Origin of the sequence: uncultured Methanobrevibacter sp. (genome assembly GCF_900314615.1) — an archaeon.
In the GTDB taxonomy this organism is placed as follows: domain Archaea; phylum Methanobacteriota; class Methanobacteria; order Methanobacteriales; family Methanobacteriaceae; genus Methanocatella.
The window spans coordinates 1-57,671 of the sequence record NZ_OMWA01000004.1; the positions used below are offsets into that span (position 1 = coordinate 1).

The 57,671-nt window shown below is 34.0% G+C and carries 61 protein-coding genes and 1 pseudogene (1 of these 62 running past the window's edge); 33 read left to right on the plus strand and 29 right to left on the minus strand.

The window, feature by feature from the left end:
• From QZN33_RS01655 to QZN33_RS01665, 3 genes and pseudogenes are all read left to right on the plus strand, one after another.
• A partial coding sequence (locus QZN33_RS01655) for a F420-nonreducing hydrogenase (protein ID WP_296788903.1) occupies positions 1–880 on the plus strand: 880 nt, incomplete at its 5' end.
• Between the two features lies 1 nt (position 881).
• A pseudogene (locus QZN33_RS01660) lies at positions 882–2,242 on the plus strand (Ni/Fe hydrogenase subunit alpha).
• Positions 2,214–3,458, plus strand: a complete 1,245-nt coding sequence (locus QZN33_RS01665) for a 4Fe-4S binding protein (RefSeq protein ID WP_296788905.1) — start codon at positions 2,214–2,216, stop codon at positions 3,456–3,458. The pseudogene QZN33_RS01660 and the gene QZN33_RS01665 overlap by 29 nt, the downstream one beginning before the upstream one ends.
• Positions 3,459–3,508: 50 nt before the next feature.
• Here the strand turns inward: QZN33_RS01665 and QZN33_RS01670 are convergent, their stop codons facing one another.
• On the minus strand, positions 3,509–4,765 hold the full coding sequence (locus tag QZN33_RS01670) for a dihydroorotase family protein (protein WP_296788907.1): 1,257 nt from the start codon (positions 4,763–4,765) through the stop codon (positions 3,509–3,511).
• A gap of 85 nt (positions 4,766–4,850) precedes the next feature.
• Here QZN33_RS01670 and QZN33_RS01675 point away from each other — a divergent pair, with 85 nt between their 5' ends.
• Positions 4,851–5,933 (plus strand): nucleotidyltransferase family protein, encoded by a 1,083-nt coding sequence (locus tag QZN33_RS01675; protein WP_296788908.1) that lies wholly within the window; start codon positions 4,851–4,853, stop codon positions 5,931–5,933.
• Here the strand turns inward: QZN33_RS01675 and QZN33_RS01680 are convergent.
• Both QZN33_RS01680 and QZN33_RS01685 read right to left on the minus strand, forming a co-directional pair.
• Positions 5,930–6,928, minus strand: coding sequence for an ATPase (locus tag QZN33_RS01680; protein WP_296788909.1), 999 nt, complete (start codon positions 6,926–6,928; stop codon positions 5,930–5,932). The genes QZN33_RS01675 and QZN33_RS01680 overlap by 4 nt on opposite strands.
• Before the next feature lie 67 nt (positions 6,929–6,995).
• A complete protein-coding gene (locus QZN33_RS01685) occupies positions 6,996–7,226 on the minus strand; it encodes a KEOPS complex subunit Pcc1 (protein WP_296788911.1) in 231 nt (76 codons plus the stop codon).
• A gap of 225 nt (positions 7,227–7,451) precedes the next feature.
• Between QZN33_RS01685 and rplJ the strand changes: the two genes are divergently transcribed.
• From rplJ to mfnA, 3 genes are all read left to right on the plus strand, one after another.
• Positions 7,452–7,934: a 50S ribosomal protein L16 gene (gene rplJ / locus QZN33_RS01690; RefSeq protein ID WP_296788912.1), complete on the plus strand. Its 483-nt coding sequence runs from the start codon at positions 7,452–7,454 to the stop codon at positions 7,932–7,934.
• Positions 7,935–8,119: 185 nt separating this feature from the next.
• On the plus strand, positions 8,120–10,399 hold the full coding sequence (gene ppsA / locus QZN33_RS01695; RefSeq protein ID WP_296788913.1) for a phosphoenolpyruvate synthase: 2,280 nt from the start codon (positions 8,120–8,122) through the stop codon (positions 10,397–10,399).
• A gap of 60 nt (positions 10,400–10,459) precedes the next feature.
• Positions 10,460–11,617, plus strand: a complete 1,158-nt coding sequence (gene mfnA / locus QZN33_RS01700) for a tyrosine decarboxylase MfnA (protein WP_296788914.1) — start codon at positions 10,460–10,462, stop codon at positions 11,615–11,617.
• A gap of 3 nt (positions 11,618–11,620) precedes the next feature.
• Here mfnA and QZN33_RS01705 read toward each other — a convergent pair whose 3' ends face one another.
• From QZN33_RS01705 to QZN33_RS01720, 4 genes are read right to left on the minus strand one after another with little or no spacing between them, the layout of a single operon-like run.
• Positions 11,621–11,995 carry a dihydroneopterin aldolase family protein gene (locus QZN33_RS01705; protein WP_296788915.1) on the minus strand — a complete coding sequence of 125 codons (375 nt, stop codon included), beginning with the start codon at positions 11,993–11,995 and terminating at the stop codon, positions 11,621–11,623.
• Positions 11,995–12,717: a class E sortase gene (locus QZN33_RS01710; protein ID WP_296788917.1), complete on the minus strand. Its 723-nt coding sequence runs from the start codon at positions 12,715–12,717 to the stop codon at positions 11,995–11,997. The genes QZN33_RS01705 and QZN33_RS01710 overlap by 1 nt, the downstream gene beginning before the upstream one ends.
• Before the next feature lie 36 nt (positions 12,718–12,753).
• Positions 12,754–13,920, minus strand: coding sequence for a DUF515 domain-containing protein (locus tag QZN33_RS01715; RefSeq protein WP_296788919.1), 1,167 nt, complete (start codon positions 13,918–13,920; stop codon positions 12,754–12,756).
• Positions 13,921–13,960: 40 nt separating this feature from the next.
• A complete protein-coding gene (locus QZN33_RS01720; RefSeq protein WP_296788921.1) occupies positions 13,961–14,596 on the minus strand; it encodes an archaetidylserine synthase in 636 nt (211 codons plus the stop codon).
• Here QZN33_RS01720 and QZN33_RS01725 point away from each other — a divergent pair.
• The 12 genes from QZN33_RS01725 (at position 14,514) to atwA (ending at position 24,347) form a co-directional block, all read left to right on the plus strand.
• Entirely contained in the window at positions 14,514–14,684 is a 171-nt protein-coding gene (locus tag QZN33_RS01725) for a hypothetical protein (protein ID WP_296789104.1), read from the plus strand. The two genes, QZN33_RS01720 and QZN33_RS01725, sit on opposite strands and share 83 nt — an antisense overlap.
• Positions 14,685–15,074: 390 nt before the next feature.
• Positions 15,075–15,713 carry a hypothetical protein gene (locus QZN33_RS01730; RefSeq protein WP_296788922.1) on the plus strand — a complete coding sequence of 213 codons (639 nt, stop codon included), beginning with the start codon at positions 15,075–15,077 and terminating at the stop codon, positions 15,711–15,713.
• A 2-nt stretch (positions 15,714–15,715) separates the two neighbouring features.
• Complete coding sequence (locus QZN33_RS01735; protein WP_296788924.1) at positions 15,716–16,789, plus strand: rod shape-determining protein; 1,074 nt, start codon at positions 15,716–15,718, stop codon at positions 16,787–16,789.
• A gap of 38 nt (positions 16,790–16,827) precedes the next feature.
• Positions 16,828–17,442 carry a ribonuclease HII gene (gene rnhB / locus QZN33_RS01740; RefSeq protein WP_296788926.1) on the plus strand — a complete coding sequence of 205 codons (615 nt, stop codon included), beginning with the start codon at positions 16,828–16,830 and terminating at the stop codon, positions 17,440–17,442.
• Positions 17,443–17,532: 90 nt separating this feature from the next.
• Positions 17,533–18,372, plus strand: a complete 840-nt coding sequence (locus tag QZN33_RS01745) for a MotA/TolQ/ExbB proton channel family protein (protein ID WP_296788928.1) — start codon at positions 17,533–17,535, stop codon at positions 18,370–18,372.
• A gap of 8 nt (positions 18,373–18,380) precedes the next feature.
• On the plus strand, positions 18,381–18,794 hold the full coding sequence (locus QZN33_RS01750) for a biopolymer transporter ExbD (protein WP_296788930.1): 414 nt from the start codon (positions 18,381–18,383) through the stop codon (positions 18,792–18,794).
• A gap of 16 nt (positions 18,795–18,810) precedes the next feature.
• Positions 18,811–19,437 carry an IMP cyclohydrolase gene (locus QZN33_RS01755; RefSeq protein WP_296788932.1) on the plus strand — a complete coding sequence of 209 codons (627 nt, stop codon included), beginning with the start codon at positions 18,811–18,813 and terminating at the stop codon, positions 19,435–19,437.
• 36 nt (positions 19,438–19,473) lie between these two features.
• Entirely contained in the window at positions 19,474–20,235 is a 762-nt protein-coding gene (locus QZN33_RS01760) for a coenzyme F420-0:L-glutamate ligase (protein ID WP_296788934.1), read from the plus strand.
• Between the two features lie 12 nt (positions 20,236–20,247).
• A complete protein-coding gene (gene cofD, locus QZN33_RS01765) occupies positions 20,248–21,153 on the plus strand; it encodes a 2-phospho-L-lactate transferase (RefSeq protein ID WP_296788936.1) in 906 nt (301 codons plus the stop codon).
• A 21-nt stretch (positions 21,154–21,174) separates the two neighbouring features.
• A complete protein-coding gene (locus QZN33_RS01770; protein ID WP_296788938.1) occupies positions 21,175–21,936 on the plus strand; it encodes a GTP cyclohydrolase III in 762 nt (253 codons plus the stop codon).
• Between the two features lie 29 nt (positions 21,937–21,965).
• A complete protein-coding gene (locus tag QZN33_RS01775; RefSeq protein ID WP_342764132.1) occupies positions 21,966–22,676 on the plus strand; it encodes an MJ0144 family RNA dihydrouridine synthase-like protein in 711 nt (236 codons plus the stop codon).
• Positions 22,677–22,748: 72 nt separating this feature from the next.
• Positions 22,749–24,347 (plus strand): methyl coenzyme M reductase system, component A2, encoded by a 1,599-nt coding sequence (atwA, locus tag QZN33_RS01780; protein ID WP_296788943.1) that lies wholly within the window; start codon positions 22,749–22,751, stop codon positions 24,345–24,347.
• 10 nt (positions 24,348–24,357) lie between these two features.
• Here atwA and QZN33_RS01785 read toward each other — a convergent pair whose 3' ends face one another.
• A complete protein-coding gene (locus QZN33_RS01785) occupies positions 24,358–25,044 on the minus strand; it encodes a M48 family metallopeptidase (RefSeq protein WP_296788945.1) in 687 nt (228 codons plus the stop codon).
• A gap of 6 nt (positions 25,045–25,050) precedes the next feature.
• A complete protein-coding gene (locus QZN33_RS01790) occupies positions 25,051–25,197 on the minus strand; it encodes a hypothetical protein (RefSeq protein WP_296788947.1) in 147 nt (48 codons plus the stop codon).
• Positions 25,198–25,347: 150 nt separating this feature from the next.
• On the opposite strand from QZN33_RS01790, the gene QZN33_RS01795 reads away from it, so the two are divergent.
• Genes QZN33_RS01795 through hemA form a run of 3 tightly spaced genes read left to right on the plus strand, consistent with a single transcriptional unit; the run spans position 25,348 to position 27,651 of the window.
• Positions 25,348–25,830, plus strand: coding sequence for a methanogenesis marker 9 domain-containing protein (locus tag QZN33_RS01795; RefSeq protein ID WP_296788949.1), 483 nt, complete (start codon positions 25,348–25,350; stop codon positions 25,828–25,830).
• Position 25,831: 1 nt separating this feature from the next.
• Positions 25,832–26,452, plus strand: a complete 621-nt coding sequence (locus tag QZN33_RS01800) for a bifunctional precorrin-2 dehydrogenase/sirohydrochlorin ferrochelatase (protein ID WP_296788951.1) — start codon at positions 25,832–25,834, stop codon at positions 26,450–26,452.
• On the plus strand, positions 26,449–27,651 hold the full coding sequence (gene hemA, locus QZN33_RS01805; protein ID WP_296788953.1) for a glutamyl-tRNA reductase: 1,203 nt from the start codon (positions 26,449–26,451) through the stop codon (positions 27,649–27,651). Before QZN33_RS01800 ends, hemA begins: the two co-directional genes overlap by 4 nt.
• An 11-nt stretch (positions 27,652–27,662) precedes the next feature.
• Here hemA and QZN33_RS01810 read toward each other — a convergent pair whose 3' ends face one another.
• A complete protein-coding gene (locus QZN33_RS01810) occupies positions 27,663–28,787 on the minus strand; it encodes an AAA family ATPase (RefSeq protein ID WP_296788954.1) in 1,125 nt (374 codons plus the stop codon).
• Positions 28,788–28,880: 93 nt separating this feature from the next.
• Here QZN33_RS01810 and QZN33_RS01815 point away from each other — a divergent pair, with 93 nt between their 5' ends.
• Positions 28,881–29,945 (plus strand): metallophosphoesterase, encoded by a 1,065-nt coding sequence (locus QZN33_RS01815; protein WP_296788955.1) that lies wholly within the window; start codon positions 28,881–28,883, stop codon positions 29,943–29,945.
• Between the two features lie 10 nt (positions 29,946–29,955).
• Entirely contained in the window at positions 29,956–31,131 is a 1,176-nt protein-coding gene (locus QZN33_RS01820) for a zinc ribbon domain-containing protein (protein ID WP_296788957.1), read from the plus strand.
• A 5-nt stretch (positions 31,132–31,136) separates the two neighbouring features.
• On the opposite strand, the gene QZN33_RS01825 is transcribed toward QZN33_RS01820, so the two are convergent.
• Both QZN33_RS01825 and QZN33_RS01830 read right to left on the minus strand, forming a co-directional pair.
• Positions 31,137–31,973: a TIM barrel protein gene (locus QZN33_RS01825; RefSeq protein ID WP_296788959.1), complete on the minus strand. Its 837-nt coding sequence runs from the start codon at positions 31,971–31,973 to the stop codon at positions 31,137–31,139.
• Between the two features lie 38 nt (positions 31,974–32,011).
• A complete protein-coding gene (locus QZN33_RS01830; protein WP_296788961.1) occupies positions 32,012–33,028 on the minus strand; it encodes a phosphorylating glyceraldehyde-3-phosphate dehydrogenase in 1,017 nt (338 codons plus the stop codon).
• 335 nt (positions 33,029–33,363) lie between these two features.
• Between QZN33_RS01830 and QZN33_RS01835 the strand changes: the two genes are divergently transcribed.
• Positions 33,364–34,119: an alpha/beta fold hydrolase gene (locus QZN33_RS01835; RefSeq protein ID WP_296788963.1), complete on the plus strand. Its 756-nt coding sequence runs from the start codon at positions 33,364–33,366 to the stop codon at positions 34,117–34,119.
• 15 nt (positions 34,120–34,134) lie between these two features.
• Here QZN33_RS01835 and QZN33_RS01840 read toward each other — a convergent pair whose 3' ends face one another.
• From QZN33_RS01840 to QZN33_RS01850, 3 genes are read right to left on the minus strand one after another with little or no spacing between them, the layout of a single operon-like run.
• Positions 34,135–34,338, minus strand: a complete 204-nt coding sequence (locus tag QZN33_RS01840) for a heavy-metal-associated domain-containing protein (protein WP_296788965.1) — start codon at positions 34,336–34,338, stop codon at positions 34,135–34,137.
• 30 nt (positions 34,339–34,368) lie between these two features.
• Entirely contained in the window at positions 34,369–36,231 is a 1,863-nt protein-coding gene (locus QZN33_RS01845) for a cation-translocating P-type ATPase (RefSeq protein WP_296788967.1), read from the minus strand.
• A 59-nt stretch (positions 36,232–36,290) separates the two neighbouring features.
• Positions 36,291–36,563, minus strand: coding sequence for a metal-sensing transcriptional repressor (locus QZN33_RS01850; RefSeq protein WP_296788969.1), 273 nt, complete (start codon positions 36,561–36,563; stop codon positions 36,291–36,293).
• A gap of 117 nt (positions 36,564–36,680) precedes the next feature.
• On the opposite strand from QZN33_RS01850, the gene QZN33_RS01855 reads away from it, so the two are divergent.
• Positions 36,681–36,977 (plus strand): STAS domain-containing protein, encoded by a 297-nt coding sequence (locus QZN33_RS01855; RefSeq protein ID WP_296788972.1) that lies wholly within the window; start codon positions 36,681–36,683, stop codon positions 36,975–36,977.
• Positions 36,978–37,042: 65 nt separating this feature from the next.
• On the opposite strand, the gene QZN33_RS01860 is transcribed toward QZN33_RS01855, so the two are convergent.
• From QZN33_RS01860 to top6B, 4 genes are all read right to left on the minus strand, one after another.
• Complete coding sequence (locus tag QZN33_RS01860) at positions 37,043–38,716, minus strand: MATE family efflux transporter (protein ID WP_296788976.1); 1,674 nt, start codon at positions 38,714–38,716, stop codon at positions 37,043–37,045.
• 119 nt (positions 38,717–38,835) lie between these two features.
• A complete protein-coding gene (locus QZN33_RS01865) occupies positions 38,836–39,747 on the minus strand; it encodes an aldo/keto reductase (protein ID WP_296788978.1) in 912 nt (303 codons plus the stop codon).
• A gap of 125 nt (positions 39,748–39,872) precedes the next feature.
• On the minus strand, positions 39,873–40,973 hold the full coding sequence (locus tag QZN33_RS01870) for a DNA topoisomerase IV subunit A (RefSeq protein WP_296788980.1): 1,101 nt from the start codon (positions 40,971–40,973) through the stop codon (positions 39,873–39,875).
• 8 nt (positions 40,974–40,981) lie between these two features.
• Positions 40,982–42,691 carry a DNA topoisomerase VI subunit B gene (top6B, locus tag QZN33_RS01875; RefSeq protein ID WP_296788982.1) on the minus strand — a complete coding sequence of 570 codons (1,710 nt, stop codon included), beginning with the start codon at positions 42,689–42,691 and terminating at the stop codon, positions 40,982–40,984.
• 418 nt (positions 42,692–43,109) lie between these two features.
• Here top6B and QZN33_RS01880 point away from each other — a divergent pair, with 418 nt between their 5' ends.
• Positions 43,110–43,847 carry a hypothetical protein gene (locus QZN33_RS01880; RefSeq protein ID WP_296788984.1) on the plus strand — a complete coding sequence of 246 codons (738 nt, stop codon included), beginning with the start codon at positions 43,110–43,112 and terminating at the stop codon, positions 43,845–43,847.
• Positions 43,840–44,061 (plus strand): hypothetical protein, encoded by a 222-nt coding sequence (locus QZN33_RS01885; RefSeq protein WP_296788986.1) that lies wholly within the window; start codon positions 43,840–43,842, stop codon positions 44,059–44,061. Before QZN33_RS01880 ends, QZN33_RS01885 begins: the two co-directional genes overlap by 8 nt.
• A 30-nt stretch (positions 44,062–44,091) precedes the next feature.
• On the opposite strand, the gene QZN33_RS01890 is transcribed toward QZN33_RS01885, so the two are convergent.
• Positions 44,092–44,709 (minus strand): KH domain-containing protein, encoded by a 618-nt coding sequence (locus tag QZN33_RS01890; RefSeq protein WP_296788988.1) that lies wholly within the window; start codon positions 44,707–44,709, stop codon positions 44,092–44,094.
• 154 nt (positions 44,710–44,863) lie between these two features.
• On the opposite strand from QZN33_RS01890, the gene QZN33_RS01895 reads away from it, so the two are divergent.
• Entirely contained in the window at positions 44,864–44,989 is a 126-nt protein-coding gene (locus QZN33_RS01895) for a hypothetical protein (protein WP_296788990.1), read from the plus strand.
• Positions 44,990–45,067: 78 nt separating this feature from the next.
• Here QZN33_RS01895 and QZN33_RS01900 read toward each other — a convergent pair whose 3' ends face one another.
• From QZN33_RS01900 to eif1A, 3 genes are all read right to left on the minus strand, one after another.
• Complete coding sequence (locus QZN33_RS01900; protein ID WP_296788992.1) at positions 45,068–45,838, minus strand: hypothetical protein; 771 nt, start codon at positions 45,836–45,838, stop codon at positions 45,068–45,070.
• 73 nt (positions 45,839–45,911) lie between these two features.
• The gene (locus QZN33_RS01905) at positions 45,912–46,685 is read right to left on the minus strand and encodes a serine protein kinase RIO (protein ID WP_296788993.1); all 774 of its coding nucleotides are present in this window, start codon (positions 46,683–46,685) and stop codon (positions 45,912–45,914) included.
• 27 nt (positions 46,686–46,712) lie between these two features.
• Complete coding sequence (eif1A, locus tag QZN33_RS01910) at positions 46,713–47,018, minus strand: translation initiation factor eIF-1A (protein WP_292739265.1); 306 nt, start codon at positions 47,016–47,018, stop codon at positions 46,713–46,715.
• Between the two features lie 106 nt (positions 47,019–47,124).
• Between eif1A and glp the strand changes: the two genes are divergently transcribed.
• From glp to QZN33_RS01925, 3 genes are read left to right on the plus strand one after another with little or no spacing between them, the layout of a single operon-like run.
• The gene (gene glp, locus QZN33_RS01915; protein WP_296788995.1) at positions 47,125–48,348 is read left to right on the plus strand and encodes a gephyrin-like molybdotransferase Glp; all 1,224 of its coding nucleotides are present in this window, start codon (positions 47,125–47,127) and stop codon (positions 48,346–48,348) included.
• A 25-nt stretch (positions 48,349–48,373) separates the two neighbouring features.
• The gene (locus tag QZN33_RS01920; protein ID WP_296788997.1) at positions 48,374–48,835 is read left to right on the plus strand and encodes a GyrI-like domain-containing protein; all 462 of its coding nucleotides are present in this window, start codon (positions 48,374–48,376) and stop codon (positions 48,833–48,835) included.
• A gap of 9 nt (positions 48,836–48,844) precedes the next feature.
• On the plus strand, positions 48,845–49,096 hold the full coding sequence (locus QZN33_RS01925; RefSeq protein WP_296788999.1) for a hypothetical protein: 252 nt from the start codon (positions 48,845–48,847) through the stop codon (positions 49,094–49,096).
• A 14-nt stretch (positions 49,097–49,110) separates the two neighbouring features.
• Here the strand turns inward: QZN33_RS01925 and QZN33_RS01930 are convergent, their stop codons facing one another.
• From QZN33_RS01930 to hypD, 3 genes are read right to left on the minus strand one after another with little or no spacing between them, the layout of a single operon-like run.
• Positions 49,111–50,421 (minus strand): TldD/PmbA family protein, encoded by a 1,311-nt coding sequence (locus QZN33_RS01930; RefSeq protein WP_296789001.1) that lies wholly within the window; start codon positions 50,419–50,421, stop codon positions 49,111–49,113.
• A 7-nt stretch (positions 50,422–50,428) separates the two neighbouring features.
• Positions 50,429–51,133, minus strand: coding sequence for a phosphoglycolate phosphatase (locus QZN33_RS01935; protein ID WP_296789003.1), 705 nt, complete (start codon positions 51,131–51,133; stop codon positions 50,429–50,431).
• A gap of 1 nt (position 51,134) precedes the next feature.
• On the minus strand, positions 51,135–52,181 hold the full coding sequence (gene hypD, locus QZN33_RS01940) for a hydrogenase formation protein HypD (RefSeq protein WP_296789097.1): 1,047 nt from the start codon (positions 52,179–52,181) through the stop codon (positions 51,135–51,137).
• 88 nt (positions 52,182–52,269) lie between these two features.
• Between hypD and QZN33_RS01945 the strand changes: the two genes are divergently transcribed.
• Complete coding sequence (locus QZN33_RS01945; protein ID WP_296789004.1) at positions 52,270–53,943, plus strand: cytidylyltransferase domain-containing protein; 1,674 nt, start codon at positions 52,270–52,272, stop codon at positions 53,941–53,943.
• A 91-nt stretch (positions 53,944–54,034) separates the two neighbouring features.
• On the opposite strand, the gene QZN33_RS01950 is transcribed toward QZN33_RS01945, so the two are convergent.
• The 3 genes from QZN33_RS01950 to QZN33_RS01960 form a co-directional block, all read right to left on the minus strand.
• Positions 54,035–55,588 (minus strand): NERD domain-containing protein, encoded by a 1,554-nt coding sequence (locus tag QZN33_RS01950; protein ID WP_296789005.1) that lies wholly within the window; start codon positions 55,586–55,588, stop codon positions 54,035–54,037.
• 138 nt (positions 55,589–55,726) lie between these two features.
• A complete protein-coding gene (locus QZN33_RS01955; protein ID WP_296789007.1) occupies positions 55,727–57,301 on the minus strand; it encodes a glycosyltransferase family 39 protein in 1,575 nt (524 codons plus the stop codon).
• Between the two features lie 37 nt (positions 57,302–57,338).
• On the minus strand, positions 57,339–57,671 hold the end of the coding sequence (locus tag QZN33_RS01960; RefSeq protein WP_296789009.1) for a UbiA family prenyltransferase. It continues 510 nt past the right edge of the window; only the last 333 of its 843 coding nucleotides appear in the window; its start codon lies off the right edge, out of view; the stop codon is at positions 57,339–57,341.

Here is a 57,671-nt window from a genome sequence, read left to right on the forward strand (position 1 = left end):
CGGTTGCCACTTATCCATTGCGGATTTCCACGAATCCTTAATTGATGTTATGGAATTCGCTGATTTCGAATTTTCCCCTGTACTCATGGATACTAAATACGATGAAGTACCTGAATTAGACATTATTATTGTCGAAGGTGGAATTAGAAACGATGAAAACAGAGAATTAGCTGAAATGTTAAACGAAAAAGCTAACATGGTTATTTCTTACGGAACTTGTGCATGTTACGGAGGTATTCCAGGTCTCGGAAACTTATGGACTGTTGAAGAATTAGAAGAAGAAGCATACATTAACTCTGTATCTACCGTAAACCCTGAAGGAATTATTCCTCACGAAGATGTACCTCATCTCGAAAGCAGAGTAAGACCTTTAAGCGAATGTATGGATATCGACTTAATGATTCCAGGTTGCCCACCTCGTTCCGATGTTGTAGCAGAAGCTATTTTAACATTATTAAGAGGAGAAACAATTGAATTACCTTCAACCAACCTTTGTGAAGTATGTCCTAGAGAAAAACCACCTGCTGGTTTAGCTATGGACTTCATTAAAAGACAATTCGAATTAGGTTTACCAGAACCTGATTTATGTTTAATTACTCAAGGTTTAGTATGTATGGGTCCTGCTACCGTATCCTTATGTGGTGCAGAATGTCCTTCCATTGGTATCCAATGTAGAGGATGTTACGGTCCTACCGCTAAAGTATTAGACCAAGGAGCAAAAATGATCAGTGCGATTGCATCTGACTACGGTGTACAAGAAGATAAAACAGTTGACCCTGAAACTGTCGCTGATCAATTAGATGATATCGTAGGTACTTTCTACTCTTACACATTACCTGCAGCTTTAGTACCTATGAAAATGCAGAAAGGAGGAGAATAAAATGGTTAAACTTACTATGGAGCCTGTCACTCGTATTGAAGGACACGCAAAAATTACAGTACACCTCGATGATGCTGGAAACGTAGAAGAAACAAGATTACATGTTATGGAATTCAGAGGTTTCGAAAAATTCTTAACAGGTCGTCCTGTAGAAGAATTACCTAGATTAGTTCCTAGAATCTGTGGTATTTGTGATGTACAACACCACTTAGCAGCTGCTAAAGCTGTAGACCAAATTTTCGGATACGATGATTACGAAATCTTACCTGCTGCTTACAGAATGAGAGAAATTATGAACTGGGGTTCATACATGCACTCCCACGCTCTCCACTTTTACTTCTTAGCAGCTCCAGATTTAATCATTCCTAACGGAACTAGAAAAACCAGAAACGTTTTCCAAGTAATTAAAGATATGCCTGAAGTCGCACTTCAAGCTATTAACATCAGAAGAAACGGTTTAGAAATGGTTAGAAAAATAGGTGGTCGTCCTATTCACCCTACCTCATCCACTCCTGGTGGTATTTCTACCGAATTAGATGATGAAACTCAAAAAGACTTACTTGCAAGAGCAAAAGAAAATGTTGAATTAGCACAAGCTACTTTAGACTTAGCTATTCCTGTATTTGAAGAAAACATTGACTTAATCTCTTCATTAGGTAACTTCGGTGACACCAGACACTGTGGTATCGTAAAACCTGATGGAACTTGGGATGTATACAACGGTAATGTAAGATTCAAAGACAAAGATGGAAGCGACATGTTTGAATACAGAAATGAAGAATACGTTGATATTGTTGCTGAACATGTAAAACCTTACTCCTGGTTAAAATTCCCTTACATTAAAGAGTTAGGATACCCAGAAGGTATTTACAGAGTAGCACCATTATCCAGAATTAATGTCTGTGATCAAATGCCTAAAGAAGCTCCTCTTGCACAAGAAGCTCTTAAAGCTTTCCGTGATGCTTTCGGATATGCTCAAGCACCATTATTATTCAACTATGCTAGACTCATTGAATTATTAGCATCTGCTGAATGTGCTGCTAACGCATTAGAAGAAGATCTCCTCGTGGTACTTTAATCCACCATTATCAATCTGATGATAATGGATTATGTACTAAAGCTAACATTGTTGTAGCTACAATCCAAAACAACCCAGCTATGGAAATGGGTATTCACCAAGTAGCTAAAGATTACATCAAACCTGGTGTAGAAGTAGATGATAAAATCTTTAACTTAATGGAAATGGTTATCAGAGCTTACGACCCATGTTTATCTTGTGCTACCCACTCAATGGATAGTCAAATGAGATTAGCTGAAGTAGATATTGTAGACAGTGAAGGAAACCTCATTAAAAAATTCTAAATTTAAGGGGGTTTTTGGTGCTTGTGAAGGTACTTGCCCTACATCAGCTATTGAAGTAACACCTAACTCAATAATTCACTGTGACACTTGTGGTGAAGAACCAAAATGTGCAGATGCTTGTCCTAACGGTGCATTAAAAGTCGAAGAATTCGAAGTTGTCGACGGTGTAATGCAAGCAAGATTAGTATTCAACTCTGTACTTTGTGATTCCTGTGGTAAATGTGAAGAAGTTTGTCCACAAGAAACCATTAAAGTCACTGGTGCTAAATTAAAAGAAGTTGAAGGATTCTGTGTAATGTGTCAAAAATGTGTTGACATTTGCCCTGTAGATGTAATTGGAATTCCGGGTGTTAAAGAACCTGCTGAGTATGATTTAGATCTCAAAGGTAAAGGACCAGTTTACATCAAAGATTGTGTTGGATGTGGAACTTGTGTAGAACCTTGTCCTGTAAGCGCAATCACTCTTGAAGAAGTAGGCAGTCCAATTACTGTAAATGATGACTGTATCAGATGCGGTTTATGTTCTCAAACCTGTCCTTGGAATGCAATATTCATCTCAGAGAAAAAACCTGTCAAACGTTCTAAAGAAATTACTTCATTCACTTTCGATTCAGCTAAATGTATTGGTTGTAACACTTGTGTAGAAGCTTGTCCTGGAGACTTCATCTCTGCAAACAGTGCTAGTTTAACTGTTGCAATTCCTAGTGTATGTGCTGCATGCGGATTATGTGTAAAAGTTTGTCCTGTTGACGCTTTAGACATCGAAATCGAATGGGGTGAAGGTGCTCCTGTAGACGCAGAAGGTATCGGAAGAGACGTCGAAAAATGTGACTTCATTGGTGCATGTGCTAACAAATGTCCTACTGAAGCTATTCGTGTAGTTACCAAAACTGGTATGTCCTGCCCTGCTTTAGTAGAAACTGATTCAGAACCATCTTTCACTAGTTGTATCAGATGTGGAGCTTGTGCTTCAGTTTGTTCTAACGACGCATTGAAAGTTGATCAGTATGAAGTAACTATTGATGGCGAACCTGTCATAAGAGACAGAATTTCATTCAACCCATCTAAATGTGATCAATGTGGTGACTGTATCGAAGCATGTCCTTACGACATGATTCACAAAACAGATAATCCTAAATTACCAATTGCAGGATTCTGTACTTTATGCGGTCAATGTATTGAAGCATGTCCTGAAGACGCATTATGTTATAAATAGGTGTGATAACACGCACACCTTTTTATTTTCTTTTTTTTTAAAAAAATTAGTTATATTTTATTCATTACTACTTTTCCATTAACGATTGTCATTACTGGCATTCCAATGTAGTTCCAACCATCGAATGGAGAGTATTCTGCTTTTGTTTTAAATTCATCAATATTGAATTTGCCTTCTCTTTTGAGGTCAATAACAGTAAAATCAGCATCTTTTCCTATGGCTATTTCTCCTTTATTTTCAAGCCCATACACTTTTGATGCATTTTCACTAAATATTTTTGGAATAATTTCTAAATCGATATTTCCTTTGTTAACTTCAGTCAAAATTAGGGGAACGACAGTTTCTAAATTAGGAATTCCCGGAGATGACATCCAGACTCCTTTTGTTTTATCCTCTAATGTGTGAGGTGCATGATCTGTTCCAATAATTGATGTTTCATCTAAATCTGTTATTCTGACGCTGTCTTTCATTTCTCTAAGTGGAGGATTGGTTTTTACGAATGTTCCATATATATTGTAAGCGGAATTGTCAAGCAGCAGGTGATGTGGTGTAAATTCCCAGCTTACAGGCTGTGTTTTACTTGCTTCTTTTGCAAGAGCCAATGATTTGGATGAGCTTAGATGGCATATGTGCAGTCTCAGGTTATTTTTGCCTGCAAGTTCTATTGCCTGTTTGACGGATTCATCTTCTGATCTGGCAGGTCTTGCATAAGTATAGTCAATCGGTTTATTTTCTTCTTTTTGTTTTAATTTTTCAGTTTCACTTTCCACTATTGATTTTTTTTCACAGTGAACACAGACAAGTCCGTTATAGTCTGTGGTCTGTTTTAATTTTCCTAAGTTTTCAAAGATTTCTTCCAAACTTTCATCACTTTCCAGGTCCATAAATACTTTAAATGATATGGGATTTAGACTAATCATCTTTTCCATTTCTTCAAGAGTGTTATGTCCTGCCTGGAGCTCGTAATTAACGGCGGATTTTTCATCTGCGATTTTTATTTTCTCTTCAAGCGCTTTGTATGTATTTGTTTTCGGCAGTGTGTTTGGCATATCAATTACTGTTGTAAAACCTCCGTTGGCTGCAGCTAAACTTCCTGTTTTAAAATCTTCTTTCTGTGTTAATCCAGGGTCTCTAAAATGGATGTGGGGGTCTATAAATCCTGGCATGATATAGTTATGGTCAATGTCAATGATTTCATCTCCCTTAAGCGGATTTTTAGAAATATCTGTTATTTTACCATCTTCAATTTTAATATTGTATTCGCCCTTTCTATCTACCAATCTGCAATTTTTTATTACTAAATCCATTTTCAGTCCCCATTTCTTTAATTATTTATTATTTATATTTTTAAAAACATAAGCTTTTTTTAATTTGAGAGTTAAATTTATTTTTATGTCTCAAGTTTCAAATATTCTTTCACGTGATAAAAATTTATTTTTCAATGATTTGGATGAAAAATATAAAATTTCAGATACCTCCAGTGAGATTAATTTAATAGCTGATTTCACCGAGTATAATCCTTTACATAATGGTCATTTTCATTGCATGAAAACTGCAAAACATATGTTTCCTAACTCATTATTTGTAGCTATTGTGCCGGGGTTATTTGAAAGAAGTGGTAGAGGTATTCCATATATATTGCCTAGGGAACTTAGGGCAGAAATTGCAATTTCTGTTGGTGCAGACATTGTTGTCGAAGGCCCTCCTATGGGAATTATGGGATCAGGTCAGTATTCTCTATGTCTCTGCCGCATGTTCAAGGCTTTAAACACAGATTATATACCTAGAGGATATAAGCCAGTTGAAGGAATAGATGAAATTTTGAAAAGAATTAATATGGGTCATCATGTTGCCCCCAAACCTTACAAAATTGTCGATAAAACCGCTAATGAAATTCTTTTAAAGGGAAAACTGGAAGAGGACAATTATGTGATAACCTCATTTTCCAATTCCCTGAGCAAAATCGGCTTTGATTTTACAGGCAAGTTCATATTTGTAGAGCGTATTGAAGGGGTAAGCGGCACACTTATTCGTGAAAGTATTCTTGAAGATAACTTTGACAATGTTTTGGATATGATGCCTTCAAAAACAATTGAAGTGTTGAAGCGTGAAATAAAAAATGATGCGATAATCTACGGATTGCGTGATGAAGACAGTATTTTGGATACTGCAAATAATTATACCTTTGAAGATCTGTCAGAATTAAACCTGTTCAATGAGAAACTGGCTCAAAATATCGTAGATAACAGGCCATTCAGCAATATTGAAGAAATTGAAGATGCTATTCTTCAGGGATTTTCAACTCATTTTCGCCAGAGGGTATTGAGCATTCTGGAAAATCCGATTCCTAAAAAATTAATTTCAGAATATATTGACAACTATCCTTCTGTTATTAGAATTTTAGGATATAAAAATGATGATTGTCTGGAAAAATTTAAAAAAAAGGTAAATAATGAAAATATTTCATTATTTTAAACACCAGATAAAATGTGGTTAATTACATTCTGTGGGTTTTTAAGTGCAAATATTGCATCTATGAATGTTGGGTATACTGTACCTAACATGAACAGATATACGATGTAGTAAATGACTACTAAAATTACAATAATTAAAATAATTGTAAGCAATATGTCAACAACACCCATAGGTTCTTTTTCTTCCTGATAGTTCAGGTTATGAATTCCTTTTTCATTTACTTCAGGAGCTGCTTTTGGCTGTCCACTCATTTCCCTTGCAATTTCAGCTCTGAGTCTAGCTTCCATTTCTTCAGGAGTTTCAGCTCTAGGCATGCTTACTTGAGGTTTTTGCTCTACAGCAGGTCTAGGAGCATATTGTTTTTTAGTTAAAGATCCGTATTGTTCTTCATCTTTTGCTAACTGTTCTCCTAATGGAACTTCATTTTCATCAAAGTACAAGTCATCTAAGTATTTTTCATATTTGTCTTCTAGATCTTGTCTTGCATGGGTTTTTGGTGGTTCGTAACTGTGGTCAGGATAAATATATTCTGGTTCTTCAGCAACAGGTTGTTGTTGAATTTCATTTTGAGGTATGTATTCATATTCATTTTGTGCAACTTGTTGTGGTTCTTCTTGATAGATACTTTCATTATCTCCAATATATGATGATTCTAACCCTCCTGAGTATTCAATACTGTCTTTAATGTTATATGGGGAATCATCATTGATTGCTTTGTATTCTTGAACAGGTTCTTCCTGAGCATATGGTATTTCATATTCTTGCTGTGGCTGGTAAATATTCTCTTCCACAGGTGCTTGTTCATATACTGGTTCTTCTTGAACTGGAGCTTGTTGCTGTTGAGTATTATCTAATCCAAGTCCGACAATTTTTTCTAAACAGTCTTTACAGTAAATTTTTCCAGCAATTGCTAAACCACATTCTTTACAAATAGATTTTCCACATATTGCACATGTATCTGTGCCTTCTCTTCCAGGATGATAATGACATTCCATAAGTAACACTCTCTATGAATAATTTTATTAATGTATATATTTGTTTTTTTTATTTATATAAACGTTTTTATGATTTGGTTTTATCAATTATTTTTTCGGCCACGATTTCTGAAGAAATTAAATCATCAACTGTTGCAAGATAACTTCCAAGATTATGGCTGTCAATTTCATATTCGATAGTTCTGTCCTCTACATTGCCTTTAACATAATTTTCATTATCAATTTCCAATGAATCATATATTAGGGATGCAGCTTCTTTTGTTTTATAATTCAGTGTTAATTTAGATTTTATTTTCATTTTTTCACATTTTGTAATATATAATTATATTATTTTATTTGATGATATTTATCTTATTCTATGGAAAATATGGTAACCTTTATTAATAACTTTATTAATATATTTAAGTATTCTATATATTACGATATATAATTTTTATATAGCTATTATCAAATCTTATAATAATGTAGCTATTTTTTAATTAAACATGGTTTTTCATGTTATTTTTATTTCGGAGGAATTATAATGGTTCGTGCTTATACTAGAAGAGATTATATTAGAAAAACCCCAAATTCAAGAATTGTACAATATGATATGGGTAACTTAAAAGATGAATTTCCAGTGTCATTAAGTTTAGCTGTTAAAAAACCAGCTCAAATCAGACACAACTCTTTAGAAGCTGCAAGGATTGCTTCTAACAGATTAATGCAAAGAGCTGCTGGTAGAATGGGTTACCACTTAAAATTAAGAGTTTACCCTCACCAAATCGTAAGGGAAAATCCTATGGCAACCGGTGCAGGTGCGGATAGGGTACAAAGTGGTATGAGAAACGCATTCGGTAAACCAATCAGTGTTGAAGCTATTGTTAAAAAAGATCAGAGAGTTATCACCATTGATTGTCAGGAAAAAAACTTTGAACAAGCTAAAGTTGCATTAAAAAGAGCAGGTATGAAATTACCAGTTCCATGCAAAATAGTTGTTGACAAAGGCGCAGATTTAATTAAATAGATTTTTAATTAAATTCTTTTTTTACTCTTTTTTTATACATTTTTTTTATTTTTCACTGTTTTTCGAATTTTTTAATTAAGTATTTAAACTTAAAAATAGATAACATTATACATATATTATTGGTAATGTTTTCATTAGCTAATATTGTCAATTAAATATAATTTTTAAACCAAGAGGTTAATGTTATGTATGTTGTAAAATTTGAGGACTTAAGTAAGTCTGACATTGGAATTGCAGGTGGAAAAGGTGCTAATTTGGGTGAATTGACTCAAGCTGGTATTCCAGTACCACCAGGTTTTGTAGTAACTGCACAAGCTTATGAAAAATTCATGGATGAAGCCGGAATTAATGATCAGGTAATGGGCATCCTTGAAAAAATTGATATAAATGATACCAAAGCTCTTCAGGCTGCTGCTGAAGAAATTAAACAGATCATTATTGAAGCTCCTATTCCAGAAGATTTAGTTTTATTCATTCGTGAATTTTATAATGAACTTTGCCAAAGAGTTGGCGAAGATGATACTGATGTTGCAATCAGATCTTCAGCTACCGCAGAAGATTTACCTGAAGCTTCATTCGCTGGTCAACAGGATACTTTCTTGCACGTTTCCGGTGATGATGAAGTAATTGAATATATCAGAAAATGTTGGGCATCCTTGTTTGAAGCAAGAGCAATTTTCTACAGGGAAGAAAATAATTTCGAACACTCAAAAGTATATATTGCTGTTGTAGTTCAAAAAATGGCTATTGCTGATAAAGCAGGTGTAATGTTTACTGTAAACCCATCCACTGGTGAAGAAATTGCTTTAATTGAAGGTTCCTGGGGTTTAGGTGAAGCTGTTGTTTCTGGTGATGTAACTCCTGATAACTATCAAGTTGATAAAAAAGATAATGAAATTATCAATGTAACAATCAGTGACAAAAAAGTAATGTACACTAATGATGAAAATGGAACCAGTGTTAAAGTAGAAGTTCCTGAAGAAAAAAGAAAAGAAAGAGTTTTATCTGATGAAGAACTCATTGAATTAACTGAAATGGGTAAAAGAGTCCAAGCTCATTATGGTGAACCTATGGATACCGAATGGGCTTTTGAAAGAGATAACTTATTCTTATTACAGGCAAGACCAATCACTACCTTGGGAGATGTAGTGGAAGAAACTGAAGAAGCATCCTCTGATATGGGTGAAGTTCTTGTAAGAGGTCTTGGTGCAAGTCCTGGTATGGCTTCCGGTAAAGTTAAAATAGTTTTAGACATTGATGAATTGGATAAAATCCAGGATGGCGACATCATGGTAACAACCATGACAACTCCTGATATGGTTCCTGCTATGAGAAGAGCAAGCGGAATTGTAACTGATGAAGGTGGAGTAACTTGTCACGCATCCATTATCTCTCGTGAATTAGGTATTCCTTGTGTTGTCGGTACCGGTGATGCAACTGCTACTTTAAAAGAAGATACTGGTGTTACTTTAGACGGTAAAAAAGGATTAGTATTCGACGGAATCTCTGATGCTAAATCTGAAGAAGCTCCTGTTCAAGGTGGCGCTGTTCAAGCAGCTCCAATTATCACTGTTACTGAAGTTAAAGCTAATGTAAGTATGCCTGAAGCAGCAGAAAGAGCAGCTGCAACCGGAGCAGATGGTGTTGGACTTTTAAGAACCGAACACTTAATGTTAACTTCCGGTATTCACCCTGGTAAATTCATCGCTGACGGAAGAGAAGATGAATTGATTGATACCATTGCAGACAACGTTCAAATTGTTGCAGACGCTTTCTATCCAAAACCGGTATGGTACAGAACTTTAGATGCTCCTACTGATGAATTCATCACTCTGGAAGGTGGAGAAAACGAACCTAGAGAACACAACCCAATGCTCGGTTGGAGAGGTATCAGAAGGGAACTTGACCAGCCTGAAATTCTAAAATGTGAATTTAAAGCTATTAAAAAATTACACGAAAAAGGTTACACTAACATTGGAATCATGATTCCATTATCACAAAGTCCTGCTGAACTTGTACAGGCTAAAGCACTCTGTTCTGAAGTAGGTCTTGAACCTCACAAAGATGTGGACTTTGGTATGATGGTTGAAATTCCTGCAGCTGCAATCATGATTGATGAATATATTAAAGTTGGAATCGACTTTGTAAGTTTAGGAACCAACGATTTAACTCAATACACTCTTGCAGTTGACAGAAACAATGAGTTTGTAGCAAAACACTACTCTGAAGAACACCCTGCAGTAATGAAATTAATTGAAAGAACAATTAAAAAATGTGTTGCAGCAGGTGTCAAATGTAGTATCTGCGGTCAAGCAGGTAGTGTACCTCACATTGTTGAAAAACTTGTTGGATTTGGAATTACTAGTGTTTCATCCAATACTGATGCTGTAGAAGAAGTTAGAAAGACTGTTGCTAGAGCTGAACAAAAAATTATTCTTGACGCTGCTCGTAAACGTTTAGAATAATCTTTTTATTTCTTTTTTTTATTTTTATTTTTATTTTAATTACTTTTGTTAGGGTATTTTATGCAAGATAAACCGATAGATAAAGATGAAATCTTAAATGAACTTGAACAAATTCATAATCTGGATTATAAATATTCTGATGGCCGAATTTTAGGGTCTATGTGTACAGAAGCGCATCCATTTGCTAAAGAAGTTTACTGCAAGTTTCTTGATACTAATCTGGGAGATCCGGGTCTTTTTAAAGGGACAAAAATTATAGAAGATAAAGTTATCAAATCTATTGGGAAGTTATTATCTTTAGATGATGCTTATGGTAATATTGTAACTGGAGGTACTGAAGCTAATCTGATGGCTGTTCGTGCCGCAAGAAATCATGCAAGAAAATATAAGGGAATTACCAATGGAGAAATTATAATTCCGGAATCTGCTCATTTTTCATTTAAAAAAGCTGCTGATATGTTAAACTTAAAGATTGTTGAAGCTAAACTCGATGAAAACTACAAAATTGATGTGGATGCTTTAAAACAGGTTATTTCTGATAAAACTGTTGCAATTGTGGCTATTGCAGGTACTACTGAGCTGGGTTTGATAGATCCTATTGAAGAAATTTCAGAGATTGCTTTTGAAAATAATATTTATTTCCATGTTGATGCTGCTTTTGGCGGATTTTCTATTCCGTTTTTAAAAAAACTGGGATATGATTTGCCTGTTTTTGATTTTTCTCTTCCGGGGGTTTGTTCAATAACAGTAGATCCTCATAAAATGGGTCTTGCTCCAATTCCGGCAGGAGGAATAATTTTTAGAAAAGAGGAATATCTTGAAGTTATGGCGGTTGATTCACCTTATCTTACTGTTAAAACTCAATCCACTATCGTCGGTACTCGTTTAGGCGCTTCAGCGGTGGCTACTTATGCTATAATGAAATACTTCGGCAGACAAGGTTACTGCAAACTTGCTGATAATATGATGCAGAATACTTACTTTTTTGAGTCTCAGTTGCGAAAAATAGGTTATGAAGTTATATGCAAACCTGAACTGAATATTGTTGCATTCAATCATCCTCAGATGGATACTGATTTGCTTGCTTCAAAATTAGAAGAAAAAAATTGGAAAGTTTCTGTAGCTAAATGTCCTAAGGCAATCAGGATTGTCTTAATGAATCATATTAAAAAGAATCATTTAAAAGAATTATTAGAAGATTTAAAAGAAATATTTTAACTTTTAATCTTCTGTAATGTCTTCAACATACATTAAAGGATAATTGAGTTCTTCAATAAACTCAATCCTTATTGTTGCTTTGACATTGTCTACTTTTGTGTAAATTTTAACGTCCAGCATGTCTCCTGTAAGGGATGTGTATTCGAATTCGGTCATTGCATCTTCGAGCTTGTCGAAGCGAATAGTAACGTCAGCCTCTTCAATTGCCGGTTGAAGTTGCACTGATTCTTCTATGCTGGTTTCTAAGCTATTTTTTGTATTTTTATTTACGGGAGTTCCAACAAACTGGTGGAATAGTGCTCCCATACTAATAGCACCTTCAAATATTGCTCTTTCCCGTGTAGTTATATTTGAAAAGTATTCTTTTTCAACATCCATTATAATCCCCCATTTAAAAAGATTATCTTATCATAAATTAATTCAGATGGTATTGGATTTATGCAGCAATAGATTAATACTGCAGATACAATCAATACTGTTGCTAAAATGAATAGTCTCTGTTCTTTCGGATAGAAATAACTGAATACCAGTCCCACCACTAAAAATATTGCGGTGATAATCCATGCATAAGATTCCTGCGGATTGTCTTTAATGATTTGTTCATTTAAAGGATTTGTTTCACTTAACTCTCCGTAAATGATTAACCTGTTTTCAGTAGAACCGATTGGGTCGCATGTAATCAGATATAATCCGTTTCTACCTTCCTGTGCATTGAGCTGGTAGGTTGCAGGAACAATAGTTGAATTGCTCACAGTATATTTCAGTTCTCCAATTCCAGGCCATTCTAAAATCATTTGATCTCCTGCAGATAGTTCATTAAGCCTTAAAAATGGTGAACCTTGAAGTGTCCTATGTCCAAACAGCAAAACATCTCCCTGCTGTGGATCATATGAACTAGGTTCATGCAATACTCCCTGAGATAATGATTCATCATTGATTTTTTCATGCACTCCAATGGAAGGTATCACAATAGTCGGAGTTTCAACATTTCTTTCTACAGCAATTTTGGAGGAGAAATAATTCACTTCTCCCATTGCATATAATCCTATTATAAGAATGCATATAATAACGATTATTGTTGAAATAGTTTGTCTATTCATATTAATCAGTTTTGTAATAATATCATATAAATATTTTTAATAACTATATACTTTGTTTAATTCTTTAACCATCCATGTCGGAGCTTCAGATGTCGGAATTGTTAGAACTATATTTTCCATATTGTTCAAAAGAAAATTGACTTTATCATGAGGTGTTTCGACAAGAAGCATATATTGCGCATCCAAATCTCCTAAATTAATTTGTCTTTCATAATTTGATAACTTTACTCCATAATCTTTAAGCATTTGGACGGTTTCTTCTTCATCATATCCTTTTATAATGGATCCTTTTAGAAGTTCCAGCACGTTTGATGAAAAGCTTTTAGTGTTTTCCTGAGGATAGGTATCATTGCCTTTTATGTTCATCTTTGATTTTGAATATTCAGAATCAATTTCACCGTTTTCCTCATATCTCATTATTGAAAGAACGGTACATCCACTTATTACTGGAGTTGAATTTGTATCATTGACCTCATCAGTATTGTTGGAATTCAGATAGATGTCGACAACGCTTCCGACATTAATCAGTCCGGCTCCTGCCTGAAGTCTTGAAACAAGTATCGGTACTGATACTGTGTTCGGTTTGTCAAACTTGATTTGGGATAGGATTGTAGCGTCATTTTCATTAATGATTTTCACTGCATCTGCACTGCTCATCAGCACTTCTTTGCTGTCGTTGGAATATATTGCCATTGTTCTGTTATACTGGTCTATATTTGAACTAATTTCCTTTTTATGATATGATTTCCAATCTTTGGAGGCTTGTGTTAAAATATTTAAGTTTTCTAGCTCACCTGCACTTTTTGCATCATTGATTTTGTTTTCTAAAATTAATGCATTTGGTGAGGTTATTAAAGGACCTGAATACAAGTCGTGAAGTTCATTTAGTTTTTCTGTTCTCACAAGTGACAGTTCCTCCTGCTGTGGCTGATAAATTATGAAGTAGTATGCAGTTATCACTAGCGTAATCAAAATTAAAGCTGTAATTATAATTCCGATTTTTCTTTTCTTTTCATCATCACTTATAATCGTGGATTTTGGATTTAAATAAACTCCAATCTTATGATTTAATTTTCTCAATGGACTTATTTCATCTTTTTTAGTAGGTTTTTGGAGAGTTTCTTTACTATATTGTTTTTTAAGGTCTTCTGTTTCTCCAAAACCTTTTGGAAACAATGGGTCTCGTGGTTTATCATTGGTCATGGTTCTACTCCTAACTGTTAATTAAAAGCAGATGGTGTTTTTAAGCATAATTTTTAACTAGATTAATTATGAGGTAATATAAGCAGAATATTAACAATAACAATGCGGGAATATTGATGCCGAAGTATGTTAAACTGACAGGCAGGATTAATAACACTATTAAGATGCATGATACTGCCAGAGCAGGGATACTATCGAATTTAGGATATCTGACTGTACTGATCATTATTAAAGACACGATTGCAGCCAATATCAATGTAATATATGCATTATATAGTCCGCTTAAATATAATGTTGAAATAATAAATGCGATTCCAGGAATTGGAAAACCTATGAAATCCTTTGTATTAATTTTTTCAGCAATTACATTATATCTTGTTAATCTTAAAACTCCACAAATTACTATTAATAAACTTATGATTACTGTTATTGGTTGAATGGTAATTAATGTGGTGTTAATAGTTGAATATAGAAATACTGCTGGCGCTACTCCGAAAGATACTGCATCAGATAAGGAATCTATATTTTTTCCGAATCCTAATGAGTCATTTCTATCGAGTTTGCGCGCTACCCAACCATCTACTGAGTCAAACATGATTGCAAATATCATAAACAGAGCAGCTAGCTTAAAATCATGGTTTATTGAACTGATTATTGACAAAAAGCCGCAGCTCATATTCAACAATGATATTATATCAGAGATTGCTATAAATCTTGTTATAGATGTATCTTCAATTTTCATGTTATCAAGTAGTAATTTCTAGTTCATGACTTATTAACTTTATCTTTGATTTTAGCTTATTTTTACTTATTCGGGTATTTAGTTATCCAGCCTTGTTATTTTTATGTGTATTTGTTAAATTTTTTATTTTTTCAGAATTCACTTATCATATGTTAAGTTTTTTTAATATTTCCAAGTAATTATTTAGTTTGGTTAAAAAAATTGCGTTTTATTAATTGATTTTCTAAAATTAACCTTAAAAGATAAAATATATATAATAATATTCTTAATAAATATTAAATGTTAGACTGTTAATTAATAGCTAAAATATTTTTTATAAATATCGGTTTTAAGCTTAAATCGGTGTTAAAAATACTTTATCTGTTATTTAAATAGTTGTGGAATTTATATTAATTATATTGCGAGTAGTCAAATGATTGAAGATAATATACGTGTTCTCAGACAAGCTGCAAGGGTAACTACAGACAGTAGTTATAAAGTTGAAAAAACTTGGTGTGTTATTGCAGGTAATGTTGATTTGGTTGATGAGATGGCTTATAAGGCTATTCTGTCTAATTCCAACATTAAAATTCTATTTCGGGAACATGTGATCGTAAAAGATGGTAAATTGGATAAAAAATTTGATTTCTTAATGCTTTATGGGAATTCTATAATAATCAATGAGTTCAAAGAGTATGCAATAAACGGGGGTGGAGCTTATGTTCAGATTCCTCGCAGATATTTATCCGATGAATCTAATCTGATGGTTCTTGTTGCACCTGATAATGTACTTAAATTGGCTCTTTCAACTATTGAAAAATCAAGAATACCATTTAAAATTCTTCAAAAATCTCAAACTACTAGTTTCATCGATGTTGATATAAATAATGATGTTAGATTACCAAATTTCATTAAATCTGCTTTGAAACCATTTTATAATGCAAATGAAGTTGTACTGACTAGTGTTGTCATTTCTGTTGAAAGGGATGAGGATGTTGCAGGATTTCAAAGCGTAGTTACATCTAATAAGATTTTCGTTATAGACTTTAAAGATATTGTAGCGGAGGAATAACCATGAATATTTTTGGAAAAGATGAGGAAGAACCACAAATTGAGAATACCAGAGTCATTAGCAATAGTCTCGGAATTGATTTAGGAACTTTAAATACAGTAATTGCAAAACCGTCTGGTGACAAATTTGATTTATATCAAATTCCATCAGTTGTTGCAGTTAAAAAGGATGACCCTTCAGAAGTTTTAGCTGTTGGTGAAGAAGCTAAAAGAATGCTTGGAAGAACACCTGAGGATATTCTTGCTGTAAGACCTTTGAAAAAAGGTGTTATTGAAAATGTTGTACAGGCACAGGCATTACTCATTAAAGCAATGCAGATTGGTATTAATGAGGGTGAAAGTGTTGGCAGAATTGTTATTGGTATTCCTGGTGATGCATCTGAAGTAGAAAAAAATGCTGCTGAAGAAATCGGCAGAAAAGCTGGAGCTCAAAATATTTTAGTTATCAGTGAAGGTTTAGCTGCTGCTATCGGTGCAGGTTTGCCTATTGCAGAACCAAATGGTACCATGGTTGTCGATATTGGTGCTGGATCAACTGATATTGTTATTATTTCTCTTGGTGGTATTAATGATATTGAAACCGTAAGGTGCGGTGGAGACGATATCGATAATAAAATTGTGGAGCTTGTCGCTGAAAAATATGATGTGGCTATTGGTATTCACGATGCGGAATCTGCAAAAATTGAAGTGGGAATGGTTCATTCCAGCGAACAACTTGAAAACTTAAGTGTTGAAGTAATCGGTAAATCATTAGAAACCAACAGACCTAAAAAAGTTGTCATTGACTCAATGCTCGTTGCTGAAGCAGTCGAACCTTACATGCAACAAATTATTGGCGGTTTAAACATAATCTTGGAAAGATTATCTCCGGAATTAATGATGGGTGTTTATAACAACGCTGTTGCTGTAGGTGGAAGTTCAAGACTCAGAGGACTTAAAGAAAGAATCTTCGATGAAATTGGAATTCCTATAGAAATTTCCGATGATCCTATGACTGTTGTAGCAAAAGGTACTGCTATTGTTGCTGCTGAACCTCTTGCTTTAGAACCTGAAGTCCGTCTTAGGGCTATGAAATAAATATTTTATTTATTTCTCTTTTTTTTATTTTGATTTTTATGGATATTTTAGGTATGGATGAAGCCGGCAGAGGCTCTGTTTTAGGTCCTATGGTTATTGCTGGTGTTATTGTTCCTGAAAAAATGGAAAAAGTTTTAGAACGCATGGGCGTTAAAGATTCTAAAAAATTAGCTCCTCACAGAAGAACTATTTTATCTCGCAAACTTAAAAAAATGTTTGATTATGAGGTTGTTGTCATAACTGCAAGGCAAATCGATGAAATGAGAGCAGAAGGCATCAATCTTAATGAAATTGAAAAGAATGCGATGGAATCAATTTTACTGAAAATGAAACCTGAAAAGGCCATTGTCGATGCTGTTGACGTTAAAGCTGAACGTTTCCAGCAAAATTTATGTAATGACACAGGAGTCAATGTCATTGCCGAACATAAGGCCGATGATAAATATATTGAAGTTAGTGCTGCGTCAATTATTGCTAAAGCCGAAAGAGACGATCAGATTGCTAAAATCAATAAAGATTTCATAAAATCTGGGGGTATTGGTTCAGGTTATCCTTCAGATCCAAAAACAAAAGACTTCCTAGCAAAATATACTTATGATGAAATGCCTGATTTTGTAAGAAGGTCTTGGGCAACTGTTGCCAAAATGAAATGATTTGGCCTATTTTTTAAATAATATTTAAGTATATGAATTAATATATCTAATTTTATAAGTTTTTTAATTAACGTTAATTAGAGGATGAAAATGATTATTGAATTTATTGGTCCATTTATTGATAGTATTGTAGATATCTTCTCTCAGGGTGGAATCATTACATATATCATTCTTTTTATTGGTATTTATGGTTTAATTATTTCAATAAGAAAGATTTTGTATCTTAGAAGAATTAGTAAAGTGGATACTACTGAAATATTTGGTGTTGTTACTGCATCTATGGAAAGAGGCGGTGCAGTAGAAGCATTAAAACAGATTAATGGCTTTAAAAATCCTATTTCTAAGATTATTTCTGAAACTTTAAAAATTGGTTATAAAAATAAAACCGAAGTTGAAGAAAGTATGGAGCAGATTTTCATTGTTGAAGTAGCAAAAATGACTAAAGGATTAAGTACAATCAGGACTATTACAGAATTAGCTCCTTTCTTGGGTTTGATTGGTACTGTAATAGGTATTTGGATGACATTTAAATCATTAGGTGTTCATCCGGATTCTGCAGCTATGGCTGAAGGTATCTATGTTGCTTTAACAACTACAATTATGGGTCTTTTAGTTGCAATTGTTTTATTGCCGATTTATTCTTACATTCAAGACCTTATTGAATCTGAAATGGACAAAATTGAATTAGCTACAAAAATGACCAATTGGGGTTTTGCTGTAGTTAAAGTTAGAGTTGATTCTAATGTTGAATGTGCGCTTGAAGCTTTACAGGAAGCTGAAGGTGTTGTTAATACAAGATTAATTTCCGACCCTTATGCTAACATTAAGGTTTCATTCAAGCCTAGTATGTTGGATAAGAGTATTTCAAATATTATTTTAGAAAAATGTAATGTTAATGCTGAAATTACTGAAAGTAAACTGAAACAATAGGTGATTAGATGGCAATTGATGTTAAACGACATAAAAAGAAAGTTTTGGATCAAAAACCAAGTATCAATTTAGTTCCTTTTATTGATATTCTTTTCACAATAATGATTTTTTTAGTTGTAACAAGTAACTTCTCAGCTACTGATGTTCAAACTGATGATTCTGATGTTGCCTCTGAGGCTACCGGAAAACCAAACGTAACTGATGTTTCCGGTGATCAGGAGTATTATATTGTGCCTGTCGCTAATTTGCATAAGGTTACAGTAAACGGTCAGGATAGATCTGATGCAATCTCGGGAGGGGCTGTTGGTGTTCAGGCTAAGGTAATTGACCAGGGTCAAGTTTCAATTAAGCCTGGTGAAATTGTGATTACAACACCGCCTGACATATCTGTAGAAAAGGCAGTTCAACGTCCGGAAGTATAATTTTGGGGGAAATATAGTGTATACTGGTAGAATTTTATCAACAGGGATGAATAGTGATGGTAAACCTTTTGTAGCATATCGTGTTTCAAGCAGGTCATTTCCTAATAGGCAATGCTTAAAATTTGAAAACCGTGCTGCTATCGTGCCAAAGGAAGGTTTTGAAAAGGATATTTATGAGAACACCTATATCACATACAACTGTGTCCGTATCGTAAGAGATATGGCTATTGTATCAAACGGTTCTCATACTGATGTTATAGCAGATAAGATTGCTTTAGGAATGAATATCAAGGATGCAATTGCATATTCATTGCTTACTATGGATTATGAAAAGGATGACTATCATACTCCAAGAATTGCCGCTGTTGTTACATCAACAAATAAGAAAGATGAATATGGATGTTATATTGGAATAGCAAATGATAAAAAATTATTAGTTGAACAGGTTCCGTATGGAGATGCGGTTTTCATCTCAACATATGGAAGTCAAGTGCATGATTTAGTAGAATTTGATGCTAAAACTGCTGCGGATTCAGCCAAATTTATTTTTGATGAAGGTACTTTTGCTAATTATAAAAAGCCGGTAACTTCTTGTGCAGCTGTTTTTGATGGAGAATGGACTATTGATGTCTATAATCCATAATTTTATTTTTTTTTAATTTTTTTTTTAGATGATATTATGACAATTGAACTGATAGGTTTAGAGAATATACCCATTGTTGATGATAGTGATGATATTTCAGCAATTATCAAAGATGCAATTAACACTCAGGGATGTTCAATCAAACATGGGGACATTATTTTAATTGCCGAGACATTAATTTCAAAATCTGAAGGCAATTTCATTAAATTGGATGATTTGACTCCATCTGAAGACGCTTTGAGTTTAGCTGAACAGTCCCAAAAAGACCCGAAACTTGTTGAAGCAATCCTTCAGGAATCAAATGAGGTTGTGCGAGTAGGGCCTAAATTCATTATCACAGAAACAAAACATGGTTTTATCTGTGCAAATGCAGGTATTGACGAGTCCAATGTCGGAGACGGTTTAGCTACTCCGATGCCCGAAAATGCTGATAAATCAGCTTTTGAAATTAGAGAATTTTTGGAAAAAGAATTTGGCGAAGAAATAGCTGTGATTATTACTGACACTCAGGGAAGAGCATTCAGATTTGGAGCTATAGGTACTGCTATTGGCTGTTCTGGAATTTCACCTCTTTGGAGAAGAGTCGGTGAAAAAGATTTGTATGGTAGAGAACTGGAAACAACTGAAATTGCTACTGCTGATGAGCTGTCCGCTGCGGCATCTCTTGTTATGGGACAGGCTGATGAAGGTCTTCCTGTTGTTTTAATTCGAGGGTTTGGCAGTTTTGATGAACTTAGAAACGTTGACTCTAACATCAGTGATTTGCTAATGCCAAAAGAATTTGATGTATTTAGGTAATGGGGAAATATTATGATTACTGTTTTATCTGGTGGAACTGGTACTCCTAAGCTTTTGCAGGGGTTAAAGGAAATAGTCGATCCTAGTGAATTGACTATTGTGGTAAATACTTTGGAAAATGATTATTTTGCTGGCGTTTACGTTGCGGCTGATATTGATACTGTACTGTATACAATGTCTGATATGATAAATGAGGAGTTCTGGTATGGTATTAAAGACGATACATTCATTACTCATGAAAGGCTTGAAGAAATTGACTGTCCTGAACTGTTAAGGATAGGAGATAAGGACAGAGCAACTAAAATACAAAAGACATTGCTTATGGAGAAGTACGGTCTGGCTAAAGCATGTGAAATTCAGGCCAAAAATATGGGTCTGACTTCAAAAATAATCCCTATGAGCAATGAAAATTCAAATATCAAGCTTACCACTGATATCGGCGAGTTGGAGTTTCATGACTTTTTAATAAAACATCAGCAGAAACCTGAAGTTCTCGATATTCAATTTTCAGAAGTTTCACCTGCTGAAGGTGTTATTGATGCAATTAAAAATTCTAAAGCAGTAATTATAGGTCCTTCAAACCCGATTACTTCAATTTTGCCAATATTGTCTTTAGAAGGTGTTAAAGAAGCTTTAAAAGAAACTTATGTTGTTGCAGTATCTCCAATTGTTGGTTCTGATGCGGTATCCGGTCCTGCAGGTAAATTTATGAAAGCATTGGGCATGGATATTTCATCAGTCGGTGTGGCAAAATTATATGAAAATTTTTTAGATAATATTGTAATTGATAATGAAGATGAAAATTTGGAAGGCGAAATAAATCAAATAATTAATAAGGTAACAATTACAAATACTATAATGAATAATTTAGGTGCGAAAAAAAATCTCGCACAAATTATTATGGATAGTATTCCTTAATATTTTAAAGGCGGTTAATCAATGATACAAATGACATTAATACAAATTGACAATTATGGTCCTTGGACTGTAACTCCAAGACCACGTACGGAGTCTGACTTACAAATGCTTCAAGCAAATTTATTCGCTGATTTGAATAATCATTTCGGTAATAAAAAAGGTTTAGTTTTCTTTACCAGATTCGATAATTTGCTTGCAATTTCAAACGGACTTGATGAAGAAGATCATTTAAGAATTCAAAGATCAATCAGAAACAGATATCCTATCACTGTCAGTATGGGTGTAGGCGCTGCTGAAACTCCGCACGAAGCTCAAAAATTAGCAACAATTGCTTTGCAAAAAGCTGGAAGTGCACAGTCCGGTGAAAGAAAAGAAATATTGGCTATTGACAGTTTGGTCAGTGAAGAAGACAGTTATGTTCAGGCAGCTCATATTGATATTAACAGTGTCACTGAAACATTAACAGATATAGAATCTGCTTTTGATACAAGTTTCATGGTTAACAAAGCTCAACATTATTTAATGACAAAATTAATTAAAAAAGGAGCATTATTGTTCTTCATCGGCGGAGATAACTTCATGTCTCCATGTAACGGCCTCAGTGAAAAAGAGATTGAAGAGATCATGGTCGAAATTGATGAAGAAATAGGAATCAAGCTTAAAGCAGGTATCGGTCGTGGAAAAAATGCAGAAGATGCAGCATACATGGCAGATATCGGACTTGAAGAAATCCGTGCTCACAACAATGAAATGTGGACTTGGGTTATTGAAAAAGAATATTGAGGAAAATCATGCTTAAAGTAGTTGCACCTATGGCAGGAATAACAGATGCTGATTTTTTAAATAAGGTTATTCCATACGGTTTTGATGTAGCTACTTTGGGAGGATACAGTCTGGATTCTCCTACTATTGAAGCAAGCCGAAAAATCATCGAAAGGGGAAGAAAAGAATTTGATTTTCCTTTAGATGAAATTTATTCTCATATTGAACGTGAAGCTGCTTCAATTAAAAAGATACATAAAGATGTTAAGGTATCTGCAAATGTACGGTCAATCACTCCGCAGCCAGTCATAGATTTGGATAAAATTGAGGATTTGGATATTATTGAAATTAACTGTCATTGTCGCCAAGATGAAATTGTAGCTATTGGTTGTGGACAGGAAATGTTGAGAAGGGATGATTTGGGTGATTTTGTCTCTCAAATTGTTGATAATGTTGACTGTGAAGTTTCAGTTAAAATCAGAGCTAATGTCGAGGGTATTGATACTTTAGATATAGCAAAAACAATTGAAAATGCAGGTGCAGATTATCTTCATATTGATGCAATGAAAAAAGGAGTATTCGATGCAGACTATGATTTATTAAAAAAAGTTTGTAGGGAAACGAATATTAATGTTATTGGAAACAACTCAGTAAATTCTTTAGAAAATGTTAAAAAAATGATTGATACTGGAGTTTATGGATTTTCAATAGCTCGTTCTCTTATTTCAGGGAATTTAGATTTTAATATTGCTAATTTTTAAATTATTAAAACAATTGTTATTAGAAAGTATTATTAATAGATTAAAATAAAAAATATTTTAATAGGTGATTTCATGGATTTTATAACTCTTAAGAATATTACAAAAACATTCGACGGTGTTGATGTTCTTAAAGATATTAATTTGAAGATTAATGAAGGTGAGACTTTAGGAATTTTAGGACGTAGTGGAAGTGGAAAATCAGTTTTAATAAACATGCTTAGAGGTACATTGGATTATCAGCCTGATGAAGGTCAGATAATGCTTAATCTTGCTGTTTGTCCTGACTGTTTGGCTGTTGATTCTCCGTCACATATTGGTGAAAAATGTAGCTGTGGTGCTACTTTAGAACAAAAAGAAGTTGATTTCTTCAATGCTGAGAGAAAATTATTCGCAAGTATCAAAAGAAGAATTTCCATCATGCTCCAACGTAACTTTGCATTATACGATGAAGAAACTGTAATTGAAAACGTTATCAGAGCAATGGGCGATGAGATGGAATATGATGATAAAATCTATTTTGCTATAGAATTGCTTGACATGGTTCAAATGAGCCATAGGATAACCCATATTGCCCGTGATTTAAGTGGTGGGGAAAAACAGAGAGTAGTGCTTGCAAGACAATTGGCTAAAGAACCTATGATGTTTTTAGCAGATGAACCAACAGGTACTTTAGACCCACAAACTGCTGTAAAACTTCACAATACTTTAAAAGAAGGAGTAAAAGATGAAGGAATCACCATGTTAATTACTTCTCACTGGCCGGAAGTAATGACTGAACTTGCAGATAAAGTAATCTGGTTAGAAGATGGTCAAATCAAAGAAGAAGGAGATGCTCAAACTGTAGTTGGTCATTTCATGGAAACTGTTCCAGTTCCAGAAAAACCGGAAATTCCAGAATTCGGTGAACCTGAAGTAGTTCTCGAAGATGTTAAAAAACATTATTACTCCATTGAAAGGGGAGTAGTTAAAGCTGTTGACGGTGTCAATTTAACTATTAATAAAGAGGAAATCTTCGGTATTGTAGGTTTAAGCGGTTCCGGTAAAACCACAACAACCAGAATGTTAATGGGATTGACTGAACCAAGTAGCGGTAAACTTGATATAAAACTTGGTGATGAATGGATTGACATGACAAAAGTCGGTCCTTTAAACCGTGGTAGAGTTATTCCTTATATCGGATTATTGCATCAGGAATATTCATTATATCCTCACAGAACTATCTTAGGAAACCTTACTGATGCTATCAGTTTAAATTTACCTGCTGAATTTGGTAAAATTAAAGCTACTCATGCATTAACAACTGTAGGATTTACAGAAGATGTTGCAGCAAAAATCCTTGATAAATATCCTGACCAGTTAAGTGTAGGGGAAAAACACAGGATTGCTCTTGCTCAGGTTTTAATTAAAGAACCTAAACTCATCGTATTGGATGAACCTACAGGTACTATGGATCCGGTTACAAGAGTTATTGTAACAGATTCTATTTTAAAAGCTCGTACAGAATTAGAACAAACATTCATTATTGTATCTCACGATATGGACTTTGTTTTAGATGTATGTGACAGAGCAGCTTTAATGAGGGGAGGTAAACTCCTGGATATAGGTACTCCTGAAGAAATTGTTCAGCAATTAACTCCAGATGAAAAAGAAGACATGTTAAAAGACAGATAAATCTTCTTATTCATTTAATCTTTTTTTTTATTATTTTCCAATTCGGACAGTATGTGTCCATTAATTTTTTAAATTTTTTTCCGTGATTGAATTCTATCAGATGGCATAATTCATGAATCATTACGTATTCCAGACATTCAGGGTCTTTTTTTGCAAGATTTAAGTTTAATGTAATTCGTCTGTTCTGATTGCAGTTTCCCCAATTTTTCATGCTTCTGATTTTGACTTCTCTAGGTTTTCTTCCAACGATTTTTGTGCATTTGTCCAAAACTGGAGGAACGGCTCTTTTCATCTCGCTTCTGTAGAATTCATTTAATATTTTGCGTCTTTTATCTATAGTGCTTCTTTTAGGGATTGGCAGATACATAACTGATTTTTCTTCATCAATCAGGACATGTTTGATGTTTTCATTGGAAATCAACTGTAGAGTATATTCCTTTCCCCATAAGTAATGTGTTTCTCCATTGTCATATTTTAGAGGAGCTTTTATGCCATTTTCAAGAATATATTTCTGTTTTTTTAAAATCCAGTCTTTTTTTGACTTAATAAAATTGAAGATGTCTTCATCTGATAAAAAAAGTGGTGCAGATACTTTAACTTCGCCTTCCGGGGGCAGTATCTTCAGGTACATGTTTTTAATGTTTTTTCTCTCCAGGGTGATGGTAATCTCTTCAATAATTATAGTTTCTTTTGTCATGTAATTTTAAATATGGTCAAATAATGTTTTAAACATTGGGGTCAGATTCAAATCTGATATTATAAAGTTCAAATCCTCTGAGGAGATTATCGTGTAGTGGTCGCTTTTTTTGCTCTCTGTAATATTAAGAAGTGTTTCACTTCCAGGTTCCATTTCAATCTTCAGCTATTTTTTTATTATCTTCTGAATTTGGTGTTTATATATCGCTCTATAAAAAAGATTATATATTCAAAGTTAAAATAAATTATATTATTATTTTATATTTATTAACAGAGGAATGAAAATTATTATTGGAGGTTTATCATGACTTGGGAAGATGCACCATCTCATATTTGTAGAGGTGGAGATATTAGAGGACTTGCTTTTTGTTGTCCTCCGGTTAAACCATGTCCTGTATTAAATGCTTTACAGCAAGTTAATTTAACTCCACAGGAGTTTGTCGATATTAAAGTTCAATTTGGAAAAGAAACTAGATTAGGTGAAGGAGCAGGGACCTGTTTTGGTTCACTGGTATGGTGTTGTAAACCATCTAAACCATGTCCGTTAAGAGATATGACATTAAGGAACATGGGAATGAGTCATGATGAATATTTGGACTTGAAAAAAGAACTGTCTGAAAGATTGGTTGGAGTTCAAAAACCAGACCCTGATGAAAGGGCTGAAGCATTAGCTGAAACATTTCACATTTCAAAACTTGAAGCTATGAATGTATTGACTGATTGCAATAATGATTTAAGAGCTGCTGTAAAAGTTTTACATTCAAGATCTCTTGAAAAATCTGATTAAAATGGATTGGACTTCTCTTTATTTAAAAACTTCTGATTTAAACGTTTTTATCTTGGGAACTGGTGAAGTTGCAACCAGGCGGGCCAATAAATTTTTAGACCATGGTGCCAATGTAAAACTGGCAGGAAATAAATTATCTTCAGATTTAAAAAGCAAAGGTGCTGTTTTAGCTTCAACTGATGATGTAAATAATCTGGTTGAATGGGCTGATTTGGTTGTAGTTGCTAGCGGTGATGAAGAGATGTCATGTCATGTTTCTGAAATTGCAGGTGATAAATTAGTTAATCGTGCTGATTTTCCCTTGGAAGGCAATATTATTGTTCCGACAAGTTTCAATATTGGGGATATAGAAATATCTATTTTTACCAATGGAAAAAGTCCGTTGATGGCACGCCAGCTCAGAAAAAAAATCCAGTCAATCATCACTGAAGATGATATTGCCCAGATTGAACTTCAGGATTTTGCACGTTCCATTTTAAAGGATAAAGTTGAAGACCAAAAGGAAAGGCGTGATTGTCTTTACACTATTTTTGAAGATGAAAAAATCAGTGAATTTATTGAAAATAAACAAATTGATGAAGCTAAGGATTATATTGAAAAATTAATAAGGGGATTATTGTGATACTTAATTTAAGGGTTGACCATAAAATTGCAGATGTCCAGTCAATGGAGAATATCGCAAAAGAAATTGATGATCTGTTCTGGCAGCTGCAGGAAAGATATTCCATTGGGGAATATATTGAAATTTCCACATGCAACAGGAAAGAATACTATATTCATAATGACTACATTTCAGAAGATGATGACTTATTGTCTCATGAAAATCAAAGTATTATAATAGAATATGGTCAATCTGCCGTAATGCATCTGCTTCGTATGACTTCAGGTCTTGAATCAATGATTGTTGGTGAAGACCAGATTTTAGGTCAGGTAAAGGATGCAAAACATAAAGCAATGAAGAACCGTCATTGTGGCCGTTATCTTGATGCTGTTTTTACAAAAGCTATTCACGTCGGTCAGGTCGTAAGAAATAAAACCAACATTAACAAAGGTTCAGTCTCTATTGGTTCTGCAGCTATAGACCTTGCAGAAAAACACATGGGATGTCTGGATGAAAAATCAGTTCTTGTAATTGGTGCCGGAAAAATGGGCAAACTGGTTGCTAAAGCACTGGCTGAAAAAGATTTAAGTGCTATTTTTGTTGCAAACAGGACTTATTATGTTGCAGTTGATCTTGCAAAAGACCTTGGCGGTGAAGCTATTTTATTCAGCGATCTGGAAAAATATCTGGCCACTGCCGATTTGGTTATAAGTGCTACCAGTGCACCGCATCCGATAATAACCAAAAAACGTATTTTAGACATTGATATGGATTATGATAATGTTATGATGGTAGATATTGCAAATCCTCGTGATATTTCTGAAGATGTAGCTGAAACTGGCGTTAAATTATTCAATATTGATGATTTAAGGGAAATCGCAGACATCAATACTCAGCTTAGAATTAAGGAATTTGGTGAAGCTGAAAATATCATCAATGAAGAGTTCCTTTTACTTAAAGAATCATTTAAAATAATGGAAGTTGATGAACTTCTTGGTAATTTAAGAGCATCTATGGAAGATATAAGACAACGTGAAACTCAAAAAGCATCAGTTAAATTGGCTGATGTAGATGGTAGTGTGAAAATTTTAGATAATTTAACAAATTCTATAGTCAACAAGATATTTTTCGACATATCTAAAAACTTAAAAAAAGCTGCAAAGGATGAAAATACTGATATTCTTGAAGCGGCAGAATATATTTTTAATTTTAAAAAATAAAAGGAAGTTGTTTATTCAAACATTCCTTTAACATCATTATTTTTAACTTTACTTGTTTTTATTGCATAATTGACATGTTCCATGGTGATTGTTTCACTGTCATTGGCTATTGCATTGTGAAGAGAGGTTTTGAGTATTTTTTCTTTCAAATCCCTTCCGGACAGTCCTTTTGTAGATTTGACAATTTTTTCCAAATCCAAATCATAATCTAAAGGCATGGTCTTGAGATTATTTTTCAGGATGGTCAGTCTTTCTTCATCATCAGGCAATTTGAATTCGATTTCCTCTTCGAATCTGCTTCTTACTGCATAATCAAGAGAAGTCGGATTATTGGTCGCTCCGATAGTTATGACAGCTTCGTTTTCACTGATGCCGTCCATTTCAGTTAAAAGAGAATTGACAATTTCAGACACGTCTCCTCTTAATGACTGAAATGACCTGTGAAGAGCTACAGCATCAATTTCATCAATGAAAATGATTGAAGGCGAATTTTCACTGGCTTTTTTAAACAGATCGTGTATTTTGGATGCACCGTCACCAACATGGTCTCCAATTAATGTTGTTGATTTAATCAGATACAGTGGAACTTCAAGCTCATTTGCAAGAGCCTTAACAAGCATGGTTTTACCGGTTCCCGGAAGTCCGTAAAACAGGATATTTTTCGGAGCCCATGGTCCGAATTTTTCAGGTTCCTCCAGGTATTTGGTAATTACTTTAACCTTGTTTTTTGCATTTTTCTGTCCAACAATATCATGGAGGCGTATGTTTGAGTTAATATTTAAATTTTCTTTTTTGGAATTTAACTCATCGGTGATTAATTTGATTTTAGTATTTTCAGAAATTATTGAGTTATTTGGTTTTGCAGTAACGATTTCAAAACCGTAATCGGGAATGATTTTTTGATCAAATAAGTGTGAATTTTCACATACAACCAGTCCAAGCCACTGTTCACGAGCATATTCTTCAAATAATGCGCTGTTTTTAATTTCTATATCTTCGTCCATCATAGGAAAATCAAAAGGATATCCAACAGGTTTTAAGATAACCAGCTCCGCATAATCTTTGCTTTTAGTGTCTTTTTTAACAGATTTCTGACCGGTTGTTTTAATTTCTTGCTGTTTGTTGTCACTTTTCAAATAACTCACCTCCGATATTTTTTATAAAATAACATTTGTTTTAATTATTTAAATATTTGATGTGACAAAATAATTTCAAGGAGTTTTTTTTTCATGAGTTACAGAACAAGGAGAGTTATATTCATAACTCCATTTTATGCCTTATTTCAGTTTTTTCTGTTAAAATATATCTTTTTGCTCTTTGGAGGAGTTGAGGATATTCATTTAATCAGAATTGCTATTATTATTGGTTTTATTCATCTTGTTCCAATGTTTTTTGAAGCTCATAAATCAACCGTTTTTGGAAGGTTTTTATCAAATTTGGATGGAATCTGGATGTGGGCTTCTGTAATGTTTCTCATTGACATTGTTGCAATTTACATTGTAGGAATCTTTGTACAGATTCCTTTTGCTTTGATTTGCGCATTACTGGCAGTTGTTCCTGTATTGGGGGCATATAATTATTATAAGGCTCATAATCTGGTAGTCCATGAAAAAACTTTAAAAATCGATAACATAAGTCGTGAAATCAAAATAATTCATTTGTCTGATGTTCATTTCGGATCATCACGTCATAAAGCCATCATCAGCCAGATTGCAAATAAATTTAAGGAACTTGAAAAAGATTGCGATTTGGCAATAATATCCGGTGATCTGGTAGATGGCTCATGCGTCGTTGAGGAAGATGACTTTATGGAGTTTAAGGATGTGAATATGCCTATAATTTTCACTCCCGGAAATCATGATTATTATCCTGGAATTGACAGTGTTGTTGAGGCATGCAGGAAAGCCGGAATAATTGTCCTTGACAACAAATCTCTTGAATTTGAATGTCTGAATATTTGCGGAATCTCTTACAGTGTCGGTGACAGGCAAATGCCTGAGGTTGACCAATCCATTATCAAAGAAGGTTTTATAAACATTTTAAATTATCATGTGCCCTATTATTGGGAGGAATTTTCTAATTTAGGCTTTGACATTCAGCTGTCCGGCCATACTCATGGGGGACAGTTCTATCCTGCAGTTCAGTTTGCAGATTTGTTAATGTATAAATACAATAGGGGATTATTTAAGAATAAGGACGGCAAATATTTGCACGTAACAACAGGGGTCGGTTCAACTGACATTCCTATGAGATGGGGCACAGATTCCGAACTGGTTATTCTAAAATTAACATAGAGTGTGTAAAATGAGTCATTGTATGTCATGCGGCAAAATTGTAAATGATGAGTACCTTTTCTGTTTAACATGCGGTAGATTAAGGTTTGATTATGAAAATGTTAAATTAGATAGCTTGGACTATACTTTAACTGGTGAAGAATTCATGATGCAGGTCGCTAATCAGTTTTCTGATGTGTCTTCAAGATATTTCAATCTTATGGATGATTTTTCCCAATCTATTGAAAAGTATCGCAGGCAAATGGATGATATTTCAAAAGAATCTCAGTTTGCAATTTTCAGACAAAGAGTAAAACGCATGAGTGATGTATTTGAAGGATTAACTGGCCTGTTTGATGACATTTTAATTTCACTGTCAGATATTGTTTTTGAGGAACTGGCGCTTTTGAATATTCTTTTAAAAAATGCAGAGGGTGAGCTGAAAGATAGCTATGAAACTTCCCAGAATAAACTGATAAATTCTTTTAAGGGGTTAATCGATTCAGCAAAGGATTCCAGAAGCAGTTTTGCTTCAATCACTATTGCCTATCCTAATGAGAATTTTGACGTTGCAAAGGAAAATCTGCTTCTGCGTTTTGACAGGTTTGTAATTTTCCACGAATCTTTTATCAGGGAATTAAAATTTATAAAAGATAAATACTTAAATAATAATAGTATGTCATCTGAAGATAACCATAATCATTTTTGCATTTACTGCGGAGCCCGCATTAACGGTAATGAAAACTTCTGTTCCGAATGCGGAAAGCCTATTTATAAAGAAAAGCCTAAAGCACCAGAAGAGCCGGTTATTAAAAAAGCTCCGTCAGAATATGAATCAAAAATAACCAAACTGGAACAGGAATATAATATCAAACAGAAAAAAGCTAGTGAATTGGTTGAAAAATTATTTGACCCTGATCATTTTGCTTATGAACGTTTTACATCATCCATTACTAAATCAAACAACTTATTTTCAATTCAGGTGGATATTGCAAGAAAAATGGATGAGATGGATGCATCTGAAAATCCTTTTGTCGTTAGAGAACTTGATGCAAAAATGACTACTTTGGAAACTTTCATTGACAAGATGGAAGATTTGACTAATGAACTGATTATTCACATGAGTTCAAATAAAAAGGATAATGATGATATAAACAATCTTTTTAATGATATGGATGACTTGATTGATTCAGTAAAAGATTACTGAAAGTATTAAATCATACTTTCATAAATTTCTTTCATTTTTAAAGCATCCAAATCTCTTTGTGGTGTTTCACAGATAATGTTTGCTTTCCAGCCGTTATCAATTAAATTGGCCAGTAAATCTTCAATATTCGGACCGTATTCATCACTTTCAGCTAATACGTGATGTTTTACTTCGCCTCCACGGCCGTATTCGATTGTTGTAAAATGACAGTGCAGAATATCAATGTCAAGATTATCTTCAATTGTTGAGAATATGCAGTTGTAATCCTCTTTTTTGTTTAAAAATCCTCTGCCTCTTGCATGGACGTGTGCAAAGTCGATTGTAGGTTCAAAATGGTCAAATGTGGCACATAATTCAACTACTTCTTTAACATTTCCAAGCTGTGTTCTTTTGCCTGTAGTTTCCGGAGCAAATGTAAATTCTTCAATACCTTTAGCTTCAAGTTCTTCAAATAGTCTGTTGACAGTATTTTTGGATATTTCCATTGCTTTTTCAGGTTTTCTGTTCAGGTATGCCCCAGGGTGGAATACAAGTCTGTATGCTCCCATCCATTCTCCTGCACGTGCAGCGGCCATAAGGTGTCCGATACTTTTTTCAAGTTTTGATTCCTCTTTAGCGCATAAATTAATATAATATGGAGCATGCATTGAAACTAAAATATCATGTTTTTCGGATTCGTCCTTTAGGGTAGTTGCAGCTTTTTCACCAATTCTGACTCCATATGGGGACTGGTATTCATAGGAATCAAGTCCTTCGTCCTGAATATATTTCGGAGCTTTATATGCTGCGCCTTTGTAATTGACTGGACTTCCTGCAGGTCCAAAAAGTACTCTATGTTTCATATAAATCAGTTAAAAAAATAGTAAAAAAAGGAGGGAATTTAGAATATTCCCATAGCTTTGTTGGTTTTTGCAATAGATTTTTCGTTGTCACTTTCCATTTCTAAAAGTGCACGGATAGCATCTATGTTTTCCGGAATTACATCAGATTCCTGATGTACTGCCTGCATGTAGAAGAGTTCTTTTCCTACAACGTTAATGGATTCTCTCCAAACTGGAATTTCGTATAAATCGTTTCTGTTTCTTCCAAGTTCTTTAGCATATTCCATTAACTCAGCAGTGGATCCTAATCCTTCTTCAGCAGAAACCACCATTACTCTTGAACGTTTTTCTAATGCTTCAACAATTTCTTCGGTTTCAACTTCATTGTTGATTTCAACCATGATGTTGTGCTGGTGCATTAAAGTGGTAGGCACGAGCAATGCCATTGTGGTAACATCAATACCGTTCATTACGGTTTTTACATCAGGACCGTGGTGAGACGGTACTTTTGGAGGATTTGGAACAATAGCGTTAATTGGTCCTTTTTTGATTTCAGATGGGTCGGATCCTCTTCTTACCATTACTGCTCTAACTTTTTTAATATCTGCAATAGGGTCGATTGTTGATAATGTACGGGTTAAACCGGTAGTGTTACATGAAACTACTCTGGTATAATCTGCACCGTAAGAATCGTCATAATTGGAAATAGCATTAAATGAAAGACCTGTTAATTCATGGTCTTCTCCACCTTGGTAAATAGCTTTAACGCCTGCTTTTTTATACATTTCAAGGTTTTGCGGACCGATACTTCCAGGAGTACAGTCAACAACAACATCTGCTTCTTGAATCATGTCTTCAACAGTACCAGCTATTTCGATTCCGGCATCTTTGAATAGTTGTTCTCTTTCTGGAATTCCAATATATAATGGATATCCTTTTTCTTCAACTGCAGTTCTTGCTTCGTAATTTGGTCTAGTTTTACTTACACCAATAATTTTCATATCGTCTTGAGCAGCTACAGCATCAGCCACTCTTTTACCGATGGTTCCATAACCATTAATTGCGACAGTTTTCATTTTAATCCCTTTTTTATTTATAATAATTTTTTAAAATTTATTATATGATTTTAAATTTGTTTTTTAACTTATTTAAAATTTGATATTAACATTTTAGGATTTCAAATTTCTTGAACATTTTCAGATTTGATTATCTGAATTTTAGCTTTAATTATTTTGAGGGTTTTGTATTATTCTATAAATTAAATCAATACGATTTTACTTTAACGTTAACCTTTTTACTTTTTAATTTTATTTTTAAAAGGGGATATATATCAAAGTCTTTTCAAATTTAATTTTCAGCATTCAAATACCAATCGTTAAAGTTATATTCAAATTAAAATACATAGTTAATCATGAATTTTAATGTTGATGGCGAAGGAGATGTTCTGGTTTTTATCCATGGACTTTCAGACAGTCTTTTATACTGGGAAATTTTAACAAATAGTCTTAAAAATGATTATAAGGTTGTTCGATATGATTTAAGAGGTCATGGAAGTTCACCGTTAGGGGACGGTGAAATAACTATGGATGTTTATGTAAATGATTTGCTTGGTCTTTTGGAGGAGTTAAAAATCGATAAGGTAAATCTGGCAGGTTTTTCATTAGGTGGTATGATAGCACTTAAATTCGCCATTGAATATCCTCAAAGAGTATCCTCAATGGTTTTGATGTCATCTCCGTTTAAAACAGATGATCATATGCAGGCAATATTCAATCAGTTTATCAATTCTTTAAATAGCAGTTTTGAAGAGTTTTTTGATGTGATATTGCCTATGATAATGTGCCCTGATGTAATTGAAAGCAACAGGGAGGAACTTGAAATGTTTAAACAGATGTCTGCTCCTGGCGCAAATACTCAGGCATATATTAAAGCGGCAGAGGCATGTCTTGATTTTGATGTTGAAGATCATCTCTGTGAAATTAAAGTGCCTGTACTGATTCTGGCAGGCAAATATGATGATATTACTCTTTTAGCCACTCAGCATGACATGCATGAAAAAATTGAAAATTCAAAACTGGTAGTTTATAGGGACGTTAAGCATAATCTGCTTATCGGCGAAAATAATAAGAAAGTATTGGATGATATAAAAGAATTTTTAAAAAAATAAGAAAAATAAGAGGATTTATTCTACTTTAAATCCTGCTTCTTCAACTGCATCATTGATGTCTGCATCACTTACGTCACCGGACATGGTGATAGTAGTAACTCCAGAATCTAAATCAGCTTTAGCTGAATCAATTCCATCAACGTCTTCTAAACATAATTCAACAGCTTTTACACATGATGGGCAGTGCATACCCACTACTTTAATTTCTTTTTCAGCCATAATAAATCACCTTTTTATCGATAGTTAATATTATGTCATTTGTTTATTTAAAGGTTTAGTTATGCCTAATTTTTTAATTCTATTATACTCTTTTTTTGAAAATCTGTATTTGGTTAATGTATAAGAATAGATTATAACAATAACGGAACCTATATTGTGTATCAATGCTCCTTCAATTGGATTTAAGATGCCTAAAACTGCAAGTGCCATTGCAATAATGTTCAGTGTCAATGCAAACCCGATACTGATGTTGATTGTCTTTACGGTCTTTCTGGCAATTCCAATTAGGTGCGGAATGTCTGAAATGTTGTCGTTTATAAGTGCAATATTTGCTGCTTCTACGCTGACATCGCTTCCGATACTTCCCATAGCTATTCCCACATTGGCTTTTTTAAGTGAAGGGGCATCGTTTATCCCGTCACCAATCATTGCAACTCTGTTTCCTTTCACCTGCTCTTCTTTAATATATTCGGTTTTGTCCTCTGGAAGACAGTTTGCCCTAACGTTTCTGACTTTAACTTTATTTGCAATTTGGAGGGCGGTATTTTCATTGTCTCCTGTAAGCAGTGTTGTTCTCACGTGCATTCTTTTCAGATTCCATATGGTTTGTTTTGAGCTTTCACGCAAAGTGTCTGCTAGAAGCACTTTTCCAATCACTTCACCATCTTTTGCTACAAAAATCTGAATTTCTCCATTTTCACTTTCTCGGAATTTTATCGGGATATTTTCGTCTTTAATCAGATTATAATTTCCTGCAACTACTTTTGAATTATTCACAATTCCGCTGACTCCCTTTCCGATATGCATCTTAAAATCAGATACTTTAGCCAAATCTTTTCTAGTATAATGTCTCACAATTGCTTTAGCCAATGGATGTTCTGATTTTGATTCCAATGAAGCCAGTAAATACATCATTTCTTCTTTGTTTTGTGATATGACTCCGACGACTTCAGGTGTTCCATGTGTCAGTGTTCCTGTTTTATCGAATACCAGCTCATCGATGTATGCCAGCTCTTCAAGGGATTCTCCGTCTTTAACTAATATTCCGTATTTTGTCAGATTGCCTATTGCGGCCATAATTGCGGTTGGTGTTGCCAGAACCAGTGCACAAGGACAGAATACTACCAGAATTGTAACTGATCTTGCAATTTCAAATGTGAACAGGTAGGTTAATATTGCTGCTGTGAATGCTATCACTACAATCATTGTTGCCCATTTGTCTGCCTGTCTGACTATTTTTGAGTTTTCAGGACTTGATGATTCAACTAATCTGACAAGCTTTTGAAGAGAACTGTCCTCACTTGTTTTGGTGGTTTTCATCACAAAAGATCCGTAAAGATTTATTGTTCCGCTGTAAACTTCATCATTAACATTTTTGTCTTGAGGTATGGATTCTCCTGTAAGTGTTGACTGGTCAATTGAGGTTTCTCCTTCTATTATTATTCCGTCTGTTGGAATGCTTTCGCCCGGAAGTACTTTTAAAGTATCTCCGATTTCAACTTCTTCTGCTGATATTTTTTCTTCATTTCCAGCTTTGATTCTTGTAGCTGATGTTGGTGTCATATTAATAAGGTTTTTTATTTCTTTTTGAGATTTTCTTACAGTGTATTCTTCCAAAAATCCTCCGATTGCCATGATAGTTGCAATTTCTCCTGCAGCAAATACTTCTCCAATAATTATTGATGAAATAATTGCTATAGTTACAAGTAAATCTGCTTTTATGTCAAATTCACTGATTAATCCTTCAGCGCATTCTTTAAATATTGGTATTCCACATAGTAAAACTGCAATCCAGCTAATGTAGTTGAGAGATAGAATATAACTGCTAATTAAGCTGATTGCTGAGATGACAATAAACAGAATGTCCTTTTTTTCATCTTTTGTAAATTTCATATTAAACAGCCCCATTGTATAGGTATACCCCATAGGGTATAAAGTTATTTTAAAAAAAATTAAAGTCTGGAGTAATATTCCAAAATTGATGAAATATCTCCTAAAGCATCATCAATGTTTTCATCTTCCATTGCTTGTTTAACACAGTGCTCGAGGTGACCTTCAACAATAATGTGTCCGACTTTATGCAATGCTGATTTTGACGCATTAACCTGCATTAATATCTGTTCGCAGGGAATATCCTCTTCAATCATGCGATCTATTGCATTCAACTGACCTATGATTTTTTTTATTCTTCTGTGAAGATTGTCTGTATCCATACATTGTTTCAAAATAACACTTCCTATACCTATAGGGGTATATAATTTTCATAGTATATAAAGATTATCAAAAAATTTAATTATTAGACAAAATATAATATAATTATATAAATTTCTTAAGGAGATATGATGAATCTTACAAAAAATTATAATGGAAAAGAATTAACTATTAAAGTTACAGAAAGTATCGATACAGTAACGGCTCCAGATTTTGAAAATGAAGTAATGGATGAAATGGGTAGGTTTGATTCATTGATTTTTGACTTAAAAGAATTAGAATACATTTCCAGTGCAGGTCTGAGAGTTTTGGTTGTTGTAGCTAAAAAATTACAGCCGGACAATATTCCATTTGTCATTAAGGTCAATGACACTATAAAAGAAATTCTCGTAATGTCTGGAATGGACACCATCTTAAATATCCAATAAACTTCTTTTTTTTGAGTCTGTAAATGATATGGGCTCTCTTAAAACTTAATTTTAATATAAATGCCTTACTTTTTGATAACATACTCAACATTGTTGAATCCTAAAACTTCACTGTAGCTTATGTTGTCATTGTCTGAAAATTCTGCGTTATTTTTTATGATTTCCCGTTTTCCTTCATCTTTTATATTGATGGATATTTTTTCATCGTAATCTATCAGCAGGACTTCCAGAAAAACGTTTTCTTCATTTGATTTGAAGATATGTTCGATAAGATTATTTATCTCGTTGCAGGCATCATCGCTGACTTTCAGTGTCCTTAAATGATTGAGCATCTCTGTTTTTTCTGTATCGTTTGCACTTTTTAGGGAGTAGTTTCTTGTTTTTTCAACAAGATCCTTTTTAATAAATAATGTTCCTGAGTATTCGCTTTCTTTCATCTCTGCTATTTTAACATAAACTGCATTTACAACTACTGAAAGAATAAATCCTAATGCAAATGATATCCATATGCCGTTGAGGCCGATTACAGGGTATAACATGTAGGTGAATACAAGAGGGCCGAGAAATGTTGAAATGATAGCTATCAGTGTTGAAGCAAGGGTTCTTTCTATACCTTCATAATAAAATATCAGAATTTCTGCGATGACAAACGGTATGAAGGATAAGGAGTACAGTCTGATTGCGGCTTCCACAATTGAATCGTCTACTGCATGCAGATTATAGAACATTAAAAATGCATCAGGGTAAATCCATAAAACGGATATGAATACAATTGAACATATAAGTGACAGTACTATTGACCTTCTCACAATGAATTTGATGTTGAAAAAATCATTCTGCAGATAGTAAACCGGAACAACGGATGACAATGTTTCTGCAAACCCTACAACTATTATGCTTATTATCAGCAGTGCATTTACGCAGGCATTATAAATATCTAAACCTATAGTTCCTAAAATGCCTCCCAGTATCAGATTCATTATATAAACCAGCATCAAATCAAACAGTCCCACGCTTGCTCCAGGAAAACCTACTTTGATTATTTCAAGGGAATTTTTAATCCATGTTGAGAATTTAACTTTAACAATTTTAAATGTTCTTTTTGGGTCAAAATAATATTTTAAAACAAAAATCATACCCACTATATATCCTATGAGTGTTGCAAGTGAAGCTCCGCTGATGCCCATGTGGAAAACACCTAAAAAGACATAATCTAAAGAAATATTGACAATATTTGCAATTATAATTAAGGCTGATGCGAAATTTGGCTGGCCGTCAACACGGATGAACTGGCTTATGACAGTCAGGATTGTGGCAATTGGAAACGCTATAAACAGGTAAAATGCAAAATTTTTAACAAAAGGAACAACTTCTGCTGATGGAGGATGCAATAAGTTAATCATCTGATTTTCAAATAAAAAACATACTATAATTATCAGTACTGATATCACAAATGTAGTCAGCAGTGCTGATGTAAAATAACTATTGCTTGCCTCTATATCAAATTCTGCTCTTTTGTTAAGTGATAGAATTTGTCCTCCAAGACCGAACAGCCATTCAAAAGTTGTAACTAACAGCACTAAAGGCTCTAAAACTTGCAGTGCTGCCTGTCCATTATGGCCTATGTATGTAGCTACAAAACTGGCATCTACGATGACAGTTATATTTAATGCCATTGCTATGAGCATTGTCGGCAAAAATATTTCTCTAAATTTATGGGATATTATTTCATGTGTCATTTTCAAATCCTTAACTTCGAATACTATAATTAAGAATTTATTTAAAAAAGGTAATAAAATTTTAGGGATTTTTTTAAAAAATTAGGGTGATGGACTGAAAATCAGTCCGTTAAATTATTTTAGATTATTTCTTCATTAAACTCTTTAGCGGTTTCAGGGTCATTATGGTCTATAAACGGACTTTTTCCTCTGTCAATCTCTCTGATTTTTTTAATTTCACTGTTTGTTAATTCAAAATCAAAAATATCGATGTTCTGCAACATCCTTTCCCTTTTCATGGATTTGCAAATGCCTGCAATGTTTCTGTCAATGAGCCATCTTAAAATTATTTGGGGTGTGCTTTTTGAGTATTTCTCAGCAATTTCCACCAAAATCGGATTTTCAAAAAGATTATCCATACCTTCGGATAGAGGACCCCATGCCTGATGAAGAATTCCCATTTTTTCCAGGTATTCATTTGCTTCATACTGCTGGAAGTATGGTGTTGTTTCAATTTGATTTACTTGAGGCACAACGTCATTATTCATTACAAGATCAATCATACGGGCTGAATCAAAGTTGGAAAGGCCAATAGATAATAGTTTGCCTTCTTTTTGCAAATCTTGAAGCGCCCTGTATGAACCGTAATAATCACCGTATGGCTGGTGAATTAAAAACAAGTCCAAATAATCGGTTTGCATATCTTCTAAAGATTTGTTTACTGCTTTGATTGTCTTGTCATAACCTGCATTGCTCACCCAATTTTTGCTTATCAGGAAAATGTCTTCACGTGCAACTTCGGATTCCTTAACTGCATCGCCAACTTCTTTTTCATTATAATAAATTTGAGCAGTATCTATTGAGCGATATCCTACGTCCAATGCTTCAATAACTACGTCTTTTGTTTTCTTAGGTTCTATTTCATAAACACCAAAACTTAAAGCAGGTATTTTTTCGCCATTATTTAATTTATAATATTCGATATCTGGATTGGCTGTTTTTGTCTGTTCACGTTGTTTGGTGTTATCTTTTTTAAAAAAATTCAGATCCATAATATCACTAAAAAATGCTGTTCACATAAAGTTATCATTTATAAAATTATTAAGTATTTTGGTGATTGAAAATTGAGATGGTATGTGTGTAAAAAAATAAAAAAATAAGGAGGAAAATTTCAAGACTATGCTTGATTTTCCATTTCTTCAAATTTAGCAGGGAAGTACTCGTCTACTACGTACTCAAGCCCATATTTTGAAAAAGATTGCTGTTCTGCTTTCTTACCGATTTTAAGCATTTTCTTAATTTCGGTTTGCCAGAAATCAGTTTTATACCTTGGGTCTTTAGAAAGCTCTTTAAGCCTCATGACGTCTACATCTTTTAGTTTATCGGTAGGTAAATCGTAGTTGATAATATCTGATGCAGTTACTCCAATGAATTTAGCATCAGGAGTTGCGAGGTCGTGATTAACGTGAGCTAATTTTGCACTTCCAGAAATAATAACCTGTGCAATGTGGAATCCCCAAGGGTCTCCGTCGTTACAGATATAGACTGGTAATCCTAATTCTGTATTGACTCTTTTAAGGAATCTTCTTGTAGCACGGGCAGCCTGTCCTTTAAGCCCGACAATTAAACAGTTGTATCTTTTATGTGCATTTTCCTGAACTAGCCTGTGGAACATTCCCATGGTTTCCACTGCCAATACTTTGTCTACATTGTGGCCATCGAAGTCGACTTGATCAATAGTTGGTGAAATGGTGTAACCGGATTTCCCCATTCTGGTTGCATTTACTTCAGTACCTTCATCTATTAAGGTAATGTCTCCATAAACTGATGCTCCGTCTTCTTCAGGCATTAATCCTAAGTCTTCACGAGTGGTACCTAATGTAACTTCCAGGTCTTCTCCAACAATGTTTGATTCCTGCTGTGATTTAAAGCTGATTCCCCAACCTTCGGAAACGTAGTACATCTCCCTGATGGTAGCTGTTTTTTCTCTTGCAACCAAATCTTTACAGAAGTTAGCTACATAAACCATCTGACCTAATTTTCTAATCTGTTTTACATTACCTAATGATCTTCTTCCGTATCTGTCACCTAATACGTAGTATCTTTTGGCTTCATCATAGACAATGTTTCCAGTACCTCTTGATGGGACTTTAATGCTTGGAACTTTAGTTTTCTCAATTTCTTCAATAATTTCCTGTCCTAATCCTTTAAGTTTGTTATAGGTGTATTCTTTCCTTTGTTCTTTGTGTGTTTTTCCTTTTTCGTTAGCATCACTCATACAATCACCTATTCATCCTCAAAACCATCTTCCACATCATCTTCTTCGAAGTTATCCAATGCGGATTGACCTTCTTCAACGGCGTTTCCGAATTCATCAACTTCTTCCATGATGAGTGCATCAAATTCTTCCTCTTCCACTTCTTCTTCAACCTTTTCACCAAGAAGTTCTGCAAGTGCCCTTTTGGTTACTTTTGCTAAAACTTCGTGATATTCAGGAACTCCGGTTTCACCGAGTTTTGCAGCCTCTTCAATAATTACAGGCACATATTCTTCAAATACTTTTGAACGTTTTTCTTTTTCTTTAGCTGCTCTTTTAGCTCTTAAGTGTTTTTGCAGTTTACGTGCAAGTTTCATTGTTGCCTGTCTTATCTCATGAACAATTTCAGGTTCCGGTGATACACTTTGTTTTCCTGTTGAAAGGTAAGGTACCTGGGTTGAAATAATATTTACAAATAAAGTTAATGGGGTGTTGTCCATGTCTTTTAGACCATAACGTTTCCAGTCAATACTTTTGAGTGCTTCTGTAATAGCACAGCTTCCTGCATCGAATGTTAATGGAACTCTGTTAGCAAATCTCATGATTTCTGACTTTCGTTTCTCATTAACAACTCTTCCGGAATCTCCTCCGTAAGCAAGACCTGCTTCAATAATGAATGAAACACCACCTGCATATGTTACAGGTTTTCTTGTAATTGTGGTTACGAATTCAGGTTTAAGAATCTGTTTCATACCTTTTTCAATCTGTTCGGATCCGATTGGTATAAGTCCGTCTGTTGGTGGTGCCATAAATTTCATTTTCTTAAAGCATTGCACTATAGCTTCTGCTTCAGGAAATGTCATAGCTTTCGGACGTTTGTTCATGTCGATTCCGGTCATTTCTGCAATTTCACCTACTCTTTTGTTGGACATTCTTGACATGGATGAAGTTAACATACTTTTATATCTTCTGCTGTCTGTATTCTGAGCCATGGTCATTAAATCGTCAGCACTTACTCCTTTAGGGTGAGGTAATACTTCTTTTGGTTGAACAGGCACGACATCTGCCGCTCTTTTGAAAATATATTTGTGTCCTGACGGGTCTCTGAATGTGATTTTTGCATGAGGGTTTCCAATCATGGTTCTTCTGATGTATTCAAAAGCACCCTGTTCTGCAAGTGAGTATGATACGTCTTTGAACTGCAGTTCAATACATACTCCTGTGCTTTCAGCCTGATAGTCTTCCCTTTCCATTAAAATTCCACGGTTGTTTTTCACATCCATCTGGAATTTCATTTTCACTCCTTTAATTTCATCTCCGTCTTTGTAGCATGAAATTACACGTGCAGGTTTACCGGTAGTCATCTGTGATAGAAGTACACAACCACTACAACCTAATCCCTGCTGTCCTCTGGATTGGATGTTTCTGAATTTGGATCCTGCAAACATCATACAGTATACCTGCATGACATAGTCTTCAGGAATTCCAGGTCCGTTATCCTTGTGTCTTAAGATGTAATGTTCTTTGTCGATACGCTTCAATTCGATATCGATGTCAGGCAATATTCCGGATTCTTCACATGCATCGAAACTGTTTGTAATCAGTTCGTGGAAAACAATAGTTAAAGAACGAATTTTACCTGTGAATCCAAGCATCTGTTTATTTTTTCTAAAGAACTCGGATGGAGTCAGTCTTTGAAAGTCCTCTTCCCAATCAAGTCCTGCTTGTTCTTGAGCCAAAATTTTTCCTCCTAATATTAAGTATGTTTTAGTTATTATTGTGATAATATTTAAATGAAATGGGAGAGAGCATTTGATAAGTAATGTTTATACCCTACCCTAGCTAACTTGTTTAAATATATGGTAAAATAATAAATAAAAAACATGTAGAAAATATAGTATTTATACTATGTTATCTATATATGTTGGTTGAAGTATATAATAGTTTGCTATTAATTGCATAATTTTTATAGCAATCTTTTATTTAAATTGCTTTAACTATGTAATATTTATTTGATTCTCATTTTGGAAGTTCTTCATGGTTATTTTTAAAAATAAATAAAAAGTTGCATGGTCTTGTAAAATTGTTTTCACTTCATAAAATTGTTTTCATTTGAAACTGACTAGTTTAAATAATTTAAATAATAAATTAAAGTCCATGATTTCTAAAAATAGTATTAACAATATTGTCCGCAAACTTCACCTTGACGAGTTCATAGAATCGCATAAGAGGCTGCTGAGAGATAATCGCGGTGGATTTTTAATTCCATTTGAAGTTAAAATCACTGACAAGGAATATGAAAGGTATAGGCATCTTCCAATTGACTGGTCAATTTCTCCGATAACTAAAGATGATTTGCCGGCTGAATTTTCGGATAAGGCTGTAAAAACTGTTGACATGTTTAGAAAGAAAACTCATGACTTAAATGTGGAATGCATGATTTATTTTGATATTGAAACTGGAAACATTGTTTCATGTAATTTTGCTGATGATGATGCTCCTGGCCATGTAAGTGGGGCAATATATCCGAATTTTCTTAAAGGAATGCATATTGCTTCTGCTCATAATCATCCAATTAAATATGGTTCTCCTCCTTCGGGCAAAAATTTTGAAATGTTGCAGCATGACTTTGAAGAATTTGAAATTGTATTATCTCAAAGGGAATTATGGGTTTTAGAATCAAAAACAGAGGTTTTTGATGAGTCCTTTGTTAATGAAATTCGTAAAGATTTGGATGAAGGTTTACAAGCTATTTTGGATGAAATTTGTGAAGACTTTGATGAAGGTTATCTTGTATTGGATAATCTTAATGAGAAATATGGTAATTTTTTGTTAGGTTATTTAAATAATAGATTGGATAATATTAAACTAACTAGGAGGTATTTGGATGGATGATTATTATCAAGGTGAAAAAAAAGTAATAGTTACTAAAGATGTTGGTTTTAATAAATCTGAACTTATTTCACCAGAAAATCGTCAAAAATCTCGAGAAAGAATGAATAATCCAAATATAGTTTCTGGAAAATACAAATTAAAAGAGATTTTTGCTGATATAGGCATTACAGTCATTCCTGAAAAAATGACTTTTTGGTATTGGTTCACAGAATAATTAAAAAATAAGTTTTAGGAGTATTAACTCCTAATAATCTTTTTCATCAAAGTCGATGCCATCCTTGAATTCAATTTTATCGTCTTCAATTCCAACAAGGTCTTTGAATTCTTTCATTTTTAAAGTTTCTTTTTTATGTTCTAAAAATCCATAGACAGATTTGTGTCTGGATCCGTTCAAAATCATTTCAATAGCTTCTTTTGCAATCATGATATTGTCCATTTCACCAATGATGGATACGGTTTTACCATATACAGCCATGTCCACTTCAGCCATTTCCATAATTATTTCACGTGTTTTCCCGTCTTTTCCTATAATTCTGCCTTTATGTCTTGCAAGGGCTTTTTTGGATTTTCCAATGTATAATGGTAAGCTGATAACTTCCAGATAAATATCATCACTGACAAGTTTTAAAGCAACTTCAGGATTGAATCCACGTGCCACTGCTTTAACGATATGGTTTGCATTCCAGACTCCTAACGGGTCTTCCATGTCTTCACTAGGTGTAATGTAAACAGTACCGTCATCACTATCTATGTCCAGCAGTGTTCCTGTTGCTTTTTCAATTGATTTTTTTACATTACCGTTGCTTCCGATTAAAGCCCCAACTCTGTTTTGAGGTATTTTTAAATAATCTGTTTCCGGCATTTTATCACCTTTTTAAATTAGAATTACTATTATTTATTTTGTTTAAATTTTTTAAATGTTTTTATAAAAATTGATGTTTTAAATTGTGAGATTAATATTTCTAATTTAATGATATCTTTAAAATGGGTAAATTTAAAAAAAGATAATTAAATATATGTCTTTTGTTCATGACTTGGAAGGTGAATTCAAATGTCATGTTGATTTGGTTTCATCATGCAGTCATAATAAGGAATTTTTAAATAAAATCAAAAAAGATGTGGTTATAATCTATGAATGCTAAAGATGAAAAACATATTAAGAAAATCATAGAATACTGTGAAGCGACAGCACGTGATATTTAAAATTTGAGAATTGGTTTTTAAATTATAAAAATGCGTAATATTGCTAGAATTACGGCTATTATTATATATAATTTAATTGTACCATTCCAGCTTCTAAGATTAAATGGCAATATTTTATCTAACAAATCAGGGGATAATAACACGAATAATATGGCTATTAAAAATATTGATTGCAATAAATTGGATGTAAAATATGATGAAACTAAAATGTCTTTGACATAGTCATTTAAACATATTCCAATTAGTATACTTAATGGAAATCCAATAAAATAATACATCACAGGATGATATCCTAATGTATTTTCGTAATGTGTGTTTCCCATTTCATCTTCTTTTTGAACACGGCAATTTTCATCATCGAATACATCAAGTCTTAATAACATGAAAATTAATGGTATTTGCTGTGATAAAAACATTATGGCCGCAGAAATTGGACCAGAATTTTTGAGATTTGGATAAAAGAACATCAGTGAAAGACCTAAATTCAGAATGCCAATAATATAAAACACTACAGAGTAATTCATTCCGATATGGTATTTTGAAACTAAACCATATTTTCTATCAAACCAATCTCTTTTATAGGAAAAAATGGCCATAAGTGCACTTATTACAGTCAAAGAAAATACTGTGAAAAATATGTTTGTTGAGGGTATTACAGATATCAGAATTGAAAGGATAATTCCTCCTACAAAACCTAAAATAAAAATATATATTGAATATATTTTAAGCTCTTCAGAATCTAAAAGCCACCATGGCTTGTTAATAATTGAAAAAAAATCGTTGTGCATTTATTAAACCTACTTTCAATAATTAAAAAATGTAATCTTTTTTTACTAATGTACTATTTATATGTAATTACTTTTAAAATTTAGGATTCACATATTCCCAAATTTCATCAAAACTAGTTTTAACTCCAAGTTTTGTGTATTCACGAACTAATGTATTGATGTCTCTTTCAAGCAGTTCTTTAGAAATTGGATTATCTAAAACTACGGACTGAGAAACGTCAATGATTACAGGTTCCTCATTTTGATTTAAAATATTGTAATTGGACAGGTCTCCATGGACCAGTTTTGCTTCATTTACAAATAGCTTTAACTGAACGAGCAGTTTATTGAAAAATTCATCCGGATTTTGAGGTGGCTGGTTTTTAACGGGTTGAGCAGGATTTCCATCTTCATCTCCGATAAACTCAATAATAAGCACATTATTTGCACTTGTTATAGGTTTTGGAACATTTACTCCAGCGGTATAGAGTCTGGTCAGATTTTTAAATTCCTTTGTCACCCATGAATAGATGATTTTTCTTTTGTTTTTGGTTTTTATGTTAAATCTCGGATCGCCTTTTAGATAATAATCCATTTTTTTAAAATCGGATGTGGCTATTCTATAAATTTTAACGGCAACAAATTTTTCATCATCAGTAATACCTGTAAGCACATTTGCTTCTTTTCCGGTACTTATGGCGCCGTTTAAAACATCAATATGGCCCTGATTTGCTAATTTGTATAATGTCTCAAGGGTAAGTTTATCAAAAATTTCATTTCCCACTTTCCTATCGGAACTGTCCTTTTTTCTTTTCTGGGAATGCAATTTTTCATGTGCCTTGTCGGCTTTGGCAATTTTGCGATCCATTTATATCAAAAAAATAAGTAGTGAAGACTACATTTTTAAGTAGCCTTTTCTTTCAAGCCAGTTGGATTCGGTTTTGGTGTATCTCCAGATGACGTCTGCCTTCTCATCAGCCTGGAAATCCCATGGTTTTACAAGGATTACATCTCCTTCACGAATCCAGATACGTTTTTTCATTTTACCAGGGATTCTGGTCATTCTTATATTTCCATCAGCACAGCGGACTTTTAGTTTTCCGTGTCCCATGATTTGTTCAACTACTCCAGGTATTTCTCCTTTTTTAGGAGTTCTTACTCTTCTGTACTCTTGTTGATTATTGTTATTAGGTCTTGACAAATACTCTCCTCCAAAATAATAATACGTTCTCCATAAGATTAAATTATTTATATTTATATCAATATATTATATATTAATTTATTGGATTTTATATAAAGTGGTAATAATGGGAACCGAATTTTTAAAAATTAAAGAATGTGATGAGGCTATTGATATTATTCAAAATCTTTTCAATGAAAACTTAAAGCCGCAAAGCGAAGAGATTGATGTAAGTGAAGCTTACGGCAGAATATTATTTGAAGATGTTTACTCCAGAATGGATTTTCCTCCGTTTGACAAAGCTTTGAAGGACGGTTTTGCTATAATGGCCAGTGACAGTTTCGGGGCATCTGAAGAGTCTCCAAACACTCTTGAAGTCATTGACTTTTTAGAGGCAGGTGCAACAACCGATAAAAAAGTAGAAAAAGGAAAATGCATTGAAATCAGTACTGGTGCAGCAATGCCTGAAGGATCCGATGCTGTTTTGATGGTTGAATATGCTGAAAAGATGGACGGCAAAGTCAATCTTTTAACTACAGTAACTCCTTCTCAGGATGTTGCCAAAAAAGGTTCAGATATTGAAGAAGGTAAGCTGATTCTTAAAAAAGGGGATTTCCTAAATCCTGGAAAAATCGGAGTATTGCTTTCCCAGGGATTTGAAACAATCGAAGTTTACAAAAAACCGAGTGTTGGTATAGTATCTTCAGGTAATGAAATAACACTTCAGGGAGAAGAGCTTGAATATGGAAAAATCTATGATGTAAACGGTGGAATGATTAAAAACGATGCCGTTTCATGTGGTGCCGATGCAAAATTCTTGGGAGTTATGAGAGATGACTATGATGAAGTAAAAGAGAAAATAGTCACATCCCTTGAAGAGGTCGACATTCTTTTCTGCTCAGGTGGAACTTCAGCAGGTCTTGGTGATGTTTTAAAGCATGTTCTCGACGAACTGGGAGAAGTTCACATTCACGGAATATCAGTCCAGCCTGGAAAACCTACAATTGTCGGCGTCATCAACGGCAAACTTGTAATCGGTCTTCCGGGAAATCCTGTTTCCGCTTTAATGATATTCAATGCATTCGTAGCCGAACCTTTAACAAGACTTGCCGGAATCGATAAGGACTTTGAATTAACAACTGTTAAAGGCAAAATCACAAAAAGAATTCACTCTCAGGTTGGAAGGATGCAGTATCAGCTTGTTAAAGTCGATGGTGAAAATATTCAACCGATATTTAAGGATTCAGGTGCAATCTTTTCACTTTCAACAGCTGACGGTTATGTAAAAATACCAAAACTGGTTGAACTTGTTGATGAAGGCGAAGAAGTAGAAGTTTATTTATTCAATTAAGATTATAATTTAAGTAGGTGTAATTATGGATTATGAAGTTAAAGTAATTCCAGAACAAAAATTAGGAGTAATCAACTGTAAAACTCCAATTGATGATTTAGGCATATTCCTTTCCATATTGATGGGATGGGTAGATGCTGAAGATATTGAAACTGAAGGAGAACCTTTCATTGTTTATTTCTCACCAAGACACGAAGTGAATCAGGGTGATGTAGTTTATGATGTAAGCATCGCAATCAAAGATGATGCAGATGGTACTGACAGAATCCGTGTTGTGGACATGATTGAAAATAAGGTTTTAGCCGCAAAGCATTACGGATCTCCTGATAACATTATGGATACCTATGCGGAACTGGTGGAAGTCGCTCAGGCCAATCATTATGATATAATAGGATCACCTAAGGAAGTATTAATCAAAGGTTTGCACAACTGTGATAATGAAGCTGATTTCATCACTGAAATCCAATTGCCTATTATTGAAATGTAAGGTGATTTGATGGCTAAAAAGAAAGATATTGATTTTGATGAGGAACTTGCAAGAATTGCTCGCCAAACTAACATTAAAGTTAGAAAAACAGAGTTTGCTTATGAAAGTCAATTAAAACAGCTTGATGATGATATTGATAAAATCCTTAAGGATAAGCTGGACAGCTTTGATAAGTTTAAGGAATTGACTTCCAGTCATTTGCATACTGATTACAAAACAGATTCAATTGACAGGTATAGAGAAAAATTAAAAAAGATTTAATTTTTCTTCTTTTTTTAATTTTGTCCGACGACCCTGATGTCATGTGCCAAGAGTTTAGGAATGACGTATGGTCCGTACTGTTTAATTTCTGATTTAATACCTTCTACTTTTTTCATGATTTCAAAGATATTTCCGGAAATCATAGCTTTATTAATAGGGTCAGTAAGTTCTCCATTTTCAATTTTGAATGCATTGCTTGCTTCAACAGAGAAATCTCCAGAAATAGGATTTGCAGTATGCGCTCCAAGCACGCTTGTTGTCAGAATACCTTTGTCTATTTCAGATATGTCTTTCATTTCACTAAATTTAAACTCAAGATTGCTTGGACTAATCATTGGTGTGGACAAATAGGAACTTCTGTATCCGTTTGAGGTTGTTTTGCCGTTTACTTTATTGGCTGTGTAGATATCATAAATAAATGAGTTTAAAACACCGTCTTTAATCAAATCTGTTTTTTGGGATGGGGTTCCTTCTCCGTCACATTTTGAGCTAATCATTCCTTTTTCCATAAGAGGATTGTCAGTTATGCAAAGGGATGGATTAGCTATTTCGCTTCCGATTTTATCTTTTAAAATGGATCTTCCTCTTCTTACATTTTCACCGTCAAATGCATTTAAAAATGTTTGAAGCAGTCCTATTGCTGCATAATAGTCAAGTACAACATCATAATCATTGGTTTCAATTGCTTTTGCATTTAAGGAATTTTTAGCCAAATCACATACTTCTGTAGCTAATTTTTCACTGTCCAAATCAAAGAATCTTGAGGACTGTGAGTTGTATGCTGTTGCAATTTCGCCGTCTTTTTGAATTGTTACAGATAATGACATTCCAAATCCTGTTCCTTCATCTTCTATTGAAACTCCATTGGAATTAAGAATTAATGAACGTCCTTCACTTGCAGAAAAACCTGATCCTGTTACTTCACATCCGCTGTCACCGGCAGTTGCAATAAGGCTTTTAAGAAGGTCAACTGCTTCGCCAAGGTCTAAATCGTTGAATTTTTTATCATAAACTTTTTTAACATCCACTACTTTTTCTTTTTCTGCAAATGCATAATTTTCATCTTTTTTTGTCAGTTTTGTATTTTCAATAGCCTGATTTGCTGTTTCGCTGATTTTATCTAAGTTTGATGTAAATGCAAAACCGATTCTGTTGTCTTTAATGACTCTTATTCCGATTCCCTGCTCAATTTCTTCTTTAGCAAAGTTTAACTCGTTCTGTTCGGATTCAAGTTCAATAACATTGCTTTCATCTACATAAATTTCATATGCATCGCAGTTATTTTTAACAGCATTTTCTGCTTTTTCAGCTAGTTCATATATCATATTATCACTATAATGCAAATTTTTCAATGGCTTCCGCTACTCCGTCTCCATAGAACTTCTCACATGCGTATGTGCTTATTTCTTTCAGCTTTTCTTCCGCATTGCCAACAGCAATCTTATATCCGACTTCCTTTAAAAAATCCTCGTCGTTTTCGCTGTCTCCGATCGCCATCACATTTTCCATGTTGATTCCGTTTCTTTCACATAAATATTTAAGTGAAGTTCCTTTATTGACTCTTTTGTCGGTTATGTGAAGTGCAAAGCCGCTGTCATAAATTTCAAGTTGGTCTAAATATTTAAAGTCTTTTAGAGCATCTTCCACTACTTTTCTGTCGATAGTTTTATAGAATACGGTTTCTGTCAGTCTGTACATGTTGTCGTGAGAAGCATGTCTGTCAAACTCATCGCCCAGTTTTTCTCTCAGGTGATTTTCAGCTGATGTGACAAAGTCTCGCTCAACCATGGTTTCAACAGCATTGTTGTTTTCACCTTCTTTAAAGACTACTCCTCCGTTTTCAGCTACAAGACCTCCGCTGCATCCGATAAGCACTTCTGCAGCATATGCATAGTTTACAACATTTCCTGTAACTATGATTGTTGGAATTCCTGCATCTTCAGCTTTTCTTAAAGCTTCAATTGCGGAAATGCATATTTTTCTTGTATTGTCTGTTATTGTACCGTCGATATCTACTGCAATTGCTTCTATTGTCATATTATCCTCTTGAATATCTGTGTGCTATGTTGCATGTTCCTTCTTTACTTACCATACATGCGCCGATTGGATGGAGCGGATTGCATGCTTTTCTGAATAGTTTGCAGTCTTCAGGTCTTGCAAGACCTCTTAAAATTGGTCCGCAGATGCATCCTGCAGGTGCTTCATTAACATCTTTAACTTCAATGTCGTATTTTTCACGTGCATTGAACTGGCTGAATTCATCTTTGATTTCAAGAATGGAATTAGGTATTTTTGGAAATCCTCTCCATTCTCTTGAGGTAACGTCAAAGACCTGCTCTATCATGTCCTGAGCTACAACATTTCCTTCTTCACGAACTGCTCTTTTGTACTCATTTTCTATTTTCGGTGTGTCATTGTGAATTTGTCTTAAAATCATATAAACGGACATTAAAATGTCGAGCGGATTGAATCCTGCTACTGCTTGAGGTATTCCAAAGTCAGTTGAGAAGTATTCGAAAGGTTTGGTTCCGATAATTGTACAGACATGTCCTGGCTGAATCAGTGCATTCAGGCTGGTTTCTCCTGAATTGATTAAAAAGTCAATTGCCGGCGGAATAAGTCTGTGGCATGAAAGCACTGAGAAGTTTTCAGGAGGTGTGGCCAAAAGCTCTGCAGCGGTTGTAGGTGCAGTTGTTTCGAAACCTGCTGATATAAAAGCAACGTCATTGTCTACTTTTTCAGCTATTTCAATAGCTCTGTTGATACCGTAAACTACTCTAACGTCTCCTCCTTCTGCTTTAGCATCTGCAAGGGATCTTTCAGAACCCGGAACTCTAAGCATATCTCCAAAGGTTGTAACTGTAACACCTTTGTCTATAAGTTCCAATGCTTCATCAATCTCACGTGAAGGCACTACACAAACAGGACATCCTGGCCCTGCAATGATTTCTACTTCGTCAGGAAGCAGACTTCTGATTCCATTTTCCATTATTGTATGCTCATGAGAACCGCACACGTGCATTATTTTAACGGGTGTAGCTAAATCATTTATTTTTTCTAATAATCTTTTAGACATATCTTTCATATTCATATTAACACCGAAGATTTAATAATATACTATTCATATATGTTATATTGTATTAATTATATTTTATTATATTTAAGGGATTAACATGTTTAACAATAATATGATTTTAGTAGTTATTCCGGCCAGAGGGGGCTCAAAAGGAATTCCTCGTAAAAATTTGAGGTTATTAAACAATAAACCCCTTATTTCTTACTCAATTGAGATAGCTAAATCATCTCAATATGTTGATGATGTCGTTGTAACTACTGATGATTCTCAAATTGCACTGATTGCTGAAAAATTCGGGGCAAGTGTGGTGAGACGCTCTGAAGAGTTGTCCACCGATGAAGTTTTACTTGAACCGGTTATCTATGATGCAATGGTTCAAAAAGAAAAGTTGGCTTTTGATGAATATGATATTGTAATAACGCTTCAGCCTACGTCTCCATTAATTAGAACATCTTCTCTCGATGCTGTCATTGAAAAATTTGAAGATTTCAGCGTTGACAGTGTACTGTCTGTTGTTGATGACAGGCATTTGAGCTGGGGATATGATGAAAACAACAACAGATATTTCCCAAATTATATTTCAAGAGTTCACAAGGAAGATTTGCCAAAATCCTTTAGAGAAACCGGAGCTATTTTAGCAACCCGGCGCGCTTTTGTAAAAGAAGATTCCCGTTTGGGAAGCAATATTGACATTGTTGAAGTGTCCCGTGAGGAAAGCGTCAGCATTGAAGACTATGAGGACTGGTGGCTTGCTGAAAACTACATTAAAAAGAAAAGGATAGCTATTGTTGTCAACGCTTCAAATGAAATCGGAACAAACCATATTGAAAGATGTTTGGCAATCGCTTCAAAAATGGTATTTCATGAAGTGCTGTTCCTGCTTGATGAACAATATCCGTTAGGAATTGATCGAATCGGCAAATCCAATTACTCTTTTAAAACTTATGAAGACTCAAGAGATTTGTTTGAAATTCTAAGAGCGTATAATCCTCATATAGTTCTAAATGACATTCTTGACACTTCCCGTGAGTACATATCCTCTTTAAAAGAAGAAGGCTATTTTGTAGTCAACTTTGAAGATTTGGGTGTCGGCAGCGGAATTGCTCATGTCGTATTTGATGATTTGTATGAACATGACCCTGATGAGAGAAATGTCTACAGCAGCTATAAATACTTTATTTTAAAGGATGAATTCTATTATCAGCCTTCTAAAATAATTACTAATGATGTCAACAATGTCCTGGTTAATTTCGGTGGTGTTGATCCAAACAATCTCACTGAAAAAGTTATTGATGCGATTCTCGACACTGACTATACCGGAAGAATAAATGTTATTCTTGGACTGGGTAACCCTGATTTGGAAAACATCATAGCAAAATATGAATCAAATCCTTCAATTCAAATCTATAGAGATGTTTCAAACATCAGTGAATTCATATTTGCAGCAGATATTGTATTTACTGCTTCCGATAAATCAGTTTATGAAATCTGCTCTCTTGGAGTTCCGACAATATGCCTGTGTCAAAATGACCGTGAAATGTCTCATGCATTTGCAAATCCTAAATTCGGATTCATTAATATGGGTCTTGGATTTAATGTCGGAAGGCAGGAAATCATTAATGAATTTTTAAATCTTGTAAATAACTATGAATTAAGGCTTGAATTAAATAAGAGAATGCAGGCAATCGATTTGAAAAACGGTTTTGACAATATTTACGCCGTTACTGAGCGAGAATATAATCAGTTTAAATTTGTTCAAGGTCTTAAATAGGTTTTATCATAAACCTTTTTCTATTTTTTTTTGCTAAAAAGAGATTATATGCTCTAGTGATGTAACTTTAAAAATAAAATAAAAAAAGAAATTAAATTATTTCTGAAGAGCAGTCTGCTGAATAATTGTTAATTAAAACAGCACATTTGTCTATTGTTTCAGAATCTAATTTAATTGTACTGGTTTTTATCTGATTCAATAATTCTTCAATAAACAGGTCTTCATCAGTTAAAGGCATGTTTATTACAACAACTTCATTGTTTATGAAACCGACTAAAGGTTCAACAAAACAGTTTTTGATGTTGTTGTCATTGAGGAAATTGATTAAATCTTCACCTAAAGCCAAAGCTTTTTGTTTGACTTTATTGTCTTGAGAGAATTTAGCCTGCTTGGTTGTGTATCTAAATCTCTTCATATTTCCACTGTCATGGAATTCTTCGATTTTATCTTCATCCAAATCATTGGAACTGATCAGATTTAAATTTTCATTTTCAGATTCTAATCTGAGTTTCGGATTGTATTTTTGAGATAAAAGAGCATAAATTCCAGTTGGGCCTACAACCAAATGGTTTATACTAGAGTTTGAAGTAGGAGTTTTCACATTGTAGAATACATAGTAATCATCAGGTAAAGTTAATAAATGTTCTCTGATAATTCTTGTTCTTATTTCGGTTTCCTTTACATCTCTAGTTCTATAAAGTGCATAAACTAAGATAATTACTCCGATGAATATTGCAACTATTCCAATTCCGCTGTTGAATAAAAGTATTTCGATAATACTTAAGATAAAAATAACTGCTCCAACAAGGAGAATTACAGTATTTGTATCTAAATTCTGTATATCAAAGTCATTTCCGCCATCATAAATGGATCCGGAGCTTTGGCCAGTATTTTCATCAGGTTCAGGTATTTTAAGTCTTTCAATAAAGCTTCCCATTGACCTTTCAGAAGGTTTTTCCTGAGAGGTATTCGGATAATATTCATTCATGCCTTTAAAGAATTCATCTTTAAGGAAATTCTTAAGAATATTATAATCATTGGTTTTTGGGACTGCAAATTCTCTTCCGAACTTTGACAATACTGGTTGAGGAATTGTTGTTCTTGCAGTTTTGGAATGTTCTTCTTCCATTTCAAGTTCTTTTTCTTTTTCATCTTTAGCTATTTCTAGCATATGTTCTTCGGAGAAGAAATTTCCTATTCTGTTAGTAATTGATTTAAAGGAGCCTGAATTATCTTCAGCTTCGCCTTCTTCTGTTTCAGGAGTTTCACTAGTGAATTGAGTAGTTTCCTGTCTGATGTGCTGAACCTCTTTTTTACGTTCTTTGATGTATTCGTCTAATTCCTTATTTAATTCATCGTCCAAATACCTTAAAGAACCTCCGCAGCTATCACATTCATAATCAAGTATGCTGTCACTATTTTTAATTTTATATTTTAATCCGCAGTCTTCACATTGGACTATCTGTGAATTATCATACTTGAATGAATCAATAAATGAGGAGCGAGAGTCATTTTCACTTTCAGAATATTCATCTTCCAGATATTCTAAATCTCCTGCACATGAAGAACACTCGAAGGTAGTGATGTCGTCATTATCCTCGAGCTGGTATTTTGCACCACAATTCTTACAGCATACAACTTTCATATTATCCTCTTAAAAAATTACTTATGTTTTTATTTTTTTATTTTTGTTATTATATATCTTTCTAAAAATTGCTATTTTTCAATATTTTTCAACTTTGTTTTTTCGCCTTAAAATCAAAAAAATTGAACAAATGGTGCTCTAATAGCTTGTTCTGTTATATAAGTACAGATTATTAATATTTTTAATCTCTGTGTAATTTGTTAAATTTTTCATCTTTGCATTTGAAATGTAATACGTCATGTTGCTTTTATCTATTGCGGCCTGGTCGACTATCGGTATTCCTTCCACATTATCTCCAATCCACCAGAGGAAAGGGCGTATGTTGTAAACACCGATCTTGACATTTTCATAATTCGGGTCGACACTTTTCAGATACTGTGACATTTCCTCTGTTGTATTGTACTTGTCTGTCGGTTCGAATGTGTATGTAAATGCGAATCCTTGCACTACAAATAGTGCAATCAGTATAATTGGGATTATGTTTTTGTTTATTTTGATTTTGTCCTGAATAATGCTTACCGCTTTTATTATAAAGTAAATCAGTGCCGGAAATATCGGCAGTATGTATCTGTTGACCTTAATGTGGTAATAGCTGTAAAATATAAAGTTTGCCAATATCCACGCTAACATCATATATTCTGTCTTGTATTCGCTGTCCTTTCCAAGCAGGTATAATCCGGCTATGATGATAAGTGTTGTCAAAACGGAACTTACTCTTGTATAGGTTATAATGCCTATTAAAATCAAAGCTGCCGGAAGAATATGCTTTCTTTCAAGTTTTATTTCATGGTCTTTAATCCAGATCAGTCCGCCGATAATCAGAATTGCAAATAAAAGTCCGGAAAGTATTGTAGGATTTTCCAATACAGGATTTCCCTCAAATACTGTATGGGAGTTTGAAATGAAATTCGCCATGTTGAAGAGATAGTATCCGACTTCAGTATTGAATGCAGGGTCTGTTTCTGCACCTCCTTTTCCTGCAATTCCATTGGAAATCTGTGATGCAGCTTCAAATTGTCCGTTTCCCATGCCCAGTATGGTTGTCAGTATGACGGCTGCAATCACGATTGCGATTACAATTCCAATTGCAAGGTATTTTCGGTCAGGTTTTTCAATGTGAAATCCTTTTTTATAAATGTAATAGAGTACCAGTGCAATCACTGTTAAAACAAGAGTGTATCTTGTAAAAAAACCGATTACAAAGAATGGTGTTGCATAAATGTAAAATTTAGGATTTTTGTCGATGGCTATTATGCATAGCAGTGCAAACCAAACTGTCATTCCCACTGCAGGAACGTCCAGTGTACCGTTTGCAAGCCATGTAAGACTAAGTGAAGTAGTTAAATACATGACAGCTCCGCAAATGCTTAGATTTTCATCAAAAAATTGTCTGAATAAAAGATAAACGCCAATATTTCCCAGTATTGCAAATAATCCGGTTACTATGAATATGGCCAGTTTATCCACTAGGCCGAATCTGAAAAGAATAGATGTTAAAAAACAGATTATCGGCGATAGATAAATGTTGTTTGTAGAGTGGTGATTTATTCCTGTGTAGTAAAGTGCATTTAAAAGATAAACGTACACGTCAGAACAGCTTATACCCACTTCCAGGTTAAAGTTAATGTAGTAAACTACCATAATGCTGCTGAAAATTAGCAGTGCCAGCAGATAATACTTGTCTTTACTTTTTATATTGAAATCTTCAAACATTGCTCTAATATATTTAATGCATTGCATTAATAATTTTTTAAAATGATCCGAATATGAATGATACGAATGCTATAAGCATTCCCATTTTCAGGTACTTTGAAACTTTGGCAGCAGTTTGCCTGTCCTGATTTTTAATAATCAGAATTGCAGAATAAATGAACAGCAATACTGCCACTGCAATAATAATCAGATAATACAATCCGAATATGTTAAAGTAATAAAGCATAGGACATAGTGCACAATCGATTATTATTAAAATAAATGCTAAAATAGCAGTTATTTTTTCTCCATATAAAATGGGCAATGTTTTTGCCCCTTCTGCCTTGTCTCCTTCCATGTCCTCGATATCCTTTACAAGTTCCCTGGCAGT

Excerpts from the sequence above, each read along its gene's own strand:
- QZN33_RS01870 (WP_296788980.1), bottom strand. The coding sequence starts at position 40,973 with ATGAGTGATGCTAACGAAAAAGGAAAAACACACAAAGAACAAAGGAAA.
- QZN33_RS01750 (WP_296788930.1), top strand. The coding sequence starts at position 18,381 with ATGGCAATTGATGTTAAACGACATAAAAAGAAAGTTTTGGATCAAAAA.
- QZN33_RS01950 (WP_296789005.1), bottom strand. The coding sequence starts at position 55,588 with ATGAAAGTTGTATGCTGTAAGAATTGTGGTGCAAAATACCAGCTCGAG.
- rnhB (WP_296788926.1), top strand. The coding sequence starts at position 16,828 with ATGGATATTTTAGGTATGGATGAAGCCGGCAGAGGCTCTGTTTTAGGT.
- QZN33_RS01840 (WP_296788965.1), bottom strand. The coding sequence starts at position 34,338 with ATGGCTGAAAAAGAAATTAAAGTAGTGGGTATGCACTGCCCATCATGT.
- QZN33_RS01800 (WP_296788951.1), top strand. The coding sequence starts at position 25,832 with ATGGATTGGACTTCTCTTTATTTAAAAACTTCTGATTTAAACGTTTTT.
- QZN33_RS01725 (WP_296789104.1), top strand. The coding sequence starts at position 14,514 with ATGATTGCAAATATCATAAACAGAGCAGCTAGCTTAAAATCATGGTTT.
- QZN33_RS01730 (WP_296788922.1), top strand. The coding sequence starts at position 15,075 with ATGATTGAAGATAATATACGTGTTCTCAGACAAGCTGCAAGGGTAACT.
- QZN33_RS01825 (WP_296788959.1), bottom strand. The coding sequence starts at position 31,973 with ATGAAACATAGAGTACTTTTTGGACCTGCAGGAAGTCCAGTCAATTAC.
- QZN33_RS01845 (WP_296788967.1), bottom strand. The coding sequence starts at position 36,231 with ATGAAATTTACAAAAGATGAAAAAAAGGACATTCTGTTTATTGTCATC.
- QZN33_RS01890 (WP_296788988.1), bottom strand. The coding sequence starts at position 44,709 with ATGCCGGAAACAGATTATTTAAAAATACCTCAAAACAGAGTTGGGGCT.
- QZN33_RS01735 (WP_296788924.1), top strand. The coding sequence starts at position 15,716 with ATGAATATTTTTGGAAAAGATGAGGAAGAACCACAAATTGAGAATACC.
- QZN33_RS01955 (WP_296789007.1), bottom strand. The coding sequence starts at position 57,301 with ATGTTTGAAGATTTCAATATAAAAAGTAAAGACAAGTATTATCTGCTG.
- QZN33_RS01705 (WP_296788915.1), bottom strand. The coding sequence starts at position 11,995 with ATGGATGTTGAAAAAGAATACTTTTCAAATATAACTACACGGGAAAGA.
- ppsA (WP_296788913.1), top strand. The coding sequence starts at position 8,120 with ATGTATGTTGTAAAATTTGAGGACTTAAGTAAGTCTGACATTGGAATT.
- QZN33_RS01680 (WP_296788909.1), bottom strand. The coding sequence starts at position 6,928 with ATGGAATGTCATTATCATCCTGGAAGAGAAGGCACAGATACATGTGCA.
- atwA (WP_296788943.1), top strand. The coding sequence starts at position 22,749 with ATGGATTTTATAACTCTTAAGAATATTACAAAAACATTCGACGGTGTT.
- QZN33_RS01855 (WP_296788972.1), top strand. The coding sequence starts at position 36,681 with ATGAATCTTACAAAAAATTATAATGGAAAAGAATTAACTATTAAAGTT.
- mfnA (WP_296788914.1), top strand. The coding sequence starts at position 10,460 with ATGCAAGATAAACCGATAGATAAAGATGAAATCTTAAATGAACTTGAA.
- QZN33_RS01935 (WP_296789003.1), bottom strand. The coding sequence starts at position 51,133 with ATGACAATAGAAGCAATTGCAGTAGATATCGACGGTACAATAACAGAC.
- QZN33_RS01880 (WP_296788984.1), top strand. The coding sequence starts at position 43,110 with ATGATTTCTAAAAATAGTATTAACAATATTGTCCGCAAACTTCACCTT.
- QZN33_RS01770 (WP_296788938.1), top strand. The coding sequence starts at position 21,175 with ATGATACAAATGACATTAATACAAATTGACAATTATGGTCCTTGGACT.
- QZN33_RS01830 (WP_296788961.1), bottom strand. The coding sequence starts at position 33,028 with ATGAAAACTGTCGCAATTAATGGTTATGGAACCATCGGTAAAAGAGTG.
- QZN33_RS01815 (WP_296788955.1), top strand. The coding sequence starts at position 28,881 with ATGAGTTACAGAACAAGGAGAGTTATATTCATAACTCCATTTTATGCC.
- QZN33_RS01790 (WP_296788947.1), bottom strand. The coding sequence starts at position 25,197 with ATGGAACCTGGAAGTGAAACACTTCTTAATATTACAGAGAGCAAAAAA.
- QZN33_RS01885 (WP_296788986.1), top strand. The coding sequence starts at position 43,840 with ATGGATGATTATTATCAAGGTGAAAAAAAAGTAATAGTTACTAAAGAT.
- QZN33_RS01900 (WP_296788992.1), bottom strand. The coding sequence starts at position 45,838 with ATGCACAACGATTTTTTTTCAATTATTAACAAGCCATGGTGGCTTTTA.
- cofD (WP_296788936.1), top strand. The coding sequence starts at position 20,248 with ATGATTACTGTTTTATCTGGTGGAACTGGTACTCCTAAGCTTTTGCAG.
- QZN33_RS01715 (WP_296788919.1), bottom strand. The coding sequence starts at position 13,920 with ATGACCAATGATAAACCACGAGACCCATTGTTTCCAAAAGGTTTTGGA.
- rplJ (WP_296788912.1), top strand. The coding sequence starts at position 7,452 with ATGGTTCGTGCTTATACTAGAAGAGATTATATTAGAAAAACCCCAAAT.
- QZN33_RS01675 (WP_296788908.1), top strand. The coding sequence starts at position 4,851 with ATGTCTCAAGTTTCAAATATTCTTTCACGTGATAAAAATTTATTTTTC.
- hypD (WP_296789097.1), bottom strand. The coding sequence starts at position 52,181 with ATGAAAGATATGTCTAAAAGATTATTAGAAAAAATAAATGATTTAGCT.
- glp (WP_296788995.1), top strand. The coding sequence starts at position 47,125 with ATGGGAACCGAATTTTTAAAAATTAAAGAATGTGATGAGGCTATTGAT.
- QZN33_RS01895 (WP_296788990.1), top strand. The coding sequence starts at position 44,864 with ATGTCTTTTGTTCATGACTTGGAAGGTGAATTCAAATGTCATGTTGAT.
- QZN33_RS01745 (WP_296788928.1), top strand. The coding sequence starts at position 17,533 with ATGATTATTGAATTTATTGGTCCATTTATTGATAGTATTGTAGATATC.
- QZN33_RS01865 (WP_296788978.1), bottom strand. The coding sequence starts at position 39,747 with ATGGATCTGAATTTTTTTAAAAAAGATAACACCAAACAACGTGAACAG.
- QZN33_RS01835 (WP_296788963.1), top strand. The coding sequence starts at position 33,364 with ATGAATTTTAATGTTGATGGCGAAGGAGATGTTCTGGTTTTTATCCAT.
- QZN33_RS01925 (WP_296788999.1), top strand. The coding sequence starts at position 48,845 with ATGGCTAAAAAGAAAGATATTGATTTTGATGAGGAACTTGCAAGAATT.
- QZN33_RS01760 (WP_296788934.1), top strand. The coding sequence starts at position 19,474 with ATGACAATTGAACTGATAGGTTTAGAGAATATACCCATTGTTGATGAT.
- QZN33_RS01670 (WP_296788907.1), bottom strand. The coding sequence starts at position 4,765 with ATGGATTTAGTAATAAAAAATTGCAGATTGGTAGATAGAAAGGGCGAA.
- QZN33_RS01920 (WP_296788997.1), top strand. The coding sequence starts at position 48,374 with ATGGATTATGAAGTTAAAGTAATTCCAGAACAAAAATTAGGAGTAATC.
- QZN33_RS01795 (WP_296788949.1), top strand. The coding sequence starts at position 25,348 with ATGACTTGGGAAGATGCACCATCTCATATTTGTAGAGGTGGAGATATT.
- QZN33_RS01945 (WP_296789004.1), top strand. The coding sequence starts at position 52,270 with ATGTTTAACAATAATATGATTTTAGTAGTTATTCCGGCCAGAGGGGGC.
- QZN33_RS01720 (WP_296788921.1), bottom strand. The coding sequence starts at position 14,596 with ATGAGCTGCGGCTTTTTGTCAATAATCAGTTCAATAAACCATGATTTT.
- QZN33_RS01905 (WP_296788993.1), bottom strand. The coding sequence starts at position 46,685 with ATGGATCGCAAAATTGCCAAAGCCGACAAGGCACATGAAAAATTGCAT.
- QZN33_RS01710 (WP_296788917.1), bottom strand. The coding sequence starts at position 12,717 with ATGAATAGACAAACTATTTCAACAATAATCGTTATTATATGCATTCTT.
- QZN33_RS01820 (WP_296788957.1), top strand. The coding sequence starts at position 29,956 with ATGAGTCATTGTATGTCATGCGGCAAAATTGTAAATGATGAGTACCTT.
- QZN33_RS01785 (WP_296788945.1), bottom strand. The coding sequence starts at position 25,044 with ATGACAAAAGAAACTATAATTATTGAAGAGATTACCATCACCCTGGAG.
- QZN33_RS01860 (WP_296788976.1), bottom strand. The coding sequence starts at position 38,716 with ATGACACATGAAATAATATCCCATAAATTTAGAGAAATATTTTTGCCG.
- QZN33_RS01775 (WP_342764132.1), top strand. The coding sequence starts at position 21,966 with ATGGCAGGAATAACAGATGCTGATTTTTTAAATAAGGTTATTCCATAC.
- QZN33_RS01930 (WP_296789001.1), bottom strand. The coding sequence starts at position 50,421 with ATGATATATGAACTAGCTGAAAAAGCAGAAAATGCTGTTAAAAATAAC.
- QZN33_RS01685 (WP_296788911.1), bottom strand. The coding sequence starts at position 7,226 with ATGAAAATAAAATCTAAATTAACACTGAATTATAAAACAAAAGAAGCT.